General features: G+C 44.4%; 50 protein-coding genes and 1 other RNA gene (2 of these 51 only partly in view). 33 read left to right on the top strand and 18 right to left on the bottom strand.

All coding sequences use genetic code 11. The annotated features are described in order from the left end of the window. The 3 genes from leuC to leuA form a co-directional block, all read right to left on the bottom strand. Nucleotides 1-286, bottom strand: partial view of a 3-isopropylmalate dehydratase large subunit gene (gene leuC, locus BSR11_RS16860; protein ID WP_072671518.1) — the 5' end (the start) only. 1,118 nt of this gene lie to the left of the window's left edge; 286 of the gene's 1,404 nt are visible here — the first part of the coding sequence; it begins with the start codon at nt 284-286; its stop codon lies off the left edge, out of view. Between the two features lie 61 nt (nt 287-347). Next, nucleotides 348-1,439, bottom strand: a complete 1,092-nt coding sequence (gene leuB, locus BSR11_RS16855; protein WP_072671491.1) for a 3-isopropylmalate dehydrogenase — start codon at nt 1,437-1,439, stop codon at nt 348-350. Nucleotides 1,440-1,497: 58 nt separating this feature from the next. Further along, nucleotides 1,498-3,048, bottom strand: coding sequence for a 2-isopropylmalate synthase (gene leuA, locus BSR11_RS16850; RefSeq protein WP_072671490.1), 1,551 nt, complete (start codon nt 3,046-3,048; stop codon nt 1,498-1,500). Nucleotides 3,049-3,499: 451 nt separating this feature from the next. On the opposite strand from leuA, the gene BSR11_RS16845 reads away from it, so the two are divergent. The 6 genes from BSR11_RS16845 (at nt 3,500) to ilvN (ending at nt 11,157) form a co-directional block, all read left to right on the top strand. Then, the gene (locus tag BSR11_RS16845) at nt 3,500-4,036 is read left to right on the top strand and encodes a phosphatase PAP2 family protein (RefSeq protein WP_072671489.1); all 537 of its coding nucleotides are present in this window, start codon (nt 3,500-3,502) and stop codon (nt 4,034-4,036) included. Beyond that, the gene (locus BSR11_RS16840; RefSeq protein WP_072671488.1) at nt 4,033-5,079 is read left to right on the top strand and encodes an MJ1255/VC2487 family glycosyltransferase; all 1,047 of its coding nucleotides are present in this window, start codon (nt 4,033-4,035) and stop codon (nt 5,077-5,079) included. The genes BSR11_RS16845 and BSR11_RS16840 overlap by 4 nt, the downstream gene beginning before the upstream one ends. Before the next feature lie 353 nt (nt 5,080-5,432). Next, nucleotides 5,433-6,392: a transcriptional regulator LeuO gene (leuO, locus tag BSR11_RS16835; RefSeq protein ID WP_072671487.1), complete on the top strand. Its 960-nt coding sequence runs from the start codon at nt 5,433-5,435 to the stop codon at nt 6,390-6,392. 177 nt (nt 6,393-6,569) lie between these two features. Next, complete coding sequence (locus tag BSR11_RS16830) at nt 6,570-8,375, top strand: AMP-dependent synthetase/ligase (protein WP_072671486.1); 1,806 nt, start codon at nt 6,570-6,572, stop codon at nt 8,373-8,375. A 546-nt stretch (nt 8,376-8,921) separates the two neighbouring features. Then, nucleotides 8,922-10,661, top strand: coding sequence for an acetolactate synthase 3 large subunit (locus tag BSR11_RS16825; RefSeq protein ID WP_072671485.1), 1,740 nt, complete (start codon nt 8,922-8,924; stop codon nt 10,659-10,661). A gap of 1 nt (nt 10,662) precedes the next feature. Beyond that, nucleotides 10,663-11,157 carry an acetolactate synthase small subunit gene (gene ilvN, locus BSR11_RS16820; protein ID WP_072671484.1) on the top strand — a complete coding sequence of 165 codons (495 nt, stop codon included), beginning with the start codon at nt 10,663-10,665 and terminating at the stop codon, nt 11,155-11,157. A gap of 67 nt (nt 11,158-11,224) precedes the next feature. Here ilvN and serA read toward each other — a convergent pair whose 3' ends face one another. The 5 genes from serA to zapA form a co-directional block, all read right to left on the bottom strand. Continuing rightward, on the bottom strand, nt 11,225-12,454 hold the full coding sequence (gene serA / locus BSR11_RS16815; protein WP_072671483.1) for a phosphoglycerate dehydrogenase: 1,230 nt from the start codon (nt 12,452-12,454) through the stop codon (nt 11,225-11,227). A gap of 343 nt (nt 12,455-12,797) precedes the next feature. Then, complete coding sequence (gene rpiA / locus BSR11_RS16810) at nt 12,798-13,454, bottom strand: ribose-5-phosphate isomerase RpiA (RefSeq protein WP_072671481.1); 657 nt, start codon at nt 13,452-13,454, stop codon at nt 12,798-12,800. A gap of 153 nt (nt 13,455-13,607) precedes the next feature. Beyond that, complete coding sequence (locus BSR11_RS16805) at nt 13,608-14,198, bottom strand: 5-formyltetrahydrofolate cyclo-ligase (protein ID WP_072671480.1); 591 nt, start codon at nt 14,196-14,198, stop codon at nt 13,608-13,610. Between the two features lies 1 nt (nt 14,199). After that, a non-coding RNA gene (gene ssrS / locus BSR11_RS16800) (6S RNA) lies at nt 14,200-14,383 on the bottom strand. Between the two features lie 21 nt (nt 14,384-14,404). Then, complete coding sequence (gene zapA / locus BSR11_RS16795) at nt 14,405-14,707, bottom strand: cell division protein ZapA (protein WP_072671478.1); 303 nt, start codon at nt 14,705-14,707, stop codon at nt 14,405-14,407. A gap of 240 nt (nt 14,708-14,947) precedes the next feature. Between zapA and BSR11_RS16790 the strand changes: the two genes are divergently transcribed. From BSR11_RS16790 to BSR11_RS16780, 3 genes are read left to right on the top strand one after another with little or no spacing between them, the layout of a single operon-like run. Beyond that, nucleotides 14,948-15,523, top strand: a complete 576-nt coding sequence (locus BSR11_RS16790; protein WP_072671516.1) for a YecA/YgfB family protein — start codon at nt 14,948-14,950, stop codon at nt 15,521-15,523. A gap of 20 nt (nt 15,524-15,543) precedes the next feature. Continuing rightward, nucleotides 15,544-16,713: a 2-octaprenyl-6-methoxyphenyl hydroxylase gene (ubiH, locus tag BSR11_RS16785; RefSeq protein WP_167363670.1), complete on the top strand. Its 1,170-nt coding sequence runs from the start codon at nt 15,544-15,546 to the stop codon at nt 16,711-16,713. Between the two features lie 11 nt (nt 16,714-16,724). Continuing rightward, complete coding sequence (locus BSR11_RS16780; protein ID WP_072671474.1) at nt 16,725-17,972, top strand: FAD-dependent 2-octaprenylphenol hydroxylase; 1,248 nt, start codon at nt 16,725-16,727, stop codon at nt 17,970-17,972. A 91-nt stretch (nt 17,973-18,063) separates the two neighbouring features. Here BSR11_RS16780 and BSR11_RS16775 read toward each other — a convergent pair whose 3' ends face one another. From BSR11_RS16775 to ygfZ, 3 genes are all read right to left on the bottom strand, one after another. Further along, complete coding sequence (locus BSR11_RS16775) at nt 18,064-18,270, bottom strand: DUF1107 domain-containing protein (protein WP_040903845.1); 207 nt, start codon at nt 18,268-18,270, stop codon at nt 18,064-18,066. A gap of 557 nt (nt 18,271-18,827) precedes the next feature. Continuing rightward, complete coding sequence (locus tag BSR11_RS16770; RefSeq protein WP_375152960.1) at nt 18,828-19,307, bottom strand: aminoacyl-tRNA deacylase; 480 nt, start codon at nt 19,305-19,307, stop codon at nt 18,828-18,830. Continuing rightward, nucleotides 19,297-20,268, bottom strand: coding sequence for a tRNA-modifying protein YgfZ (gene ygfZ / locus BSR11_RS16765; RefSeq protein WP_072671472.1), 972 nt, complete (start codon nt 20,266-20,268; stop codon nt 19,297-19,299). The genes BSR11_RS16770 and ygfZ overlap by 11 nt, the downstream gene beginning before the upstream one ends. Before the next feature lie 147 nt (nt 20,269-20,415). Here ygfZ and BSR11_RS16760 point away from each other — a divergent pair, with 147 nt between their 5' ends. Then, nucleotides 20,416-20,676: an FAD assembly factor SdhE gene (locus BSR11_RS16760; RefSeq protein WP_072671471.1), complete on the top strand. Its 261-nt coding sequence runs from the start codon at nt 20,416-20,418 to the stop codon at nt 20,674-20,676. Then, complete coding sequence (locus BSR11_RS16755) at nt 20,645-21,049, top strand: protein YgfX (protein WP_309048914.1); 405 nt, start codon at nt 20,645-20,647, stop codon at nt 21,047-21,049. The genes BSR11_RS16760 and BSR11_RS16755 overlap by 32 nt, the downstream gene beginning before the upstream one ends. A gap of 5 nt (nt 21,050-21,054) precedes the next feature. On the opposite strand, the gene nadB is transcribed toward BSR11_RS16755, so the two are convergent. Continuing rightward, the gene (nadB, locus tag BSR11_RS16750) at nt 21,055-22,659 is read right to left on the bottom strand and encodes an L-aspartate oxidase (protein ID WP_072671467.1); all 1,605 of its coding nucleotides are present in this window, start codon (nt 22,657-22,659) and stop codon (nt 21,055-21,057) included. Between the two features lie 327 nt (nt 22,660-22,986). Here nadB and rpoE point away from each other — a divergent pair, with 327 nt between their 5' ends. The 11 genes from rpoE (at nt 22,987) to acpS (ending at nt 32,203) form a co-directional block, all read left to right on the top strand. Next, nucleotides 22,987-23,559 (top strand): RNA polymerase sigma factor RpoE, encoded by a 573-nt coding sequence (gene rpoE / locus BSR11_RS16745; RefSeq protein ID WP_072671466.1) that lies wholly within the window; start codon nt 22,987-22,989, stop codon nt 23,557-23,559. A gap of 31 nt (nt 23,560-23,590) precedes the next feature. Then, nucleotides 23,591-24,217 carry a sigma-E factor negative regulatory protein gene (locus BSR11_RS16740; protein ID WP_072671511.1) on the top strand — a complete coding sequence of 209 codons (627 nt, stop codon included), beginning with the start codon at nt 23,591-23,593 and terminating at the stop codon, nt 24,215-24,217. Further along, complete coding sequence (gene rseB, locus BSR11_RS16735) at nt 24,214-25,176, top strand: sigma-E factor regulatory protein RseB (protein ID WP_072671464.1); 963 nt, start codon at nt 24,214-24,216, stop codon at nt 25,174-25,176. The genes BSR11_RS16740 and rseB overlap by 4 nt, the downstream gene beginning before the upstream one ends. Further along, on the top strand, nt 25,173-25,643 hold the full coding sequence (locus tag BSR11_RS16730; RefSeq protein ID WP_072671462.1) for a SoxR reducing system RseC family protein: 471 nt from the start codon (nt 25,173-25,175) through the stop codon (nt 25,641-25,643). Before rseB ends, BSR11_RS16730 begins: the two co-directional genes overlap by 4 nt. Before the next feature lie 113 nt (nt 25,644-25,756). Further along, nucleotides 25,757-27,550 (top strand): translation elongation factor 4, encoded by a 1,794-nt coding sequence (lepA, locus tag BSR11_RS16725; RefSeq protein WP_072671461.1) that lies wholly within the window; start codon nt 25,757-25,759, stop codon nt 27,548-27,550. An 86-nt stretch (nt 27,551-27,636) separates the two neighbouring features. Next, nucleotides 27,637-28,533, top strand: coding sequence for a signal peptidase I (gene lepB, locus BSR11_RS16720; protein WP_072671460.1), 897 nt, complete (start codon nt 27,637-27,639; stop codon nt 28,531-28,533). A 37-nt stretch (nt 28,534-28,570) separates the two neighbouring features. Further along, nucleotides 28,571-29,248, top strand: coding sequence for a ribonuclease III (gene rnc / locus BSR11_RS16715; RefSeq protein WP_072671459.1), 678 nt, complete (start codon nt 28,571-28,573; stop codon nt 29,246-29,248). Beyond that, nucleotides 29,241-30,206: a GTPase Era gene (era, locus tag BSR11_RS16710; RefSeq protein WP_072671458.1), complete on the top strand. Its 966-nt coding sequence runs from the start codon at nt 29,241-29,243 to the stop codon at nt 30,204-30,206. The genes rnc and era overlap by 8 nt, the downstream gene beginning before the upstream one ends. Before the next feature lie 144 nt (nt 30,207-30,350). After that, the gene (recO, locus tag BSR11_RS16705) at nt 30,351-31,076 is read left to right on the top strand and encodes a DNA repair protein RecO (RefSeq protein ID WP_072671509.1); all 726 of its coding nucleotides are present in this window, start codon (nt 30,351-30,353) and stop codon (nt 31,074-31,076) included. Further along, complete coding sequence (gene pdxJ, locus BSR11_RS16700) at nt 31,073-31,804, top strand: pyridoxine 5'-phosphate synthase (protein WP_072671457.1); 732 nt, start codon at nt 31,073-31,075, stop codon at nt 31,802-31,804. Before recO ends, pdxJ begins: the two co-directional genes overlap by 4 nt. 6 nt (nt 31,805-31,810) lie before the next feature. Further along, entirely contained in the window at nt 31,811-32,203 is a 393-nt protein-coding gene (gene acpS / locus BSR11_RS16695; protein ID WP_072671456.1) for a holo-ACP synthase, read from the top strand. A gap of 20 nt (nt 32,204-32,223) precedes the next feature. On the opposite strand, the gene barA is transcribed toward acpS, so the two are convergent. After that, on the bottom strand, nt 32,224-35,001 hold the full coding sequence (barA, locus tag BSR11_RS16690) for a two-component sensor histidine kinase BarA (RefSeq protein ID WP_072671455.1): 2,778 nt from the start codon (nt 34,999-35,001) through the stop codon (nt 32,224-32,226). Between the two features lie 213 nt (nt 35,002-35,214). Between barA and rlmD the strand changes: the two genes are divergently transcribed. From rlmD to eno, 5 genes are all read left to right on the top strand, one after another. Beyond that, nucleotides 35,215-36,537 (top strand): 23S rRNA (uracil(1939)-C(5))-methyltransferase RlmD, encoded by a 1,323-nt coding sequence (rlmD, locus tag BSR11_RS16685; RefSeq protein WP_072671454.1) that lies wholly within the window; start codon nt 35,215-35,217, stop codon nt 36,535-36,537. A 66-nt stretch (nt 36,538-36,603) separates the two neighbouring features. Next, nucleotides 36,604-38,823: a GTP diphosphokinase gene (relA, locus tag BSR11_RS16680; RefSeq protein WP_072671453.1), complete on the top strand. Its 2,220-nt coding sequence runs from the start codon at nt 36,604-36,606 to the stop codon at nt 38,821-38,823. A gap of 114 nt (nt 38,824-38,937) precedes the next feature. Further along, a complete protein-coding gene (gene mazG / locus BSR11_RS16675; RefSeq protein WP_072671505.1) occupies nt 38,938-39,741 on the top strand; it encodes a nucleoside triphosphate pyrophosphohydrolase in 804 nt (267 codons plus the stop codon). Between the two features lie 221 nt (nt 39,742-39,962). Beyond that, nucleotides 39,963-41,600, top strand: coding sequence for a CTP synthase (pyrG, locus tag BSR11_RS16670; RefSeq protein ID WP_072671452.1), 1,638 nt, complete (start codon nt 39,963-39,965; stop codon nt 41,598-41,600). A 77-nt stretch (nt 41,601-41,677) separates the two neighbouring features. After that, nucleotides 41,678-42,979 (top strand): phosphopyruvate hydratase, encoded by a 1,302-nt coding sequence (gene eno, locus BSR11_RS16665; protein WP_072671451.1) that lies wholly within the window; start codon nt 41,678-41,680, stop codon nt 42,977-42,979. A 99-nt stretch (nt 42,980-43,078) separates the two neighbouring features. Here the strand turns inward: eno and BSR11_RS16660 are convergent, their stop codons facing one another. From BSR11_RS16660 to BSR11_RS16645, 4 genes are all read right to left on the bottom strand, one after another. After that, complete coding sequence (locus tag BSR11_RS16660) at nt 43,079-44,293, bottom strand: multifunctional CCA addition/repair protein (protein ID WP_072671450.1); 1,215 nt, start codon at nt 44,291-44,293, stop codon at nt 43,079-43,081. Nucleotides 44,294-44,364: 71 nt separating this feature from the next. Beyond that, complete coding sequence (locus BSR11_RS16655; protein ID WP_072671449.1) at nt 44,365-44,973, bottom strand: TIGR04211 family SH3 domain-containing protein; 609 nt, start codon at nt 44,971-44,973, stop codon at nt 44,365-44,367. A gap of 230 nt (nt 44,974-45,203) precedes the next feature. Further along, on the bottom strand, nt 45,204-46,463 hold the full coding sequence (locus BSR11_RS16650; RefSeq protein ID WP_072671448.1) for an inorganic phosphate transporter: 1,260 nt from the start codon (nt 46,461-46,463) through the stop codon (nt 45,204-45,206). A 146-nt stretch (nt 46,464-46,609) separates the two neighbouring features. Further along, nucleotides 46,610-47,290 carry a TIGR00153 family protein gene (locus BSR11_RS16645; RefSeq protein WP_072671447.1) on the bottom strand — a complete coding sequence of 227 codons (681 nt, stop codon included), beginning with the start codon at nt 47,288-47,290 and terminating at the stop codon, nt 46,610-46,612. A 208-nt stretch (nt 47,291-47,498) separates the two neighbouring features. Between BSR11_RS16645 and BSR11_RS16640 the strand changes: the two genes are divergently transcribed. The 4 genes from BSR11_RS16640 to hldE all read left to right on the top strand — a co-directional run bounded on the left by BSR11_RS16640 (nt 47,499) and on the right by hldE (nt 55,169). Beyond that, nucleotides 47,499-49,019, top strand: a complete 1,521-nt coding sequence (locus tag BSR11_RS16640; protein ID WP_072671446.1) for a CYTH and CHAD domain-containing protein — start codon at nt 47,499-47,501, stop codon at nt 49,017-49,019. Between the two features lie 389 nt (nt 49,020-49,408). Further along, nucleotides 49,409-50,665, top strand: a complete 1,257-nt coding sequence (locus BSR11_RS16635; protein ID WP_072671445.1) for a methyl-accepting chemotaxis protein — start codon at nt 49,409-49,411, stop codon at nt 50,663-50,665. Between the two features lie 105 nt (nt 50,666-50,770). Continuing rightward, nucleotides 50,771-53,614, top strand: a complete 2,844-nt coding sequence (gene glnE / locus BSR11_RS16630) for a bifunctional [glutamate--ammonia ligase]-adenylyl-L-tyrosine phosphorylase/[glutamate--ammonia-ligase] adenylyltransferase (RefSeq protein WP_072671444.1) — start codon at nt 50,771-50,773, stop codon at nt 53,612-53,614. A gap of 124 nt (nt 53,615-53,738) precedes the next feature. Further along, nucleotides 53,739-55,169 carry a bifunctional D-glycero-beta-D-manno-heptose-7-phosphate kinase/D-glycero-beta-D-manno-heptose 1-phosphate adenylyltransferase HldE gene (hldE, locus tag BSR11_RS16625; protein ID WP_072671443.1) on the top strand — a complete coding sequence of 477 codons (1,431 nt, stop codon included), beginning with the start codon at nt 53,739-53,741 and terminating at the stop codon, nt 55,167-55,169. A gap of 106 nt (nt 55,170-55,275) precedes the next feature. On the opposite strand, the gene tolC is transcribed toward hldE, so the two are convergent. Further along, nucleotides 55,276-56,589: an outer membrane channel protein TolC gene (gene tolC, locus BSR11_RS16620; RefSeq protein ID WP_072671442.1), complete on the bottom strand. Its 1,314-nt coding sequence runs from the start codon at nt 56,587-56,589 to the stop codon at nt 55,276-55,278. A 318-nt stretch (nt 56,590-56,907) separates the two neighbouring features. Here tolC and nudF point away from each other — a divergent pair, with 318 nt between their 5' ends. Together nudF and BSR11_RS16610 are read left to right on the top strand one after the other, a co-directional pair. Further along, entirely contained in the window at nt 56,908-57,537 is a 630-nt protein-coding gene (gene nudF, locus BSR11_RS16615) for an ADP-ribose diphosphatase (protein ID WP_072671441.1), read from the top strand. Nucleotides 57,538-57,544: 7 nt separating this feature from the next. Next, nucleotides 57,545-57,671 carry the 5' end (the start) of a DUF1249 family protein gene (locus BSR11_RS16610; protein WP_072671440.1) on the top strand. 323 nt of this gene lie beyond the right edge of the window, so only the first 127 of its 450 coding nucleotides appear in the window; it begins with the start codon at nt 57,545-57,547; its stop codon lies off the right edge, out of view.

Genomic DNA, 57,671 nt, shown 5'->3' with positions numbered 1-57,671 from the left:
CAAATTCGGCGCAATTTTTGGCTAACGTTTGCATTTGAATGCGAGCCATTTCTCCTGATGCATTAATGTCTTTGGTGGTAGTAGAGACGTTGTGGTCCATGGTGGCGAAGGTTTTGCTGACTTGGCGTACCGAACGTCCTTTTTCACGTAATCCATCAAAGGCTTGCGGTGAGGTTACTTCATGAACCAAATGGCGATCGATATACAAAATGGGCGTTTCACCGGGTGCGGCAACCACCACATGCGCATCATAAATTTTTTCATATAACGTTTTTGCTGATGACATTGCTTCTTCCTTGAGCTCTTTGAGCTGCATAGTGTACTCGTATCATTAACGAGTCGACTTATTATGAGTGTAAAATATAACCAGCGATTTTATCGCCCATTTCTGAGGTAGAGAGCGCCGGTTTGTTGCCTGCAAGATCGGCCGTCAGTTCTCCGGCGGATAAAGCTTTTGACACGGCATTTTCAATATCCAGTGCTGCTTGTTCTTCACCTAAGCTATAACGTAGCATTAAGGCCGCGGAAAGAATTTGTGCGACAGGATTAGCGATGTTCTTACCCGCGATGTCTGGTGCTGAGCCGCCCGCTGGTTCATAAAGGCCAAAGTTACTCTCGTTAAGGCTTGCTGAAGGTAACATCCCCATTGAACCTGTGATCATTGCGCACTCATCGGAAATGATGTCACCAAAAATGTTCGAGCATAACATCACATCAAACTGAGCCGGATCTTTGATAAGTTGCATAGTCGCGTTATCTATATAAAGATGAGAAAGTTCAACATCAGGATAATCCTGCGCAACTTTTTCAACGACCTCACGCCATAAAATAGAGCTTTGTAAAACGTTAGCCTTATCTACCGAGCAAACTTTTTTACGACGTAAGCGAGCTGATTGAAAAGCAATTTTTGCGATACGTTCGATTTCATAACGATGATAGACTTCAGTATCAAAGGCTTTTTCATTAGCTCCTTCTCCTTCACGTCCCTTCGGTTGACCGAAATAAATGCCTCCGGTTAATTCACGAACGACAACAATATCAAAGCCTCGTGAAGAAATGTCGGCACGTAGAGGTGAGAAGCTCTCTAATCCAGTATGGATTTGCGCTGGACGTAAGTTACAAAATAGCTGGAAATGTTTACGTAAAGGCAGTAGTGCGCCACGTTCGGGTTGTTGATTGGGCGGCAAGTGCTCCCATTTGGGACCACCAACAGAACCAAATAATACCGCATCGGCTTCTTCACACGCTTTGAGAGTACTCTCTGGTAGTGGACATCCATGATTATCAATGGCGATTCCGCCAACATCATGATGTTCGCGGCTAAAGGTGAATGAGTACTTTTGTTCAATAGCATCAAGCACTTTTTCGGCTTGTTGCATCACTTCTGGTCCAATGCCATCGCCGGATAAAACGGCAATGCGGTAGTGTTTGTCTGTCATGATCGTCCTTTGTCTAATTTTTTATTAAGTTGTGTTTGCTAATCAGTCGTTGTAGGAGTTATACCGTGGCGACTTTTTTCTTTTGTTTAATTTGGTCTATCTGGTTTGCGCGATGAATGCTATTGATCACATGAAGTAGAGCTTGACCCGAGGCCTCAACGATATCCGTAGACACGCCAGTTCCATGGTATTTTCTACCGTTATAGTTAGCAATGATGTCTGCTTGACCAAGTCCGTCTTCACCTTCACCTTTTGCGGTTAAGTCGAATTTGTCCAATACAATGTCATAACCCGTTAGGCGATAAATGCATTGATAGAGTGCATCAACCGGGCCATTACCGACGGCGGCTTCGCAGCGTTCGTCATCTCCACACTTGAGTTTAATTGTGGTGGTCGCCATAACACTTCCAGATTGCACACTAAGATAATTCAACTTATAGAAATCATCTTCTTCACGTAGATTTGAAAAGTGCATTAAGGCTTCTAAGTCGTAGTCGAATACCTGACCTTTTCGATCGGCTAATTTGAGGAAGTCTTCATATAACGCATCTAAATTATACTCATGTTCATGATAGCCCATGGATTCCATATGACTTTTCACGGCCGCACGACCGCTGCGACTGGTTAAATTCAGTGCTTGGTTTTTCAAACCAATCGATTCAGGGGTGATGATTTCGTAGGTATTCTTATTTTTTAATATCCCATCTTGATGGATACCTGATGAGTGGCTAAATGCATTCGCTCCGACAATCGCTTTATTACTTTGGATAGGCATATTACAAAGTTGACTTACGAGTTTACTTGTTCGACTGATTTCTTCATGACGAATATTGGTTTTAACTCCCAGTAGATCGTGACGAGTTTTCAATATCATGGCGATTTCTTCTAGAGCACAGTTGCCAGCTCGCTCACCAATACCATTGATAGTGCCTTCGATTTGTCTTGCGCCAGCTTGAACGGCTGCAATGGAGTTAGCCACCGACATTCCTAAATCATCATGGCAATGGACGGAAATGATCGCTTTGTCGATATTGGGAACCCGATTAAATAACGTTTGAATAATTCCACCAAATTCGCTGGGTACTGTATAACCAACGGTATCGGGAATGTTGATGGTGCGAGCCCCAGCATTGATCGCCGCTTCTACCATACGACACAAGTTATCAATAGGGGTGCGTCCTGCATCTTCACAGGAAAATTCGACGTCATCGGTATAGTTTCTGGCATGTTTTACGGCTTGTACTGCCATCTCTACCACGTCATCGTAACTGCGGCGCAATTTATCTTGTACGTGAATGGTGGATGTTGAAATGAAGGTATGAATACGAAAAGCGTCGGCGACTTTTAATGCTTCGGCGGCAGCATCGATATCTTTCGCAACGGCACGCGAAAGGGCGCAGACTCGGCTATTTTTGATGTGTTTAGCAATGGTTTGTACGGATTCAAAATCACCAGGAGAGGAGACGGGAAATCCGGCTTCAATAATATCAACCCCTAAGCGTTCAAGGGCATAAGCGATTTGTAGTTTTTCTTTGACGGTTAAACTGGCTGATAACGCCTGTTCGCCATCACGCAATGTGGTATCGAAGATAATGACCTGATCACTCATGTTTGCTCCCTGATTGTGTTGTGCCTTGTCGGTTTAATTTAGCTAGACTGATGTTTTTGGGGTCTTAGCACTGCATTAAGCCGATGGTTTCTGGTTGACTTCCTGAATATCAATATAAAAAAACCCGCATCTCTGTGCGGGTTCTATGTAATCAGTGTGTTATTTTTCTTCCACAAGCTACCCGCGCGATTGGTTCACGATCAGAAGTAGGCCTAGCAGAAGAGAAATACGCAATATCATTATTAACATTCCACACGATTAAGTTAACAAATTAGTACCGCACTCCACTGAACTCGTCAACCCTTAAATGGATTTTTTATTGATTAACCACGATGATAAGCCGTGCGAGTCAGTTTGCTTTGTCATTTAATTTCAAACAAAGGATCACGGTGTTGTCATTTGCCTTATCTATGCTCGATGAGTACTGGATAGATTAAGCAAGGAATAGATCATGCGCACCATTGAGCCACTGATTAAATTAGATTTGGCCTTGTCGACATACTGTTTACGGCATCGAACACATTCATCGTTAACGACAGTCAGTAAAGCTATTTCCCATACGGGAGATGGTCATCTTTATCTACTATTAGGTTTGTTAGCATGGGGACTCGATGGGAATTATGGCCGTCAATTTTTTCTTATTGGTATTTTCGCTTTTGCTATGGAATTACCGATTTATTGGATAATCAAAAATGCTGTCCAACGACGCAGGCCACAAGACTATTCTCCTCGTTTGACCGCTGCTATTACTCCCTCTGATCGTTACAGCTTACCATCTGGGCACACCGCCGCCGCTTTTTTAATGGCAACACTGATTGGGTATTTTTACCCGAGTCTTTATCCTGTGGCACTGATTTGGGCCGGATTGATTGGCGGTTCGCGTATTGTCTTAGGTGTTCATTTTTTAACGGATGTTGTTGCTGGTGCATTGCTGGGGTATCTCTCTGTGGTCATGGCTGTAACGATTCTTGGTAGTGGATTATTATGAAAATACTTTATGGTGTTCAAGGGACGGGAAATGGACATATTGCCCGAGCACGAGCGATGGCGGATGCCTTTGTGCAACGTAATATCGAGGTGGATTTCCTATTTTCAGGCCGAGATCCCCAACGTTACTTTTCGATGGAGTGCTTTGGTCATTATCAGACTCGGTATGGTCTGACTTTTGTATCTCAACGGGGCGAGGTTAGCTATTTAAAAACGCTTTATGCAAATCGTCTGGGGCGATATTACCAAGAGGTAAAAAAACTCGATCTTAGCGGCTATGATCTTGTGATTAACGACTTTGAGCCAGTCACAGCTTGGGCTGCCAAACAACAAGGAGTGATGTCAATTAGCCTCAGTCACCAGAATGCATTTCGTTATTCTGTTCCGATTAAAGGTGCTAGCTGGTTGGATAAATCGATCATGCAGTACTTTTCTCCGGCTAACTATTATCTTGCTTTACATTGGTACCATTTCAATCAACCCATTTTACCGCCAATCATTCATTCATCCAGTAAATCTATTAGTAATCAAGGGTTTATTTTGGTTTATTTGCCTTTTGAAGACTTGGATCAAGTGTGTGAATTACTGGCTCGTTTTACTCAACAATCCTTTGTCTGTTATCACCCTAGTATCAATCAGAGTTCGACACTGAATAATCTTCATTTAAAACCTCTATCTCATCAATCGTTTCAGATTGATTTACACCGCTGTGGCGGAGTAATTGCTAATGGTGGATTTGAATTGCCGTCCGAAGCATTATCATTAGGAAAAAAACTCCTTTTAAAGCCACTTATTGGTCAATTTGAACAACAAAGTAATGTGGCGACTTTAGAGTTACTTGGACTTGCGGCAAGTATGAATTCATTGGATGCTTTTGTGATCAGTGAATGGCTCGATGAACAAGACATTGAACGTGTCCATTATCCTGATGTGGCGGGCGCGATCGTTGATTGGTTGCTCAATGGCCATTGGGCTTGCCACTCTGAATTATCACAACAGCTTTGGAAGCAAGTCGATTTTCCTAGCTATGCCGCATTAAATTAATTCACATTATTATTCTTACCTCCAATGATATTTCTTTGGTGAATATTAGCTTTTGTTTGTGTTTTAAAGTATTCGCGGGGTCAATGTTTTATAAAAAACACCAGAAAATAAACTTTATCTTTTTTTATAAAAAACTAAATTGTTGAATTTAAAGGCCAGTTATTTGCTTTGGGTAAAATTTACTGACTTTTTCTCAATCCTATTGCTATTAGTTAAATGAATCGTTGATAGTAGGTCTCACCAGAAATTATCTGGGTAATAAATACTTCTGCATTCTTTTTTTACTTGAGATGGGTTACCACTCATTACAGTGAACATTGATGTGGATGATAATAAAAAAAGAGGCGTACTTTATGCTTAACAAAAAAGATCCAATGAGCGCAATTGCGAGTTACCGAATGGAAAGCACTTTGCGTAGCGTTGATTTAAATTTACTCACGGTGTTTGATGCGGTGATGCAAGAGCAAAATATTACTCGAGCAGCCCATAATTTAGGCATGTCTCAACCTGCAGTGAGCAATGCGGTTGCGCGTTTAAAAGTAATGTTTAATGACGAATTGTTTATGCGTCAAGGACGAGGGATTCAACCTACACCGCGTGCTCGTCAATTGTTTGGTCCGATTCGCCAAGCACTACAACTCATTCGTAACGAATTACCAAGTTCGGTTTTTTCTCCGCAGACCTCGACTCGTTTATTCAAACTAGCGATTTGTAGTCCTTGTGATATTCGTTTTGCACCACAAATCATGGCGACGATTCATGAACAAGCGCCTCACGTTCAATTGCATCTTGATGCGGAGTTTGATCGTCAATTAGCTGAGCGTATGCGTTATCAAGAGATTGATTTTGTTATTGACTATGCTCGATTTGATGAACAAGGTTTTTCTAGCACCGAAATTTTTCAAGATGAGCTGGTGGTGGTCGCTGCCAAATCTCATCCACGAATTCAAGGTACGATCACTCGCGAGTTACTGGCCAGCGAGCAACATGCTAAATTGTCAAAAGTTCATGGTCAACGTAGTTTTTCTGAGCAGGCATATCGTGAATTAGATTGCCAAGCCAACTACGAAGGAACGAGCTTGAGCAATGTACTTTACGTTGTTGGTCAGTCAGAACTTGTGACGATTGCTCCACGTTGGGTCGTTGAGCATGCAGCGAATAAAGAGCAGTTACAAATTCTAGATTTTCCATTTGATCATGCAAGTATCAGTGGCTATTTAAGCTGGCACGAATCAAGTGAAAAAGACAAAGGCCATATTTGGTTACGTGACCAGTTAATGATGACTTGTGGCAATGTCGTTGCTTTATCGTAAATAACCTTGCTGAGACGTGAACTTCAGGTTAGGGAAAGCCTTAACCTGAAGTTCTTTTTATTTTCAGAGACAATCTTTTGGTAAAAGTTTGATACCGTGCCATTGTCTTTTCAACGGTTAAATGTACACTTGTTCGCTAAAAAAATAGCTTACAAGTGTAAGCCATAGGTAAGAGACATGGTCAATTTAGATTTTCATATCGTTAACTGTATTCGTGAGCAAGTTTCTCGCGGTGGCAATCGTATTGCATTACAACATAAAGTAGATAAAACTTGGCAGGGCATTACTTGGCATCAATTTGGTCAACAAATCGATCAACTGTCCTTAGCCTTATTATCGTTAGGATTAGATATCCAAGATAAAGTCGCGATTTGTTCCCCCAACATGCCACGATGGACGATTGCTGATTTTGCTGCTTTACAAGCAAGACTGGTAACGGTGCCAATTTACCCCACCAATACCCCTGAGCAATGCGCTTATATTTTGCATAATGCCGATGTCAAAGTGTTGTTTGTCGGTGAACAAGCACAGTACGATGCCGCCCTCGCTATTTTTGCACAATGTGAGACTCTACAATTAATCATCGCTATGAATGATGACATTGATTTACAGGGTTTTTGCCATGCTTTTACTTGGAGTGATTTTATTACTCAAGGTTCTACTGCTCAGCAAGCCGAGCTATCAGCGCGTTTAGCGAAGGCTAACTATGATGATCTTTATACCTTAATTTACACTTCGGGCACGACTGGCCAGCCTAAAGGAGTAATGCTTGATTACCGTAATATTGGTGCTCAATTAGAAGGACATGATCAACGGTTAAATCTTTCCGATCAGGATGTTTCTTTGTGTTTCTTGCCGCTTTCGCATGTCTTTGAACGTGCGTGGAGTTGCTATGTTCTATATAAAGGGGCGACCAACGTTTATTTGCAAGATGTATCTCAAGTGCGTGAGGCATTGAGTGACGTTCGTCCTACGGTGATGTGTGCTGTACCGCGTTTTTACGAAAAGATTTTCTCTGCTATCCATGAAAAAGTAGCCAAAGCGCCATTTCATCGTAAAGCCTTATTTACTTGGGCGGTGAATATGGGAGCCAAAATGGCTTTGTGTCGTCAAGAAAATCGTCAACCGTCGTGGTTGTTAGTGCGTAGCTATCAGCTTGCGGATAAATTGGTGTTAGTTAAGCTAAGAGCACTACTGGGAGGACGAATCCATTTTATGCCATGTGGTGGTGCAAAATTGGATGAAACGATTGGACGCTTTTTCCATGCGATTGGCATCAATGTCAAATTGGGCTATGGCATGACGGAAACCACAGCCACCGTCTCTTGTTGGAATGATCACCAGTTTAATCCTGATTCTATTGGTATCACTATGCCGAATGTGCAGCTTAAGATCGGGGAAAATAATGAAATTTTAGTCCGTGGACCGATGGTGATGCGTGGTTATTACAAGATGCCGCAAGAAACCGCCAATAGTTTTGATGAGCACGGCTTTTTGAAAACTGGTGATGCCGGACATATTGATGAACACGGTAACGTTTTTATTACTGATCGCATTAAAGAGTTAATGAAAACGTCGAACGGTAAATATATTGCCCCTCAATTGGTTGAAGGCACGATAGGCAAAGATCACTTTATTGAGCAAATTGCCGTGATTGCTGATACGCGTAAATTTGTTTCTGCATTGATTGTTCCGTGTTTTGATACGCTGGAAAGCTATGCGAAAGAGCTAAATATTAAGTATCACGATCGTCTTGAACTGATCAAACATAGCCAAGTGGTGGAAATGTTTGAAAAGCGAGTTCATGATTTACAACAAGGATTGGCTAAATTTGAGCAGGTAAAACAGTTTAAACTGCTGCCTAAAGCCTTCTCTATGGATGACGGGGAATTGACCCCGACCCAAAAATTACGTCGTAAAGTGATTAATGATCGCTATCAACACGAAATTGAAGATATGTATCGTGATAAGTCGAAAGAATAAATGAGAGCATGATTATCATCTGATATTACTATCATTTAACCCCTAATATTTTCCGCCCTCCAGTATTAGTCTCAAGGGGCGGGAAGTTCTTTTCTTCTTTAGAAATATTGAAAATAAGGCGTGGTCCCAGCCTCTGTGTTTCGCTGTACGGCTTTTTCGGATTTCTACAACTATTTTGCACGGTATCGGTGAGCCACTTGGATGATTTACTGCACTCAAAGTGAGTGTGTCGGCTAACGTAACAAAATATTACTCTGTTTTTTATCTTCTTTCCGTCTCTCCATCCTATTTATGATGACAAAGTCAACATTGAGCGCCTTTTATACATTTATTTACCTTATCTTATTGTTTGCTGGCGTTTTATGCCATTAGACCTTATGAAAATAAACCGTTACAGTTGTTGCGTTACCTTAGCACTTGTTATGACCGGTGCGGGACATAGCGGAACGCGGAATGCTTCCACATCAGGCTACAAATAAGCCCTAGACTATGTAAAACCAACTTTATCCACTGACCGAGTGCAGAAGATTGGTTAAGGAGAATAAAATGGCAGAAGTACCGAATATAGCGATGTTATCTGGCGCTGAAATGGTTGTGCAATCGCTGATAGAAGAAGGGGTGGAGCAGATTTTTGGCTATCCCGGTGGTTCAGTATTAGATATCTACGATGCGTTGCATCTCAAAGCTGACCAAATTAAGCATGTCTTGGTCCGGCACGAGCAAGCCGCCACGCATATGGCGGATGGTTATGCTCGAGCCACAGGAAAGACAGGAGTGGTGTTAGTCTGCTCGGGACCAGGTGCAACCAATACCATTACCGGTATTGCTACCGCCTATATGGATTCCATTCCTATGATTGTTATTTCCGGTAACGTTGCCACGAATTTAATCGGTAATGATGCTTTTCAGGAATGTGACATTGTTGGTGTATCAAGGCCGATTGTAAAACATAGTTTTTTAATTAAAAAAGCTCAAGATATCCCAGAAACTATCAAAAAAGCGTTTTATATCGCTTCAACAGGGCGTCCTGGCCCCGTCGTGATTGATATTCCCAAGGATGTGATGGATCCTTTGGTTAAGTTGCCGTATCAATACCCAGGTTCAATCCATCTTCGGGCTTATAATCCAACCACTGCGGGTCATAAAGGGCAGATAAAAAAAGCCTTAAAAGCCTTGCTTGCCGCTAAAAAACCGGTGCTGTATATCGGTGGTGGGGCGATCATTTCACAAGCCGATAAACCTATCAAAGCCTTAGCTGAACAGCTAAATTTACCTGTGGTCAGTACATTAATGGGATTAGGGGCTTTTCCTGGTACCCATAAAAACAGTCTAGGCATGTTAGGAATGCATGGTTTATATGAAGCCAATATGGCAATGCATCATGCAGATTTGATTTTTGGGGTTGGGGTACGATTTGATGATCGTACCACGAACAATTTGGAAAAATATTGTCCCAATGCCAAGATCATGCATATTGATATTGACCCGTCTTCTATCTCAAAAAATGTCAAAGTTGATTTGCCTATCGTAGGCTCAGCGGAACAAGTTTTAACGACGATGCTCAACTTATTGAATGAGCAAGACGAAACCAATGATCATCAAGCATTGGCCGCATGGTGGCAAGAGATCGATCAATGGCGAGAGCGTCAATGTTTACGTTATGAAACCTCAGCTGAACGAATCAAACCCCAGCAAGTGATTGAAAGCTTATTCCGGCTTACCGAAGGCAATGCTTATGTGGCTTCCGATGTTGGTCAGCATCAAATGTTTGCCGCGCTTTATTATCCATTTGATAAGCCGAGACGCTGGATTAATTCTGGGGGGCTTGGCACGATGGGATTTGGCTTGCCTGCGGCGCTTGGTGTTAAGTTTGCCTTGCCGGAAGAAGAAGTCGTGGTCGTGACGGGAGACGGCAGTATTCAGATGAATATCCAAGAGCTTTCTACTGCGTTGCAGTATGGTATTCCGGTCAAAATCATCAATCTTAATAACCGTTTCTTAGGTATGGTCAAACAGTGGCAAGATATTATTTACCAAGGTCGTCACTCTAACTCTTACATGAGTTCAGTCCCTGATTTTGCGGCGATAGCGGAAGCGTATGGTCACGTAGGGATGCGCATTTCATCCCCTGATGAACTGGAATCAGGGCTGGCTAAAGCGCTCGCTATGAAAGATCGTTTAGTGTTTGTTGATATTAGTGTTGATGAGACAGAGCATGTTTACCCAATGCAAATTAAGGGTGAAGGCATGGATAAAATGTGGCTAAGTAGAACGGAGAGAACCTAAGATGAGATATATCATTTCCTTATTGTTGGAAAACCAGCCGGGTGCGCTTTCTCGTGTGGTTGGTTTGTTCTCTCAGCGTGGTTATAACATTGAAACATTAAACGTTTCGCCTACTGATGATGAAACATTGTCGCGTTTGAACATCACCACTAAATCAGATCAGATGCAATTAGAGCAGATTCAAAAGCAATTGCATAAGTTGATCGATGTTTTGAAAGTACAAGAAGTCTCTGAGTTTGAGCATATCGAGCGTGAATTAATGTTGGTTAAAGTTAAAGCCAGCGGTTTTGCTCGGGCTGAAGTCAAACGAACGGCGGATATCTTTCGTGGCCAGATTGTGGATGTGACTGCTGCGCAATATACGGTTCAGTTAACTGGAACCAGCGATAAACTGGATGCCTTTATTGCCGCGATCACCGAAGTCACGGAAGTGATTGAAGTGGCACGAAGTGGCGTTGTTGGCATGACCCGCGGTGAGCGAGCTCTACGTGGTTAATACAAACTAAAAAGCTCTAAAAAAACCAGCCTAGGCTGGTTTTTTCGTTTTATACATCGATGATTGATTAATGAAGAATGCGCGCACGAATGGTGCCATCGATGGCCTTGAGTTTGACTAAGGCTTCTTCAGAACGTGCAGTCTCGACGTCAATCACCACATAACCAATATTGGCGCTAGTTTGTAAATATTGCGCAGCAATGTTGATGCCATCTTGGGCAAAAATGGTGTTGATTTGGGTTAGGATACCGGGACGATTCTCATGGATATGCAATAAACGAGAACAATCACGATGCTGAGGTAACGATACTTCAGGGAAGTTAACGCTCGATAGGGTTGAGCCGTTATCTGAGTATTTGGTTAGTTTGCCTGCGACTTCAATACCAATGTTTTCTTGCGCTTCTTGAGTTGAGCCACCAACGTGTGGGGTAAGAAGGACATTATCAAACGCAGTTAGTGGCGACTCGAAGCGCTCTTTATTTGATGCCGGTTCCGTTGGGAAAACATCAATCGCGGCTCCAGCAATATGGCCAGATTCAAGAGCGCCACATAACGCAGGAATATCAACTACGGTCCCTCGCGCAGCGTTGATAAATATAGCGCCCGGTTTCATGCGAGCGAACTCTTCTGCCCCCATCATGTTTTTTGTTTCAGGCGTTTCTGGGACATGTAAAGAGATCACATCACACTTATTGAGTAACTCGCTCATGGTATGAACTTGAGTTGCATTACCTAAAGAGAGTTTATTTTCAATGTCGTAGAAATAGACATGCATGCCAAGGTTTTCAGCAATAATTCCAAGCTGAGTACCAATATGACCATAACCAATAATCCCTAAGCGTTTGCCGCGCGCTTCATAGGAATTGTCGGCACTTTTTTTCCAGATGCCACGATGAGCTAAAGCATTTTTCTCTGGGATACCACGTAGCAACAAGAGGATTTCGCCCAAAACCAATTCGGCTACACTGCGTGTGTTAGAAAAGGGAGCGTTAAATACCGGAATACCACGTTGGGCTGCAGCTTCTAGATTAACTTGGTTGGTGCCAATACAGAAGCAACCGATGGCGACCAGCTTATTAGCAGCATTAATGACTGACTCAGTGAGGTTGGTTCGTGAGCGAATACCGATAAAGTGGACGTCTTTGACGGCTTCCAGTAGCTCGTTTTCTTCGAGCGAACCTTTGTGATACTCAATATTGCTGTAACCTGCGGCTTGTAATACTTCGACGGTTGAAGGGTGTAGCCCTTCAAGCAGTAAGATTTTAATTTTATCTTTTTCTAGTGAAACTTTGGCCATGATACTCGTCCTTAAATATGGGAAATGGGCTTATTGAGTTAACCACAAGTATCCCCATTCCGTTTGAAGTTACCGTTTCATGTCATTGATGCTGGAGAGATGAATCGGTCATAGAGCTATTTTTCAAATGGTTTGGGTATCAAACGTCAATTATTGGACTTGTTTTATTCAACGCAAACGTTTTCCTTGGGTGTCTTTGCTCCAATAAACTAACAAATATTTTCCCGTTTGGGTAAGAAAATTACGGAATAAGCGAGAATATTCTTTAATGAAAAGCAATAAAAACGGCACTCAAGGTGCCGTTTGTAATCAAATAACCAAAAAGGTGGTGATTTTCTCAATCTTATTCTTCGATTTTAGCACCTTGTTCGGTGCCTGTGATCACCACATCGGCACCACGATGAGCAAATAAACCATTGGTTACGACACCGGTAATCGAGTTGATTTTATCTTCCAGTGCTTTGGCTTGAGTAATGTGCAGATCGTGCACATCCAAAATAATATTGCCGTTATCAGTAATCACCCCTTCACGATAGACAGGTTTTCCGCCCAATTTGCTCAATTCACGGCTAACGTAGCTACGCGCCATTGGGATAACTTCAACTGGCAATGGAAATTTCCCTAGTACGGGAACGGCTTTGCTGCCATCGACGATACAGATAAATTGTTTAGCAATCGCCGCAACAATTTTTTCTCGCGTTAAGGCTGCGCCACCGCCCTTAATCATTTCACGTTGAGCGTTGATCTCATCAGCACCATCGACGTAAATATCTAACGCTTCAATGTCATTACAGTCATAAACTTTGATGCCGAGTGCTTGGAGTTTTTCTGTTGAAGCAATAGAGCTAGAGACTGCGCCTTGAATATCATCCTTAATAGAGCCTAAGGCATCGATGAAGTGATTAACGGTTGACCCCGTGCCGACACCAACAATACTGCCTTTTTTGACATAGTTAAGTGCAGCCCAGCCGGCGGCTTTTTTCATTTCATCTTGAGTCATGCCTATCTCCTGATTGTGAGTCATTGAATGTTGGTTGGTATTCCCTGTCAATACATGAACCATAAAGGGGGAATAAGGGCGCGATTATATACTCAAATCGTATTCAGCTGTACTGAGAGAAGACAACAATCGAGTCGTTTATGTCTACACAGATCACGCTTTCCATTGCCAAACTCGCGTTGGCGTGACGATTTTAGGTAATGGAATATCCCAACTTTCGTGGGGTAATTGCTCGACATATTGACAGTTATGCGCAAGACCGATCGGTGTTGCCCCTTGGCCTGTCGCAAACCAATTGGCGAGGGTTCGATCGTAATATCCGCCTCCCATCCCTAAGCGTTGGCCATGAGCATCAAAGGCTACTAACGGGGTGCAGATCAGATCCAGTTGTCCGAGTGGTTGGATCAGTTGTTGATTGAGTCGCGGTTCAAGAATCGCAAAGCGATTACGCACCATAGGCGTTGTAGATTGATAACGTAAAAAAAGGAGATGACCGGGAGAAAATGGGTGCAATACTGGTAGATAAATACATTTACCTTGAGCCCATAACCATTCAATCAGAGGTTGTGTATTTAATTCACCATCAGTAGCCAGATACAAGGCAATGTGTTGGCTTGTTTTCGCTTCAGGAAGCTCAGTAAAGCGCTGGATTAAGTCTTGGCTGGCTTGCTGTTGCTCAGTCTGAGACAGTTGATTGCGTCGTTGGCGAATCAATGAACGTAGTTGTTGACGAGTTGGTAACATTAGGAACCCCAGAGTGCCGTTGAGGACTGTGGCCCTTGAACCAGCTGGTTCAAGGCGGATTAGCAATGGCTACCGTAGGCTTCTCGGTACAAGCCGAGCCTGCTCAATAGTGACCAAGTACCAACCCTTATGTGTTGCTTATCGGCTCAGGGACGTACATCCTCTGACAAACACTCCAGGGTAAAACTTGTGCAGGTAATGTAACACTATCCGTGTGGTACTTTATTGAGTACTGCTTGTAGTGATGCAGTCAGCTCTTCCACTCGCTCACTGATTTGTTGCTGTTGATCATTCTGCTTTTGTCGCTCCGTCTGTAGCTCATAGCAGATATTAAGAGCGGCAATGGTAAGTAGCTTAACCTCATTAGTTACCTTAGTACGTTCAGCCATATCTTTCAATCGTTGATCGAGATCTTGTGCGGCGCGTATTAACGAGGCTTCTTGTCCAGAAGGACAATTGACACGCGTTTTTTTGCCTAAAATTTCAACGTCAACCGCTTGATTACTCATGATAAGTGAACTCTATTCGCGTAACTAATGATGATTGTATCCGAGCAACCATCGAGGGGCAAACTATAGGTAAAGTGGTCACAAGATTCAAGCTTTTCAGGTTGATAAATAGTAATTGGCAAAGTAAACACCGACTTCTTAACCAATTTGCGTTAAAGGCAAGCACAAACCCAGCATGGAGGATTTTCCCGATGACCTCGAAGTGATAGGATGGCAATTATTTACCATGATGAAGTGACCATGAGCGATACAACGTTTCCCAGTTATAACCAACTAGCCAGCGAACTCCAAGCGGCATCGTTAGCGATAAATCCAGCTGAACTGCATGGTTTGATCGCTGGTATGCTAGCCGGAGGCTTAACCTTAAATGATCAAAGTTGGCAACCGCTGCTTTTTGATTACACCAATGATGGTATGGGCTGGCCGACGGGCGCATTAGAAAAAGCGAAACAGTTACTGTCCGCCACTCAAGCCGAACTTGCCAGTGAGGATTTTAAGTTAACCTTATTAGTACCGATCACCGATGATAGCGAGGCTCTATTTCAATTCGCGGATGGCGTCGCTGATTGGGTCAATCACTTCATTTCTGGGCTAGGTTTAATGGCTGTCACGCTGTCTGGGTTATCGACGCATGCTAAAGAAGCTCTGCAAGATTTAGAAGAGATCGCAAAATTAGGCATTGATGAACAAGACGATCTTGATCAGCAAGCGCAGTTACTTGAGCATGTGATTGAGCATATCAAGGCGTGTGTGTTTATGTTGTATATCGAGTTTAAAGGCTCGGTGAATCCTGATACTAAACCTATCGTGCATTAAGTGAGGCAGTGGTGAGAGAGGTGAAATCTTTTGATGTGATCATTGCTGGTGGTGCAATGGCAGGATCGACATTGGCGTTAGCATTGAATGCACTTAGTCAACGTGCTCTATCGATCGCCATTATCGAACCCTTTCAAACGAACCATCATGCACATCCAGGGTTTGATTCTCGCTCAATTGCGTTGGCTCATGGTACGGTGGAATTGTTAAAAAGCTGGGGGTTGTGGCAAAGCCTATGCCCCTTTGCCACACCGATAACTCAGATCCACGTTTCTGACCGCTCTCATGCAGGGATGGTTAACTTTGATTCTACCCACCTTGGTTTAGACGCTTTAGGGTATGTGGTCGAACTGTCTAAAGTTGGCCAACAGTACGCTGAGAAAATTAACGCCTGCGATAATATTACCTATTTTTGCCCACTGAGTGTCGAGCATGTTGAGCGCTCACCAGAACACGTTAGTGTAACCTTATCTGATCAACAGAGAATAACCGGAAAGTTATTGGTTGCTGCAGATGGTGCATTGTCGACATCTAGCGCCCAAATGGGATTCGTTCGCCAAGAACACGATTTTGAGCAGGTGGCTTTAATTACCAATGTGGTTTCTGCTCAGCAACATCGGGGACGTGCCTTTGAGCGTTTTACTGCATCTGGGCCTTTAGCGTTATTGCCCATGAGTGACGACCGCTTATCGTTAGTTTGGTGTTTATCTGCCGAACAGGCCGAACAGATGCTGTACGCTTCAGATAGTGAGTTTCTTGCTCAGTTACAAACGATGTTTGGCTGGCGCTTGGGGCGCTTTTTACAGGTTGGGCAACGTTCTACCTACCCATTAATTTTGCGTTATCATTCCCAGACTATCGCGCATCGATTTGTCACCATCGGTAATGCGGCACAAACGCTGCATCCTATTGCTGGACAAGGTTTTAATCTGGGGATCCGAGATATTGCTACACTTGCGCAAGTGCTGACCGAAGAAGATACTCAGTCGATGGGTGAGTACCGTCAATTAGCAACGTTTCGTCAGCGCCGTGAAGCGGATCGCCAAGCAACGATTCAATTAACGTCGACATTAGTTCATCTGTTTTCTAATGATTGGCTGACATTACGAGTGGGACGCAACTTAGGGTTGATGGCGATGGAAAATATCCCATTGTTAAAAGCGCCTCTACTCAATCACACTTTAGGATAAAGGTAATAAATATGATGCAAAGTGTGGACATTGCCATCGTCGGTGGTGGTATGGTTGGGCTAACGCTGGCGGTTGCGCTAAAAGATTCCGATCTGAGAATCGCGATCATTGAAAGTAAAACGCCGGATACTCAGTTTGACGATTTACCTGATGTTCGAGTGTCAGCCTTGAGTCGCGCGAGTGAAACAGTCTTGAAAAATCTTGGTGTATGGTCGGGGATCCTTGCGCGTCGAGCGAATCCTTACTTCGCAATGGAAGTATGGGAACAAGATAGTTTCGCCAAGATTGAGTTTTCTGCGCAGGAAATTACCCAGCCTAACCTTGGGCATATTGTTGAAAATAGAGTGATTCAATTGGCACTGCTTGATGAAGTAAAAAAACAAGCCAATGTCAGTCTATATATGCCAGCTCATTGCCAACAATTGGCTATTGGCGAGAATGAAGCGTGGTTAACCCTAAGTGACGGGCAAGCATTAACGGCTAAATTGATCGTCGGTGCGGATGGTGCTCACTCTTGGGTGCGTCGCCAAGTCGACATTCCCTTAACGTATTGGGATTATGGTCATCATGCTTTGGTTGCTAACGTTCGTACTGAGTTGGCACATCAGGCGATAGCTAGGCAAGTTTTTACTCCACAAGGGCCGCTAGCCTTTTTACCAATGGGGGACATGCACATGAGTTCGATTGTGTGGTCAACCGAAGCGAGTCGTGCTCAGCAATTAATGGCCTTAGAGGAGCAGGCATTTAATAAAGCATTGACGGCTGAGTTTGATGCTCGTCTTGGCTGTTGTGAAGTCGTTGGTACAAGGCATGCTATTCCGTTAACGGCACGCTATGCTCGTGATTTTGCTAGACAGCGCATCGCATTAGTCGGTGATGCAGCACACACCATTCATCCATTGGCGGGGCAGGGTGTTAACTTAGGATTACTTGATGCCGCTGGTTTGGCGGAGCATCTTCTCTCTACTTGGCAGCAAGGGCTTGATATTGGTCAGCATCGCTATTTACGACCTTACGAACGTTGGCGTAAAGCAGAAGCTGCCAAAATGCTAGCTAGCATGCAAGGTTTTAAAGAGTTATTTTCTGGTGATCATCCGGCTAAAAAATGGCTACGTGGCATGGGTATGCAGTTAGCGGGACAAATTCCCGGAGGGAAACAGATGATGATGCAGCATGCGCTCGGTTTAAAAGGTAAATTGCCTAGAATCGCTCAGGGTCTTCAGGCAGATCATTTCCGCGATTACAATCCATTGAGCTAGACATTGGTTCGCAGAACGATCGTTTCTCGTGTCGATGAAACATAAAAAAGGGTTAGCTGTAAAGCTAACCCTTTTTCGAATAATGAGTTAATTAAGCGTATGCACAACGTAAGCGACGGATTTCTTGGTTGACCTCGTTGACGGTCTGGAAATGTCGTTGTTCGGCACGTTCAGGTAAGATCAATTTTCCGTGGTCAAACTCAAATCTACCAACACCATAGATATAGATTCTTCCTTTAAAAAGACGACTTACGTGCTTAGCAATCATACTGGGTGTATAGCGCTTAAACAGTCTCATATTTCGATCCTTTCTTTATTTCCATGCAAGTAAGTATAGGTTAAATCACAGAAAAATAGTGTGATGAAGGCAGCTATACTTACTGCATTGACTGACGAATTTAATAGTTTGCCCGATTACCTATCTCGATTCGGTGTATGAACATTTGGCGATAGGATAGACCATGCTTTAGGTATCGACGGCAGTGATGATGGTTATGGCGCCTATTTAGCCAAATGAATATGACAGTAATAAGAATAGCGGAAGAAAATAAAAACGAGTGATAGATGGGGGAGTTTTTTGTAAAAAATGCCCGCAAGGTTGCGGGCTAAATAATCACAGATGCATTACACACAAAGCGAGTTACAGGTAAAACCTGCTAACCGCTTTTTACTGACGATGTTCCTGAACACTTAATCAGAACCTTGATATCAAGTGAACGGACTGACCTTCATCAGTAAAATCAGGGTAACTGAAAATCATACCGTTAACTATTTATGATTGAAAAGTGATTTAATATTCATGTGAATACATTGAATAATTTAGCTGTGATCACACTATCTTGGTCATGAATAGCACTAATCGCGAACGATATCTGCAAATTTAGGTTGGCATAACTCAACCAAGTCATTGAGTGCTAAGGCTATCCCTGCATGCGGTGAGCCACTGCTAATGGTGACCAACGTTTGTTGTTTTAATGAATAGTCAAAAATAACCGGTAACGATATGGTTAAGCATAATGGCGTGACAGTGCCTATTGTATAGCCTGTCAACGCTTCAACTTGAGAGCGGTCGACGCAAGTCATTCTTCGCCAATCTAATACTCTGCGAACTTTCTTCGGATCCACAGTTTGATCGCCAGGTACACACGCTAAAGCCAAACGGTTACTCATATCGCGCAGTAAAAGACATTTGACCATTTGACTGGGATCGATGCCGCGTTGACGTGCGGCATCTTCGATGGTGATTGCGGCTGACTGATGATGCAGCAACTGATGATCGACCTTTTGTTGCTCTAAGTAGTTGATGATTGGGGTTGAAAGTGGTTTAAGCATCATCTAATGAATAGGGTAAAGGTTGTAGTGTCCAGCGTGTCTCTGGCTGAGATTTTATGCGTAATAGGGTATCAGACTCAAGGTTATTGGGGAGAACAATAAGCCCGATAGCACGTTGATCGGCAAAAGAGTAATGGGCCATCAGTACCCCAGCGCTGCGCCAGTTATCACCAACCGCTCGTTCTAATTCAATGCTTTGATCGGCGTTTAATGGCTGATGAATATCACCGGCGACCAGACATAAAGCTCGCTTATTGATCCCTCGGTATTTGGCTCGTGCTACCGTTTCTTGGCCAGTATAACAGCCTTTGTTAAAGCTGATGCCGCCTAAAGCCTGTAAGTTTAACGCTTGCGGGATATGCTCATTTTGCTGCTCTTGAGTGACGATCGGTAGTGCTTCTTGAATCTCAAAGCGAGTCCAGATCTCTGAGTTGACGCGCTGAGCTGGCATGTTTTCCAGTAAGGCTTCTACGGAATCAGGATTAACTAACAGTAACCAACGTTTAGCGCTGATTTTTACCGCCGTTCCTTGCTCTAAAACACGTACGTCATCGCGACAATCACTGAATTGGTCTAGCCACCGTTCAGCTTGTGTTCCGATAAGGCCTAAAGCGACATCTTGGCTTTGGTCGATGGTCACTTTAGAAAAAATCGCGTACTTTTTGAGTTCTCGTAATTCGACGTCAACCGCTGAAGCGGGTTGGAACATGGCGTAACCATCTCGGTGATGAAATAAACGAAAAGCGCTCCATACTTTGCCTTTCGCGTCGCAGTGTGCGCCGTAAACCATTTGTTGTGCAGGTAATGCGACCACATTACAGGTGAGCTGTCCTTGTAAGTAAGGTTTACTATCGATGCCTGAAACGCAGATTGCGCTCCACTGTTCGAGATGGGTCACCATCAATTCCGGTAATAAGTCATCGGTGGTCACTAAAAGAGGGGTAAATGTATTTTTCCAGCTCATATCCTTCACCTAACTGAAATGATTTTCACTATGTTAATCTGGATCAAGTTTTTTGTCAGCTTGAATAGGGACTGTGACTAAGCTACTAGTTGTATTGAGGGTTGCTTGTTACACTTGCCAAAAATGTACCTAAGGTGAGGAAAGTCGATGTACACTGCGCAAGAAAAAGCACGAGTGAAATGGGCATGCCGTCGTGGCATGTTAGAACTTGATGTGGTTGTCATGCCCTTTTTCGAGGAGTGTTTTGAAGCCTTGAGTGAATCAGAGCAACAAGATTTTGTCTCTTTACTTGAGTGTGATGACCCTGATCTCTTTACTTGGATCATGGGCCACGGGCGCTCTGAAAATCTCGGTCATGCTGCCATGGTAGACAAGATTGTCGCTTATAATCTCAGCAAAGTCCGTTAAGCTTGCTTTAAGTCCTTCCCTGTTTGCCCATATTACCGCGTGGTGTCTGTTGATGCTGCTGATATGGGCATTATTAATTTCGCCCATTCCTCTCATCGCCGCTATGGTGATCCTGTGTTATTGGCTAAAAACACCTTTATTAGATTGGTTACCAGCGACTTTATCACAAGAAGTTGAGATTGATTTTTCTGGACGGCTGCGATGGGCAGACCAAGAGTTGTCTTACCAAGGTGTATCGTTATTATATCGAGGATTATTCATTCGTTTTTATGGTCGGCAGCGATCCGTGCTCCTATGGCGAGATAGTTGCTCTGCAACGGATTATCGTCAGTTGCTGGGGCGCTTAAAACGGGAGCATTCAGGCTCCCGTTAACGGTGTCATCTTGGTGAGAGAATAGTTGGGCCACTCTTTTCCAGTGGTTCAGGATAATCTAGTGTGTAGTGTAACCCTCTACTCTCTTTGCGCTGCATTGCACAGCGAACCATCAGCTCTGCGACCTGCAATAAGTTACGCAGCTCAAGGAGGTTATTGGATACTCGGAAATGACTGTAGTATTCATGGGTCTCTTGCTGTAATAACTGAATACGTCGTAAAGCTCGTGCTAGACGTTTATCGGTGCGAACAATGCCCATGTAATCCCACATAAATAGACGGAGTTCATGCCAATTGTGCTGAATAACGACTTCTTCATCCGAGCAAGTCACTTTACTTTCATCCCAATGAGGTAGGGAAGGTGGCATCTGGGCTTGAGGATATTGGCGTAAAATATCTTGGGCGGCAGACCAAGCATAAACCACACACTCTAACAAAGAGTTAGACGCCATACGGTTAGCACCATGCAAGCCGGTGTAACTGACCTCACCAATCGCATATAACTGTTTAAGATCCGTTTGGCCCTGCTGATTGATAACCACTCCACCACAAGTGTAATGAGCTGCTGGAACAATCGGGATCGGTTCTTTGGTCATATCAATGCCTAAATCCATCAGGCGGTTATGTATGGTTGGAAAATGTTTCTCAATAAACGCCGCGGGTTTATGGCTGATATCAAGATACATACAATCTGCGCCCAAACGTTTCATTTCATAATCGATTGCGCGAGCGACGATGTCCCGCGGAGCCAATTCTGCCCGAGGATCAAAATCGGTCATAAAACGGCTGCCATCGGGGCGACGTAAATAAGCGCCTTCACCGCGTAGTGCTTCAGTCAGTAGGAAATTACGAGCTTCTGGATGATACAAACACGTCGGATGAAATTGGTTAAATTCCAGATTAGCGACTCGGCAGCCTGCACGCCACGCCATGGCGATACCATCCCCCGAGGAAACATCGGGATTTGAAGTGTATTGATATACCTTTGATGCGCCACCGGTCGCGAGCACAACAAATTTAGCTCGAATCGTTTCAACATGTTCATCATTACGATTCCAGACATAAGCACCGACGACTTTATTCTCATCGCCACCAATTTTATCTTCGGTGATCAAATCGAGCGCATTGTAACGTTCAAACAGGCGAATATTAGGGTGATGGAGAATATTATCTTGCAGCGAGGTTTGCATCGCCATGCCTGTTGCATCGGCGGCGTGCAAAATGCGTCGATGGCTGTGGCCACCTTCTCGGGTTAAATGGTAGCGCGGCTGCCCCTCAGGGTCGTTCTCTTCTTTGTCAAAAGGCACGCCACCATCGATCAGCCACTGAACACAGGCTTTGGCGTGTTCAGCGATAAATTGTACCGTCTCTGGGTCGCAGATCCCTGCACCAGCGATCAGCGTATCTTGCACATGAGATTCGATGCTATCGGATTCGTCAAACACCGCTGCAATACCGCCTTGTGCGTAATAGGTCGCCCCTTCACTACGAGGTCCTTTGCTCAATACAATCACATGACAGTGCTCAGCCACTTGCAGTGCTAAAGATAAGCCTGCCGCGCCACTACCTACTATCAATACGTCGCATTGATGTTCTCGAGAGTCGTTCATAAGATGGTTTACTTCCTGAACTTTAAGTGGAACATGCCCACTTGAAATTAAACTAAAGCTGACAAGGTATTTACTTGTTGTACGCGTAACTAACCTTTAAGATTTTCATACCTTGTTGTCTATACCTCAAGTAATCTTACTTAGGTATCCGTTGTTCATTACAGCATAATGCGCAGCGTAAAGGAAAATTTTACCTAGCATTGAACTTTCTGTGCGTAATTGAGTCACAATAGTGCTCATGTAAGCAGCGGTGTCAAGCAAGCATTCTGCATAATTAGAGCCCATATCTGAGAAGGTAGGGGGATAACAATAGGAGTAACCGCTCGAATGAACGAGCAGCTGACCGATCAAGTGTTGATTGAGCGAGTTCAGAACGGAGATAAGCAGGCATTTAATCTTTTGGTGTTGAGATACCAAAATAAGGTGTGCAATCTTATTTCGCGGTATGTGAGCAACTCTGGAGACGTGCCCGATGTCGCACAAGAAGCGTTTATTAAAGCGTATCGTGCGATTCCGACGTTTCGCGGTGAGAGTGCGTTTTATACTTGGTTATATCGCATTGCTGTCAATACTGCGAAAAATCATATCGTCGCTCAAAGCCGCCGGCCACCAGCGAATGATATTGATGCTGAAGACGCTGAATTTTACGAAACCAATAATGCATTAAAAGAAATATCGAACCCTGAAAACATTACGCTGTCCAAAGAATTGAAGCAGGTAGTGTTTAATGCGATAGAGGCGTTGCCTGAAGATTTAAAAACTGCGATGACGTTGCGAGAGCTGGAAGGTTTAAGCTACGAAGAGATCGCCGAAGTCATGGATTGCCCCGTTGGTACGGTGCGTTCTCGTATCTTCCGTGCTCGTGAAGCGGTAGAAAAGCGGATTAAACCACTTTTATAACCGATAATGAGCAATAAACATGGTGAAAATAATGGCTGACAAAGAAAAGCTTTCAGCGCTTATGGATGGCGAAGTGGTCGATAAATCGTTGTTACAAACGATCGCCCACGATGATGAAAGTCTCGATACGTGGAAAAACTACCACTTGATCGGTGATGTCATGCGTGGTGATGCACCCGTGAGTCCAGAATGGAATATTGCTGGAAGGGTCGCTCTCGCTCTAGAAAATGAACCTGCTCATACTCGGTTAAGCGTCGTCACAACAACTGAATCTGCTGAGCCTCGACTTGAAGAGCAGCCTGCGGCGCAAAAAGCTCGTCGCCAGTTACCCGCTTGGCTTAGCCAATTTGGGCAAGTAGCCATTGCTGCTAGCGTGTCGTTAGCGGTGATTATCGGCGTGCAACAATACGGTGGTAATGATACCGTCGGTGTGCAAGACGATCAAATACCGGTCTTGCAGACAATCCCATTCTCAGGCAGCGCTGAACCTGTGAGTTTGACGCGTGATTCCGTCAATCGACACAGCAGTAATGAAGCTAGTATGCAAGAGCAGCGTCGACGGATTAATGCATTACTGCAAGATTACGAACTACAGCTAAGATTAAATAGTGATAATCTGGCCCCCCACACTCAACTCGCTGAACCGGTAATGGAATGAAAAAAGTCCTGATCAGTGTGCTGGCACTGTTCAGTTTGCATGTGACTCAGGCCTTTGCAGAGGAATTATCTGCAGAGGCTTTGTTGCATCAGATGAACGACGCAAGTCAGCATCTCAATTATGAACTCTCTTATATTCTGCTAAAGAAAAACAGCATTGAGCCTTTGCTGTATCGTCACGCTCGGCAAGATGAGCAACAATTTGCGCATTTGATTTATCTCAGTGGTCCAGTACGAGAAGTGATTCGTCGTGGTAATGAAGTCAGCTACATCGAACCCGGTGTTGAGCCTTTTACGATTGAATCTGGCACTATGGTCGCGCCAACCATTCCGATGCTCAATAGTGATGTCGCTAAGCTTGGTCAATACTACGATTTTGTTAAGATGGGACGCGCTCGTGAAGCTGGGGCGGCCTGCCAAGTCTTGCGGATTGTACCTAAAGATGGTTTACGCTATTCCTATGTACTGTGGATAGATGAACACAGTTCACTACCTTTACGTGCCGATTTAGTTGATCGCGATGGAGAAGTGCTTGAGCAGTACCGTACTATTTCTTATTCGATTAATGATCAATTGGCTACGCTAATGTCTGGACTGAATAAGGTTCAACTGCCTGAAGTACTGTCATTACCTAAAGGTAATATTCAGCAAACTTTTTGGCAGGTAGGGTGGAAACCCGATGGTTTTCAACCTCTTGAGTTAAATCGCTATCGGATGGCGATGACAGAGCGTTTAGTCGAGAGTCAAATGTTTTCCGACGGTCTGTTTAATTTTTCTGTGTATGTCTCCGTTCGTGATGATCATTCACTCAAAGGTCAGTTAGTTCGGCAAGGTCGACGCACCTTACACAGCGTGATCAATGGTGATAATGAAATCTCTGTGGTTGGTGATATACCTCCAGCAACCGCGCAGCGTATTGCTCAATCGATCACGTTTAGTCGTCCTGAGGTCTCACCATGATGACCGCGCTAGCCACCGTAACTGAGGTAAAGCCTCAATCCAGAGGTTATCTCGTTGCGTTGAGTTGTGATCAGCAAACCAGTTGTAACCAATGTGCCTCAGTCAAAAGCTGTGGGACGGGGATAGTCTCAAAAGCGATAGGCAACAAAGCTTTGTTTTGGCGCTTAGTGACCGATAAACCAGTCACCATCGGGCAAATCGTTGAGATTGGTTTACCTGAAAAAAGCTTACTTCAATCAGCAGCCTTGGTCTATTTAGTTCCACTATTGATGATGATTGTGGGAGCGGTATTGGGAGAACTGTGGTTTGCGCCATTGTTAGGAGCATCGGAAGGCATCGTGATTGCTTGTGCTCTATTGTTTATGGGCTTAGGCGTTGTGATCGCAAAATATTTTTCTACTCAGTTAGAAAATGACTCATCACAGCAGGTGATCTTGCTACGTGTCTTTGGTGAGCCGATCGCCTAAATTATGGTGCGAAGCCTAGCGAAATTGGGTAGAATCGGCCAACTTAAATGAAATGCCACTTCGGTGGCGTTTCTTATTCCCTAATCAGCAAAGAGTTTAGTCATCCCAAGCCTATGAAGCACATTCGTAACTTTTCGATCATCGCCCATATTGACCATGGTAAATCGACGTTATCTGACCGATTAATCCAAGTTTGTGGCGGATTAACCTCGCGTGAAATGTCAGAGCAAGTTCTTGACTCCATGGATCTTGAGCGTGAACGTGGTATCACCATCAAAGCGCAGAGTGTGACACTCGATTATCTCGCTAAAGATGGCCAAACCTATCAGCTTAACTTTATTGATACTCCGGGACACGTTGACTTCTCTTATGAAGTATCGCGTTCTCTTGCCGCTTGTGAAGGTGCCTTATTGGTAGTGGATGCTGGTCAAGGGGTTGAAGCTCAAACCTTGGCTAACTGTTACACGGCCATTGAAATGGATCTCGAAGTGGTGCCTATCCTCAATAAAATTGATCTACCAGCTGCAGAGCCTGAGCGGGTTGCAGAAGAGATCGAAGACATTGTTGGGATTGATGCCATCGATGCCGTTCGTTGTTCCGCTAAAACCGGTTTAGGTGTCGATGATGTATTAGAGAAAATTGTTTCTCAAATACCGGCCCCAGAAGGGGACCCAGAGGCACCGTTACAGGCGTTGATCATTGACTCTTGGTTTGATAACTACTTAGGTGTGGTTTCTTTAGTACGTATCAAAAATGGTAGCCTGAAGAAAAACGACAAGATCAAAGTCATGAGCACTGGCCAAGTCTGGGGTGTGGATCGAATTGGTATCTTTACTCCTAAGCAGGTTGATACCAACGGATTGGGTTGTGGTGAAGTAGGCTGGGTCGTCTGCGGTATTAAAGATATCTTAGGTGCTCCCGTTGGTGATACGTTAACCCTTGCTAAGAATGGCAGTGAAAAACCGTTACCGGGTTTTAAGAAAGTAAAACCACAAGTTTACGCAGGACTTTTCCCTGTCTCATCGGATGATTATGAAAACTTCCGTGATGCTTTGGGTAAATTGAGTCTCAATGATGCGTCACTGTTTTATGAACCAGAAACGTCTGCGGCGTTAGGGTTTGGTTTCCGTTGTGGCTTCTTAGGGATGCTGCACATGGAGATCATCCAAGAGCGTTTAGAGCGTGAGTACGATCTGGACTTGATCACGACGGCACCAACCGTTGTCTATGAAGTGCTTAAAACCGATAAAGAGACACTCTACGTCGATAGTCCGGCTAAATTACCGGCGATCAATGACATAGAAGAAATTCGTGAGCCAATTGCACGTTGTAATATTTTAGTGCCATCCGATTACCTAGGTAGTGTGATTACCTTGTGTGTTGAAAAACGCGGTACTCAGGTGGATATGATTTATCATGGTAACCAAGTAGCGTTGACCTACGATATTCCGATGGCAGAAGTGGTTTTAGACTTCTTTGACCGTTTGAAATCGACATCACGCGGTTATGCATCACTGGATTATGGTTTTCAACGTTTTGAAGAATCGAGCATGGTTCGAGTCGATGTACTCCTTAATGGAGAGAAAGTCGATGCGTTGGCGATCATCACTCATAAAGATCTTGCTCAAAATCGTGGTCGTCAGTTGGTCGAGAAAATGAAAGAGTTCATTCCTCGTCAGATGTTTGATATCGCTATTCAAGCGGCGATTGGCAACCATATTATTGCCCGTTCAACGGTTAAGCAATTACGTAAAAACGTATTGGCGAAATGTTACGGCGGTGATATTAGCCGTAAGAAAAAACTGTTGAAGAAGCAGAAAGAAGGTAAGAAACGCATGAAACAGATTGGTAACGTAGAGTTACCACAAGAAGCGTTCTTGGCTATCTTGCACGTAGGTAAAGATTAATTTTTTTGCATCGTGCGTTCAGCATTTGTTCTCAAGTGAAAGGGTCTTGGCCCTTTCACTTTCGTATTTTTAGATAAGGGAAGTCAATGGCGAATACATTTTCACTCATTTTGGTGATCGTTACCCTCGTGACCGGAATCATCTGGGCGTTGGAAAAGTGGCTATGGTCAAAAAAACGTCTACAAAAACAAGCTCAAGTGCAGAACGAAACCAATGGAATTGATGCGGCAGTTGTCAGCAAAATCGCGCCACAGCCTTGGTGGGTAGAAAATGCGGTGTCGATTTTTCCAGTGATCGCTTTTGTCTTAGTATTACGCTCGTTTATTTTTGAACCATTTCAAATCCCATCTGGCTCGATGATGCCAACGTTATTGGTCGGGGATTTTATCCTGGTTGAAAAATACGCCTATGGCCTTAAAGATCCTGTATGGCGCACACAATTGGTTGAAACTGGTAAGCCTGAGCGTGGCGATGTAGTGGTATTTAAATACCCACCTAATCCAAGTATTGACTATATTAAGCGTGTGGTTGGCATGCCGGGCGATATTGTTCGCTACAACTCAAACAAAGAAATTTGCATTCAAACTCAACAAGATTCTCGTTGCCAAACGGTGAAGTTATCTAACGTACTTGAAAGCGAGTTTGTACAGAATAATATTCCATTAATGCAGATGGATGAGCAGTTGGGGCAACAGGCGCACAGCATTTTAATTAACCCGTTACGAATGGATAATGTTCGAGATTATCAACCTCGCGCGGGTGTTAATGAGTGGATTGTTCCACAAGGGCACTATTTTGTAATGGGTGATAACCGTGATAACAGTGCTGATAGCCGTTTTTGGGGCTTTGTACCAGAAGAAAACTTAGTGGGTAAAGCCGTAGCAATTTGGATCAGTTTTGAATTTGAACGATCAGCAGATAGCATCTTGCCAGCTTGGATCCCAACCGGAGTGCGATTTAATCGTATAGGTGGCATTAATTAGGTCAGCAGTTTGCTGACCCGTAACACATCGAGAGAGCATGAATTCTCCAATTAATAGATTAGAACCCAAACTCGGTTATCAATTTAATGATCCTGAGTTTATGGAATTGGCGCTTACTCATCGTAGCGCCAATGGTAAGCATAATGAGCGTCTTGAGTTTCTGGGCGATTCAATTTTAAGTTTTGTTATTGCGGACGAGCTATATCGTCGCTTTCCTAAGATCAATGAAGGTGATATGAGCCGCATGCGTGCCACACTCGTACGCGGCAATACCCTTGCGGAGTTAGGCCGAGAATTTGGCTTGGGAGATTACTTAAAATTAGGTCCAGGCGAGCTAAAAAGCGGTGGTTTTCGTCGTGATTCAATTTTAGCTGATGCCGTAGAAGCGATTATCGGGGCAATTTATCTGGATAGTGATATTGAGATGGTGCGCGGTATCATCTTAAATTGGTATCAACCGAGACTCGATGCCATCAAACCTGGCGTGTCGCAAAAAGATCCTAAAACACGTTTGCAAGAGTTCTTACAAGGTAGACGTAGTCCGCTCCCTGTCTATATTGTGACTAATATTAAAGGGGAAGCACACAACCAAGAGTTTACGGTATCGTGTGATGTTGCCGGCATTGCCACACCCGTTATAGGTAAAGGCACTAGCCGCCGTAAAGCCGAACAAGCAGCGGCTGAAACCGCTCTGGAGCAATTAAACCATGGCTGATAAAGAATTCGATATCGATGCGTACTTCGCATCCGATCAACAACCGAGCTCATCACCCGATAATCAACACTGTGGTTTTGTCGCCATTGTCGGTCGCCCTAATGTCGGCAAATCTACCCTGTTAAATAATATTCTTGGGCAAAAAATCTCCATTACCTCACGTAAACCACAGACCACTCGCCATCGTATTATGGGCGTGGATACCAAGGGTGATTATCAGGCGGTTTATGTTGATACTCCCGGGCTGCATATTGAAGAAAAGCGGGCGATCAACCGTTTAATGAATCGTGCTGCCAGTAGCTCACTCAGTGATGTCAATTTAGTACTGTTTGTGGTGGATGGTACACACTGGACTGCTGATGACGAGATGGTGCTTAACAAACTGCGTCAAGCCAATTTCCCAGTTGTGTTATGCATCAATAAAGTCGATAACGTCAAAGATCGTAACGATGTGATGCGCCATATGCAGGATCTTTCTAGCTTAATGGACTTTGTCGATATTGTGCCTATTTCGGCTAAGTTGGGGAAAAATATTGATGTGTTGCATCAGCATGTTCGTCATCATTTACCAAAAGCAACGCACCATTTCCCTGAAGAGTATGTGACCGATCGTTCACAGCGTTTTATGGCTTCGGAAATCATCCGTGAAAAATTAATGCGCTTTACCGGTGAGGAATTACCTTATTCGGTTACCGTAGAGATTGAACGTTTTGATTACAACCCAGAAACCGATGGTTTCCATATTAATGCTTTGATTTTGGTCGAAAGGATTGGCCAGAAAAAAATGGTTATTGGTAAAAAGGGTGAGAAAATAAAAACCATTGGTCGCGAAGCCCGTCTCGATATGGAAGAGCTGTTTGGACGCAAAGTCTATTTGGAAACTTGGGTCAAAGTGAAATCTGGCTGGGCAGATGATGAGCGAGCTTTGCGTTCATTAGGTTATATTGACGATCTATAAATTGCGCCTAGTGAGTTAAACCAAACGGAGTCGCTTTACGCGGCTCTTTCCATCGCCATGGTCAGATCCTACAGTGATATTGCGCGATGTTATCGTCTATTTGGTCTTCTACGCTGTACTCTGACTGGAGTGATTGGTGTTGTTATGATTGATGGTTTTCAACGTTGCTTTGTTCTTAATCGCCGTCCTTATAGCGAATCAAGCTTAATCTTGGACGTCTTTAGTGAAGAGTATGGACGATTAACGTTGATGGCGAAGGGGGCTCGTGGCAAGCGTTCTCAGCTTAAAGGCGCCTTGCAGCCGTTTACTCCATTATTATTAAAATGGTCTGGCAACAGTACCATGAAGACATTACGTCAAGCTGAGTCAATCAGTTTAGGCCTTCCTTTAAGTGGCATCAGTCTCTATTCAGCGATGTACGTCAATGAATTAGTTGGCCGAGTCTTGGCGAGTGATGTTCCTAGCCCCGCACTGTTTCATGATTATCTATTTGCGCTGACTGAGTTAGCGCAAAGTGATAATCCTGAGCCAGCTTTGCGTCGTTTCGAACTGGCATTATTGTCCTCTCTTGGCTATGGCGTTGATTTTTTACATTGTGCGGGCACGGGTGAGCCCATCACTCCGACGATGACCTATCGTTATCGTGAACAAAAAGGCTTTATTGCGTCGGTAAGACGCGATAACTTGACTTTTTATGGTGATGAGCTGATTGCGATCAGTGAACGACGCTTTACCACCAAAAATCAATTACAAGCCGCAAAGCGCTTTACACGCATTGCTTTAAAGCCTTATCTTGGCGGTAAACCTTTAAAAAGTCGGGAGTTGTTCCGACCCACAACGCTATCTAGAGCACGGAGTATAGAAACATGAGCTCAATTCTTTTAGGTGTCAATATTGACCACGTTGCCACGTTACGTAACGCGCGTGGTACCCGTTATCCTGATCCTGTGCATGCGGCAGAGATCGCTGAACGAGCAGGTGCGGATGGCATTACCATTCACCTGCGAGAAGATCGTCGCCATATTCAAGACCGTGATGTGCGTATTTTGCGTGAAACCTTGCAAACGCGGATGAACCTTGAGATGGCGGTAACCGATGAGATGCTCGAAATTGCTTTAAACACTCAGCCTGAATTTGTCTGCTTGGTACCAGAAAAGCGTGAAGAGCTGACCACTGAAGGGGGGTTAGACGTACAGGGGCAGTTAGATAAAGTGAAAGCTGCGACGGAAAAACTGACCGCTGCAGGAATTAAAGTTTCTCTATTTATTGATGCCGATCGTGAGCAAATTGACGCCGCGAAAGCATGCGGTGCGCCTTTTATTGAATTGCACACTGGGCATTATGCAGAAGCCTCTAATGAGACAGAGCAGCAAAACGAACTAAAAAAAATCGCGGCAGCGGCAGCCTACGCCAGCGATCTTGGTATTACGGTCAATGCTGGACATGGTTTGACGTACCACAACGTAGCGGCAATTGCTGCTATTCCTGAAATTTATGAGCTGAACATTGGTCATGCGATTGTTGGCCGAGCGGTGTTTGATGGTTTGAGCAAAGCGGTCGCGGATATGAAAGCCATCATGGATAACGTGCGTCGTTAATCGTCGATGATTGTTGGCTTAGGCACAGACATTACTGAGATTGAACGCATTGAGAAGGTGCTTACCCGTAGTGGTAGCGCCTTTGCGGCGCGGATCCTCACTCCTGAAGAGCAGGTTAAATGTGCGGCTTTAAAACAGCCTGCGCGCTTTTTAGCCAAACGTTTTGCCGCTAAAGAAGCGGCGGCGAAAGCCTTAGGTACTGGTATCGCTTGTGGTGTTACGTTCCATGATTTTCAAATCACCAACGATACCCAAGGTAAACCCCATCTAACTCTGCATGGCCGAGCGAAGCAACTCGCCGAAGCCATGCAAGTCACATCCATTCATCTATCCCTTTCCGATGAGCGACATTACGCCGTCGCTACGGTGATTCTTGAGTCATTTTTTCCGTCGAACTGATTACTCATCATTGCTGCGCTTTAGTTGAGGTATTGTGGCGCTTCATTGAGTAACTTCTCCATTTCATCTTGCAGTTCAAATAATTCAGGCTCGATATCACTGACTCGGCTCCCTGAGCGCAGCATCTGTTCTAAGGTGGCACAGATGCTTTTCAATGATGGCGTGCCACTGTAAGAGCAGCTTCCGTGCAGTTTATGGATGTGATGCAGTAAATCATCTAACGCATACTGATCATCTTGTTGTGCTTGATTGACCACTTGAATCACATCAGGAAGATAATTGACCAACAGTTGTAACATCTCTTTGGCCAAATCTTCTTTTCCTGCGGCTTGCTTCAAGGCCAGTGACCAATCAATCACCATTGAAGTTGAGGGAGAGGACGGGGTGGGGTTGAGCTCTGCTTGATGATGGCTTAAAGGCAGCTTTTCTACACCGTGAGTTAAGTGGGCTGGACTCCAGTGAACCAACACTTGCTGTAAAATATGCTCTTCAATCGGCTTGGTCAGATAATCGTCCATGCCTGCTTTTAGTAGTCGATCTCGTTCTCCAGCCATAGCGTGAGCCGTCACCGCAATGATTGGTGTTGTGCTATTAAGCGGTAATTGTTTAATTGCCTTACAAGCGGTAACCCCGTCCATATGCGGCATTTGAATATCCATTAAAATGATATCAAAGGCGCGCAGAGTCGCTTGTTCTACCGCGCTAATTCCATCGCTGCAAGTAATTACCTCTGCAACCCTTTCCTGCAGCAATGCACTGATCAGTTTTAAGTTGGCTGGGTTGTCATCAACCGCCATTACGGTCAAGGGCAGTTTATCTATTTCACGTGGTTGCTCGATAGGCGTCGGCAATGTCGGTTGATGAGCTAATAGGGTTTGTAATAGCTTACGGCGTGACAACGGTTTAGTGACGCATTGAACTGGGTAGTGCTTCATCAGTTGGTCGGCTAACGCAAGCTCGGTACTTGGTGTACCAATAATCACATGCGGTGCTAATTGCAGCGCTTGCTGAATCCATTGCTCGGCTAAGCTGGTGTCGGTTTCTTTGGCTGGTGATAAATTCAGTAAGACATAATCGTAGTGTTCGGAATCTTCAGGCATCGATGAGCGATAGGTAACCGTTAACCCAGCTTGGACTAATTGTTGTTGGACAATAGAAGCGGCTTGCATATTAGGTTCAACAAGTAATAACTGCTTATCCAATAGTGCCTGCGTATCAACCCAATCGCTGATAGGCATGGTTGTCGCAGGTAAACGCAGCGTAAACCAAAATGTAGAACCTTGATGCAGTCGGCTGGTTAAACTGATTTCGCCGCCCATTTGCCCAACTAATTTTTGCGTGATGACTAAACCTAAACCTGTGCCACCGTAACGGCGTGAAATGCTCGCATCGGCTTGACTAAAAGCTTGGAATAGCTGAGCTTGTTGGCGCTCCGAAATACCAATCCCAGTATCGCGAACCATAAATTGCAGCTCAACGATATCATCCCGTTGTGAGCGCATTTCAACGCTAATATCAATATTACCTCGTTCGGTAAACTTAATTGAGTTGCCAACCAAGTTAGTCAAGACTTGTTGAATACGCAGCGGATCGCCAACAAGACCGAGCGGAATTTTCGGATCGACTTTTAAAGTGATCTCTAAGCCTTTTTCATGGGCACTGGTGGCCTGTAGATTCACCACTTCTTCTAAGGTTTCTTGGAATTCAAAAGGGATGTTCTCAAGTGCTAGCTTACCAGCTTCAAGTTTTGAGAAGTCGAGGATATCATTAATGATGGTTAATAAGTTATTGGCTGATTTTTCAATGGTTTGCAGATAATCTGTTTGGCTATTGGTTAACTGGGTTTTTAGCATTTGACGCGTAAAGCCGATCACCCCATTGAGCGGAGTACGCAGCTCATGTGACATATTGGCTAAAAATTCAGATTTAATTCGAGCGGCTTCTTGAGCGCGTTTTTTGGCAATATCCAGTTCAACGTTTTGGATCTCTAATTGCTCAAGAGTTTCGCGCAGATCTGAGGTAGCTTGATCAATGCTGTGTTGCATTTCTACATGGTATTCGGATAGCGAGACCGCCATGGCATTAATGCCTTTACGCAGTGAATCCAACTCACCATGCATTTTCCCTTCAATTCGAACATCTAAATGGCCGCGCCGAATGCGGTCAACCATGTTTTTCATATGGGTGATAGGACGGGTCACATCGTGCATGAGACGAACGGCGAAAACGCTAGAGAGCACTAGGCCCATAATTAACACTAAGCAGGCGGAGAAAATCTCCTGATATTGTTGTAAACGCAACGAGGAGAGATCTAATTCAATGGCAATATAACCCAGTACCGGTACCGAACGCGCGCTATTCGTATTATCTTCGAGTAGGCGGCTTTCTGCCAAAATCGGTGTACGGAGAATAAGGGTGTTATCATGTTGCTGGGCACTGCCGAGAACTGGGATCGGTTGCTCTTTAGGGTACATCAAACTTTCAAAATTGGGATGAAAGTTGGAGGTCACAAATAACTCATGGCGAGCATCGAATACCGCAATACTGCGTACTAATTTCGAGTGTTTACGATGAGCGTAACTAATGATCCGTCGTACCGATTCCCTACTTTGGTTTTTTAACGCTTCTTCGCTGGCAATCGCCAGTGGTTCAATGATACTTGCACCAGAATTGAGAACCTGAATTTCCAAATCGTGGTAACGGTTGAATGAGAATAAAGCGCTAAGCAGTAACCCAATAATTAAGGTTGGTGCTAAAGTCAGGGTAATAACACGCGCACGTAAGCCATATTTGGTCATTATTGTCTAAACATCGTGGTGTGGATATGGGAAAATAACCCGCATTACATTGGGCGAAGTTATTCAATCAATCGCTATTATTGTCGAGCTGTCTATTCTCAACACTAAGCCACTATAGCTTAATGCAAGAGTCATGGCTTCGACAATCTTCCCCACACAGAATAGTGATGCTGGGGCAAAAACCTTTTTATAAATCACACTTAGGCATAAAGCATGGCACGTTTTTTCCAAGCGAAGAAGAACACCTCGATTCAATCTAAACATCAGTCAGTCATGGTGACGAAGCTGGATCATCTCGGCGCGGGAATGGCGTATCAGCAAGACAAACCGATTTTTATTGACGGAGCGTTGCCTGGTGAAGAAGTTGTAATTCAACTCACTGAGAGTAAAAGCAAATTTTCGCGGGCAAAGCTTATCAAAGTGCTTAAACCCAGTCCTGAGCGTGTCGTGCCATTTTGTCAACATTATCAGCAGTGTGGTGGATGCGATTTACAGCACCTCTCTCGTGGCGCGCAAGTGGCCCATAAACAGCAGACTCTTAGTCATTTAATGAGTAAGTTCGCTAAGCAAACGGTGCCATTATCGGCACCGATCACTGAGCAAGATAAAGGCTATCGTCGTCGAGCGCGGCTCAGTTTATGGTGGGATAAAAAAACGCAGCAATTGCAGGTTGGTTTTCGGCGTAAACAGAGTAAAAGTATTATCAACATTACCGATTGCCCAGTACTGGATCCTCATCTTAATCAATGCGTCGCTGAGTTAAAGCCCTTATTGAGCGGTTTTCAGCATCCTGAACAACTAGGACATATCGAGCTGGTTAAGGCTGATAATACCAGCGTGCTTTTATTACGCCATTTAGGATCGTTACCAAGCGCGGATAAACAACGTTTGTCTGAATTCGCTCAGCGTCATCAATTGGCATTGTATTTGTTGACGGATAACCAGCCGTTGGAGCATGTACAAGGTGAAGCGCCCTACTACCAAGAGGCGGGAGTGACGATGCATTTTTTGCCTACTCACTTCATTCAGGTCAATCAGTCAATCAACCAACGTATGGTTGCTCAAGCTATCGAATGGTTAGACGTTCAATCTAGTGATCGAGTATTGGATCTCTTTTGTGGCTTAGGCAACTTTAGCTTACCGTTGGCACGCATTGCTCACTATGTGGTGGGTGTTGAAGGCGTCGATGAGATGGTCTTGGTGGCCAGTAAAAATGCCGATTTGAACCAGATCAATAATAGTGCGTTTTACCAAGCCAATTTGGAACAAGATATGACGAAGGCTGAGTGGGCGGCGGAAAAGTTTGATAAAATATTGCTCGATCCTGCGCGAGCAGGTGCGGCTGGGATCATTGACCAACTCGGGGCGCTGGCGGCGGAACGTATTGTCTATGTTTCGTGTAACCCCGCAACCTTAGCTCGTGATAGCCAAAGTTTACTCAATCAAGGTTATCATTTGGCGAAATTAGCTATGCTTGATATGTTTCCTCATACTAGCCATCTAGAGTCGATGGCCTTGTTTGTAAAAAATCGGTAACTGGCTGAACTTTCGGGAGCGAAAGTCAGTCGATACCCTAAAATCTAAAAAATTAGGATTATCTCTATGGTTGCAGTTCGTAGCGCACATTTAAACCCAGACGAACAGTTTGAACTAGAAAAATGGATTGCTAGTTTACAGCAAGAGAGCAAAACGTCGGTAAGGCTAACGGAAGTCTATCGTCAGTGTGAGCATTGGCTTGATGGCCATTCTCAAGGCCCAATATTGCTATGGCGTGGGCGTGAGATGATCGAAATTTTGATCACTTTGTCGATGGATAGAGCCACTTTAGTGGCAGCGCTACTGTTTCCAATTGCCACCAGCGGTTTGCTGGATCAAGAAGAACTTGAAGAGCATTACGGCAAAGAGATCATCAAGTTGATTCATGGGGTCGAAGAGATGGCGGCGATTGGTCAGCTCAATATCACCATGCAGGGCAGTGAAGCATCGGCACAAGTTGATAATGTTCGACGTATGCTGTTAGCGATGGTTGATGATTTTCGTTGTGTGGTGATTAAGTTAGCGGAACGTATTTGTAACTTACGCGAAGTGAAAGATCAGCCCGATGAAGTGCGTCGCGCAGCCGCGAAAGAGTGTGCCAATATTTATGCGCCATTGGCCAACCGTTTGGGGATTGGTCAGCTCAAGTGGGAAATTGAGGATTACGCGTTTCGTTATCAACAACCGGACACTTATAAGCAAATCGCTAAACAGCTTTCTGAGCGGCGTATCGTTCGTGAGCAATATATCCGTGATTTCGTCAATGATCTACGCCAAGAGATGAAAGCGTTAAATATCAATGCCGAGGTGAGTGGTCGCCCTAAACATATCTACAGCATTTGGCGCAAAATGCAGAAGAAAAATCTCGCCTTTGACGAGTTATTTGATGTGCGAGCGGTGCGAATTATCGCTGATAAATTGCAAGATTGTTACGCCGCATTGGGCATCGTGCATACTAAGTATAAACACTTGCCGGGCGAATTTGACGACTATGTGGCTAACCCGAAGCCTAATGGTTATCAGTCGATCCATACGGTGATTTTAGGCCCCGAAGGCAAAACCATAGAGATTCAGATCCGAACTAAACAGATGCATGAAGAGTCTGAGCTTGGCGTTGCCGCGCACTGGAAATATAAAGAAGGGGCATCGGCTGCGCGTAGTGGCTATGACGAGAAAATCACTTGGCTGCGTAAGCTGCTTGATTGGCAAGAGGAGATGTCGGATTCTGGTGAAATGCTTGATGAACTGCGTAGTCAAGTCTTTGACGATCGGGTCTATGCCTTTACACCTCGTGGTGACGTCGTCGATTTACCGATGGGCGCCACACCGCTCGATTTTGCTTACCATATTCACTCAGAAGTGGGCCATCGTTGTATTGGCGCTAAAGTCGCAGGGCGTATCGTGCCGTTTACCCATAAATTACACATGGGTGACCAAGTCGAAATTATTACTGCCAAAGAGCCTAATCCTTCACGTGACTGGTTAAATCCGTCATTAGGCTTTGTTCATTCTGGTCGAGCTCGCGCTAAAATTAATGCTTGGTTCCGTAAACAGAGCCGAGAAAAAAATCTCGAAGCGGGACGTGAAATTCTCGAAAATGAATTAGCAAAAATTGGTGCTAAGTTAAAAGACGCTGAAGCGTACGCATTAAAGCGTTTCAATGTTAACAGTGCCGATGAGTTGTATGTGGGTGTCGGTAGTGGTGATTTACGCATCAATCAAATAATCAACCATATCAATGCCTTAGTTAACAAGCCTACCGCTGAAGAAGAGGATAAACTCGCCTTAGAAAAATTAGCGGGTGAAGTAAAAGCGACAACGACTCAAACCACTCATAAGGATGCAGTCGTGGTGCAAGGGGTAGACAATTTAATGACCCATCTTGCTCGTTGCTGTCAGCCGATCCCTGGTGATGACATTCGTGGCTACATCACTCAAGGGCGTGGTATTTCGGTACATCGTAGCGATTGTGAGCAACTTGAAGAACTGAGTCACCATGCGCCTGAGCGCATCATTGATACCGTGTGGGGACGAGGTTTTATTGGAACTTATCGCTTAACGTTACGTATTGAAGCGATGGAGCGTAGTGGATTATTAAAAGACATCACCACATTACTGGCTAACGAGAAAGTGAAAGTGATCAGCATGAAAAGTCGCAGTGATTATAAACGTCAATTGTCGATTATGGACTTTGAGTTAGAGGTGAACAGTGTTGAAGTTCTACAGCGGATCATCAAACGCACAGAGCAGATCAAAGATGTCATGCTCGTCAAACGATTGGGTTAAGCCCCGCGACCATTAGTGCGAATCGCGATAGCGTAATGTCGTTGATTCACCCTTCAATAACGAGGTGCGATGATGTTCATTGACCTCGTTATGACGTATCAAGAAAGAGAAAATATGTCTCATCCTATTGTACAACTTGAACAGATTATGGCGCAGTTACGTGATAAAGAGCATGGCTGCCCATGGGATAAACAACAAACCTTTGAGACGATTATTCCGCATACCATCGAAGAAACCTATGAAGTCGTCGATGCGATTGTCCAGCAAGATTGGCCCAACTTACAAGAAGAGCTCGGTGATTTACTGTTCCAAGTGATTTTTTATAGCCAGCTTGCTAAAGAGCAAGGTTTGTTCGATTTTTCTGATGTGGTAGACACCGTTAATGAAAAGCTCACTCGCCGTCATCCGCATGTTTTTTCTGACGCCAAGTTTGCCGATGAGCAGCAACTCAACGCCCATTGGCAAGCCGAAAAACGTAAAGAAAAGCAGCAAGCAGGCAAAACAGAACAAAGTATTCTAGACTCAGTACCACAGGCGTTACCGGCTTTGTCTCGCGCGAACAAAATCCAAAAAAAATGCGCTCAATTTGGTTTTGATTGGGCAAGTATCGGCCCTGTGGCGGAGAAGGTGCAGGAAGAGTTGGATGAAGTCATGACGGAAGCATTGCAAGTGCCCGTTGATGAGCAAAAGGTAGAAGAAGAGCTGGGAGATTTACTGTTTGCGACGGTGAATTTGGTTCGTCATTTAGGTAAGGATCCTGAACTGGCCTTAAATAAAGCCAATCATAAGTTTGTACGTCGTTTTCAAGCCGTAGAGCAATTAGCATCATCAGCTCAGCAACCGTTAACCAGCCTGACATTAAATGAGTTAGATGCGTTATGGGAACAAGTAAAAAGACAAGAGCGAAAGGTTCGTTGACTCCATGTATCGCATGGATCTTCTTACTGCGTCATTTTGAGCGAGTTAATCAACCATGGTGAGCAAAGAAAAAGCACCGACTTCAATCTGTTTGATTTGAAGCAAAAAATAAAAAACTGAGTGTGATAGATTTCACGTTGTGGCGATAAATGGGTTCTGGTATAGTTTTATCCCGTCCAGAAGAAATCCATTTCCCTCATTCAACCAATTTCAGGTTAAACATGACAACAAATTATATTTTTGTTACTGGCGGGGTTGTATCCTCTCTAGGTAAAGGTATTGCAGCAGCATCGCTTGCGGCGATTTTAGAAGCTCGTGGTCTTAAAGTGACCATGATGAAGCTTGACCCTTACATCAACGTTGATCCAGGCACAATGAGCCCAACCCAACATGGTGAAGTGTTTGTCACGGAAGATGGCGCTGAAACTGACCTTGACCTTGGTCACTACGAACGTTTCATTCGTACCAAAATGACCAAGCGCAATAACTTTACTGCTGGTCGTGTTTATGCTGATGTATTGCGTAAAGAGCGTCGTGGTGATTACCTAGGTGCAACGATTCAGGTTATTCCTCATATTACCAATGCGATCAAAGATCGTGTTCTTGCTGGCTCTGAAGGCCATGAAATCGCAATTGTTGAAGTCGGCGGTACCGTGGGTGATATCGAGTCTTTACCTTTTATGGAAGCCATTCGTCAATTAGCCATTGAAGTGGGTCGCGAGCGTGCGATGTTTATGCATCTAACGTTAGTGCCTTATCTTGCTGCTGCTGGTGAAGTAAAAACCAAGCCAACCCAACATTCGGTTAAAGAATTACTCTCAATTGGTATTCAACCAGACATCCTTGTTTGTCGTAGTGATCGAGTGATCCCAGCGAATGAACGTAAGAAGATAGCTCTGTTCTGTAATGTGCCTGAAAAAGCCGTTATCTCGATGAAGGATGTTGATTCAATCTACAAAATCCCTCAGCTTATCAAGTCACAAGGTTTAGATGACTTGGTATGTGCACGTTTTGGTATTACCGCTCCAGAAGCCGATCTTACTGAATGGGAACGAGTCATTTATGAAGATGCTAACCCAACAGGTGAAGTCACGATTGGTATGGTCGGTAAATACATCGAGTTACCGGATGCTTATAAATCGGTTAACGAAGCACTGAAACATGCAGGTCTTAAAAATCGTTTAAGCGTGCATATCAAATACATCGATTCGCAAGATGTTGAAACCAAAGGCATTGAAATCTTACAAGGCGTAGATGCTATTTTGGTTCCTGGTGGTTTTGGTGATCGTGGTATTGAAGGTAAAATTCTTGCCGCTCAATATGCACGTGAAAATAATGTCCCTTATTTAGGTATCTGTCTAGGGATGCAAGTGGCGTTGATTGAATACGCACGTAATGTCGCCGGTATGGAAGGCGCGCATTCAACAGAATTTAACAAAGAAACCCCATTCCCTGTGGTAGGCTTAATTACCGAATGGGTTGATGGTGAAGGTAACGTAGAAGAGCGTACCGAAAGTTCCGATTTGGGCGGCACCATGCGTCTAGGTTCGCAGCTTTGCCATTTGGCGAAAGGCACTAAAGCTTATGAGCTTTACGGCAGCGCGACGATTCATGAACGTCATCGTCATCGTTACGAAGTCAATAACCATCTTCGTCCAAAAATTGAAAAAGCAGGCCTGAAAGTGTCTGGATTGTCAGCTGACAAGAAACTGGTGGAAGTGATTGAAAACCCTGCTCATCCATGGTTTGTTGCGGCTCAATTCCACCCAGAATTCACATCAACGCCTCGTGATGGTCATCCATTATTTGCAGGTTTTGTGAAAGCAGCCGGTCAGTTCCAACGCGGTGAATTGAAGTAAAAGGATATGGATAGCGGCTTAAGTTGTGCGGCTATCCTTTTAGTTTTGATATTTAAATTCAATGAGAGGAAACATTAATGTCTAAGATCGTTAAAGTTCTAGGTCGTGAAATCATCGACTCACGTGGTAACCCAACGGTAGAAGCTGAAGTACACCTAGAAGGCGGTTTCGTTGGTATGGCAGCTGCTCCATCTGGTGCATCTACTGGTTCTCGCGAAGCGCTTGAGCTACGTGACGGCGACAAGTCTCGTTTCCTAGGTAAAGGTGTTCTTAAAGCGATTGCTGCAGTTAATGGTCCAATTGCCGATGCTCTTGTCGGTAAAGATGCAAAAGACCAAGCGACGATTGACCAAGTGATGATTGACCTTGATGGTACTGAAAACAAATCTAAATTTGGTGCAAACGCGATTCTTGCTGTGTCACTAGCGAACGCGAAAGCAGCAGCTGCCGCTAAAGGTATGCCTTTGTATGAGCACATTGCTGAATTGAACGGTACTCCTGGTCAGTTCTCTATGCCTCTACCTATGATGAACATCATCAACGGTGGTGAGCACGCTGATAACAACGTTGATATTCAAGAGTTCATGATCCAACCTGTTGGCGCAAAAACGCTAAAAGAAGCGGTACGTATGGGCGCAGAAGTGTTCCATAACCTAGCTAAAGTTTTAAAATCTAAAGGTTACAACACTGCTGTTGGTGATGAAGGTGGTTTTGCTCCTAACCTAAAATCTAACGCTGAAGCGCTAGAAGTTATCGCAGAAGCGGTAGCAGCTGCAGGTTACGTGTTAGGTAAAGACATCACATTAGCGATGGACTGTGCTGCATCTGAGTTCTTCGATAAAGAAGCTGGTATCTACAACATGAAAGGTGAAGGTAAAACCTTCACTTCAGAAGAGTTTAACCATTACCTAGCTGAACTAGCGAACAAGTTCCCAATCGTATCTATCGAAGACGGTCTTGATGAGTCTGATTGGGCTGGCTTTAAGCACCAAACTGAGCTACTTGGTGACAAGCTACAATTAGTGGGTGACGATCTATTCGTAACTAACACTAAGATCCTGAAAGAAGGTATCGAGAAAGGTATTGTTAACTCAATCCTGATCAAGTTTAACCAAATCGGTTCTCTAACTGAAACATTGGCAGCTATCAAGATGGCGAAAGATGCTGGTTACACGGCAGTTATCTCTCATCGTTCAGGCGAAACTGAAGATGCAACGATTGCTGATCTAGCGGTAGGTACTGCTGCAGGTCAAATCAAGACGGGTTCTATGAGCCGCTCTGATCGTGTTGCTAAATACAACCAATTGATCCGTATCGAAGAAGCACTCGCTGGTCGTGCTCCTTTCAACGGTCTAAAAGAAGTGAAAGGCCAAGCGTAATCCTTTTGGATACGGCTTAGTAGCATTGCTTAGAGAACGCCCTGCATAGCAGGGCGTTTTTTTATATTGAAGATAGGAACAAGGACGGTAGAGTAGGGCTTATTCTGTCGCGCTAATGGCTTTTATTCGCCGTTTGTTAAGCTCTTCTTTAATGGCTTTACCCTGAAAACCATCAGCGATCACCTGTTGTACCTCGACGCTTAGAGCCGCTTGATAAGCATTAAGAAAGAGATCACGTTGTGGATAAGCATTCCCTTCACAGCCTAATCGACCTGCGTGATCCGCCTGACAACAGAGTAAAACATCATATAAACGTTCTGGTTTACGCCAGACATCGAGTTTGTCGAGTATTTTAAGTTTGGTGCTCGCTTTAAGCTCTGCCGCTCGATGAATGTTTGAATGCTGCTCACAGACTAATAATGCTAGCGCTTTGCACTCATTAGGAATACGGATACGTTCGCATAACGCGTTAATAATCTTAACCCCGGTATGACAGTGCATTTTGTGGCTTGGCCATTCACTTTGCGGTGTTACGCCTTTACCGACATCATGTACTTGCGCAGCAAAACGCACCGCAATAGAGGGAGAGAGTGTTGCCGCTTGTGCGGCGACCATTAACGTGTGCACTCCAGTATCTATTTCAGGGTGCCACTGTTTGGGTTGTGGGACACCGAATAAGCGGTCAATCTCTGGTAGAATGATCGCCAAAGCCCCACATTCGCGCAGTGTAGAGAGAAAGACCTCTGGATTGGCGGTGGAAAGTGATTTATGCCACTCTTGCCAGATGCGCTCGGCTGTTAAATGCTCGAGTTCCCCTGACTGAGCGATCTGTGTCATTAATTGCATGGTCTCGCTAGCAATGGTAAACCCAAGGTGTGCTAACTTTGCGGCAAAACGTGCGACCCGAAGGACACGAAGTGGATCTTCGATAAAAGCATCAGAAACATGGCGTAATAGACGGTTATGCAAGTCTCTTTGACCACCATAGGGATCGATCAGCTTGCCAGTGTTATCTTGCGCTATGGCATTAATAGTCAGATCGCGTCGAGCGAGATCTTCTTCAATGCTCACATCCGGGGCGTAATAACAAGCGAACCCTGTATAGCCAGCCCCTGTTTTACGCTCGGTACGAGCCAGAGCATACTCTTGTTTTGTCTTCGGGTGTAAGAAGACAGGAAAATCCTTACCGACCGCTTGATAGCCCGCTTGGCGCATCTGTTCTGGACTACTGCCTACGACCACCCAATCTTGATCATGTACAGGTAAAGAGAGTAATTGATCGCGCACCGCGCCACCGACGAGATAAACTTGCACTAAGACTCCTTACTGAAATAAATAGGTGCGAAGACAAAAACGGCCACCTTCGGTGACCGTTAATCGTGCAATTATGCCCATCCGGCAGGGTTACGCTTACGGCGAGGAATAATGTGTGGCAGCACTAGACCAAACAATAAGCCTCCACCAGCAACGCCACCGCCATAGATAAAGTACTTTAAGAGTAAATCTTCTTTTTGGGTATCGAGGCGAGCTCGCAGTTCACGGATTTCAGTTTGTGAAGCAATCAGTTGTTGACTGATATCACCATAACTTTGTTCTAGCTCGGCGATTTGTTTGTTACGAATTTCGAGTGAATCGACCAGTCCCGCTTTTTCACTATCGGCATTTTGGCGAGCATTGGCGAGTTGGTTTTTTACTTCTTTAAGTTCTTTTTCAAGTTGTGGCAGACGAACCGCCATACTGACTTCACGAGTTACAAAGCGGCTTTCTATCCAACCATTACGTCCTCGTTCATCGACAATTTGACTGTAACCAGTCTCTTTATTGGTGTTGAGCAGTTTGACTTTCTCTCCCGCATCAATCGATCCAATAATACGAAACTGGTTACTTGGGCCCGAATGCATATAGGTAAACAGTTTATCTGCGACATAACGGTCTTGAGCGAGCGCTGGTGCTGCTAATAAAGAAAATAGCACCATGCAGATGAGTTTTTTCACGGTAGATCCCTTAATTATGGTCAATATTGCGCTTGAGAGTTTTGAATCTTCTCATTCCGTTGATGGACGCGCAATAGGGTTATGTACGACTGTATTATCAGTCTTAAGGTTTGTTTTACAAATAGTAAAAACTTTCTGCGTGCGGCGCAACAAAGAAGGGAGGCTGAGCCTCCCTTTCTGTGCGTTTGAGTCAATAATGACAATCCGTTTACATTGGATTGACGAATTGATTAAGTAAACGCTGCTTGAATCGCATAGAAGAACAGAACAGCCAGTAGGGCGCCCGCTGGTAGGGTGACAATCCATGAGGCAACAATGTTACGCACTACACCTAAGTTAAGTGCTGCAATTCCGCGCGCAAAACCGACCCCTAACACCGCACCAACTAAGGTTTGCGTAGTTGAAATAGGTAATCCAGTGCCAGATGCGAGTACCACGGTAGAAGCCGTCGCTAACTGCGCCGCAAAACCACGACTCGGTGTTAACTCCGTGATGCCCGTTCCGACGGTTGCCATCACTTTATGTCCCAGTGTCGCAAGGCCGATCACAATCCCGATACCGCCAAGTGGTAATATCCACCAAGCAATCGCACTTTTAGACGCGACATTACCTAAGCTTTCCACGGTTGATACAACAGCCGCTAGAGGACCAATTGCATTGGCTACGTCGTTTGAGCCATGAGCAAACGCCATCGCACAGGCAGTAATGACCATTAAAACAGAGAAAATACGTTCAACGTTAGAAAAACCATGGTTTTCTTCGGTATCGGCAAATTTCTTATAAATGTACAGATAACCAATAACCATGACGATGCCTGAAACCAGAATTGAGCAAATCCAAGCTTCATTATTGGTCAAATGTAATCCAACATGTTTTAAGCCTTTTTTAATGGTCACTAAAGCGATCACCATGGTGGTAATAAACATGTACACGGGGACGAAACGCTTGGCATTAATCAGTGGTGTTTCAGTATCAAAAATCAGTTTTTGTGCACTGACAAAAATAGCGTAAGCCAATAAGCCGGAAATAAATGGCGTGATGACCCAACTACCAACGATGCCTTGTACGGAGCTCCAATCAACAGCTTCTGCGCCAACAGAAATCGTCGCAAAACCAATAATCGCACCAATAATTGAATGGGTGGTTGAGACTGGCCAGCCCATATAAGAGGCAACAAGCAACCATGTTCCGGCAGCAAGTAGAGATGACATCATGCCATAAACCAGTAAGTCTGGTTGATCGGCAAACAAGGTTGTATCAATAACGCCTTGGCGAATCGTATCAGTAACTTCGCCTCCAGCTAAATAAGCACCAGCAAACTCAAAAATCATCGCAATGATGATAGCTTGCTTAACGGTAAGCGCTTTTGAGCCAACAGATGTGCCCATGGCATTGGCGACGTCATTCGCACCAATACCAATGGCCATTAATAAACCGAAGATCGCTGCAACAATAATCAGGACAATGCCGTAGTTCGCAAGGATATCCATCGTAATACCTAGTTGTTGATAACAAGCGGAGACTCATCGTGGTGCTTTTTAGGCACGAAAAAAACCATTAGCGCAAGAATATAGTCAGCGCTTGAATGGTGGGAAACACGATTATGGCTCTTAGTTATTTGGTTAACTTAAATGATTTAAGAACGGGAAAGCATCAGTTCAAGTCGAGCACCGACCCGCTGAGCCTGATCAGCGATACCGCCGACCCATTCAAAGATTTTGTACAAGAACATGACATCAATCGGATTCATGGTTGATTCGATAGCCATTAATTGTTGGCGTAAACGAATCTGCATATTATCCGTATCATCTTCTATGACATCCAGTTGATTAATCATTTCCGCCACAAGCGTGACTTCACGACCTTTAAATCCGGTTTCCAATAACTCGTCAAGTTCATTGATCACCTTCTGTGCTTGTGTTGCTGCGTCAAGACAGCGTTGAACATAAGCGAGGAAATTATCTTGGAGAGGTTTAGGGATAATAAGCTGACGACCGTAAACACGGCCAGAGATGTCTTTAGCAAGATTTGCCAGCTTATCTTGTTGAGTGAGAAGCTCAAGCATGTCAGTGCGATCAACCGGCAGAAACAGACCGCGGGGGAGTTTCAGACGGATTTCGCGTTTTAACACGTCGGCTTCTTTCTCTAAATGAGAAATTTGTGCGCGTATTTCTGCGGCTTTTTCCCAATCACCTTGAGCACAAACTTCAAAGAAGTTGATCAGGTGCGAGCAGCATTCATTGACACACACAACGTGTCGTTGCAAAGGCTTAATGGGGGACTTTGCAAATAACCCCATAATGGTATTTACTGGCATGGTCATTCAACCTAATTACTATAACCGAGAAAGAACAGACACCATGATAGCCTGGTGAAATGTTGAGCGTTGGCTATAAAGGCGCGCATGGTAACCTAATAATAGAATCATTAAAACTGTTTTAGATCATCAATAGGACGATATTTCTCACTTGCCCCGTTGTCTATTAGGCAATATCCTGTCGCTATCTGCTGTGAAAGGTATAACTATGGAAACCGAGATAGAACTGAAGTTTTTTGTTTCTCCTGATTTTTCAGACGTTTTGCGTAATAAAATTTCCGAAACTAAAGTGCTTCAGCACCATTGTCGGCAACTGGGTAACACCTATTTTGATTCTGCTGACCATTGGTTACGTCAACACGATATTGGGCTACGTATTCGTCGTTTTGATGAGGTGTACGTGCAAACGGTTAAAACGGCAGGGCGAGTGGTGGCGGGCCTGCATCAAAGACCGGAATACAATGCAGAGCACACCTGCAATCAACCCGATTTAACGTTGCACCCTGACGATATTTGGCCTCAAGGACGCGATGCTGAAACGCTGCAATCTCAATTGATAGCTCTATTTTCGACCAATTTCACTCGTGAACAATGGCTAGTGGCCATGAGTGATGGTAGCCAAATTGAAGTTGCTTTTGATCAAGGTGTTGTTGAAGCTGGCGATAAACAAACGCCGATTTGTGAGGTTGAATTAGAGCTGAAATCGGGGCAGATAGATGCGCTATTTTTGCTTGCTCGTCAATTGTCTGAACAAGGTGGAATGCGACTAGGTAACCAGAGCAAAGCGGCAAAAGGTTATCGTTTAGCGATGGGCGACGAGGGAGACGACGTTCAAGGGATCACTCTCGTCAATACTCGCAGTGATGATAATGTAGAATCTTGTTTGATTCGCTCACTTGAGCACGCTCTTGCCCATTGGCATCGTCATGAACAAATCTATACGGAACGCGACTCGATTGCGGCTTTGCACGAGATTCGTCATGCAATAAGTTTTATTCGTCAACTGCTTACCGTATACGGTGGTATTGTGCCACGCCGAGCCAGTGCTATTTTACGCCAAGAGCTTAAGTGGTTAGATGGTGAATTGGCGTGGTTAAAACAGTACGACTACCTAGAAGACTTACTCAAAGATAAGGGCTATGCATTACGTAAGCTAGATGCACGCAAGTTTTTAGTTGCTGAGCTTAAGCTGCGTCAAGAAACTTTACCTCAACGTGATGCGTTATTAAAACTGTTGCACAGTGCTCGTTATACGGCATTACTGCTTGATTTGAGTCGTTGGATTTTAACTCGAGGATGGCAGCCATTTTTAGATGATAAAGCTCGTGAACGGATGGCTCGTCCAGTCGGACCTTTCTCGGTTAAACAGCTCGATCGAGTGTGGGCGGAGTTGGTCGAAGTGTTTCCATTAGAGCAACTTTTATCTGCCGACGATTATATTGAACAGCAATACCGTTTGATACGTGCACTCTATACTGGGGTCAGTTTTGCTCGTTTATATGATGTTGAGCAACGTTTAGCGTTTCGGATGCCATGGATTGATTTATTACATGGTATCGATGACTTATTAACCTTAAAAACGTTAGAGCAACTGCTTGATCTGTTACAAGATGAACAAGATCAAGAGCAGTTAACCCGTTGGCTTAATCGTCAAGAAAACTCGATTTTGCACGCCATGGAGCAAACGCGTCGTATTGGCATAGAAGCGACGCCTTACTGGCGTGAATAGTGTCTACACTCATCAAGCACATTCCTGAACTTTTGCTTCGGGAATGTGCCACTTTCATTCCATTTCTCCATTACTCCCTTCTTGGTTGAAAAACTAGAGTTAACTCACAAATAGCGCAACCGCTGATTTATTCCATTGTAGCCATTTGATGTGTCGCCGATAAAAACGGTGATGGTTGGATATATACTGCATTAGAGAGGGTGTAATGCATAATCCATCGGCTTAGACAAATCACACCATCAATCTGCAAATTCGCGAGGTAATACACATCGAGAGCCGCTGGTTTTTGATAGTATTAATTTCATACGAAGCTCGAAATAATTCATACGTGGTAGGTGGGCATCACAACCATGATGGGCGAGCGTTAAAAACGGAGTGGAGAATTAGTCATGGCGAGGATGGCATTTAAACCGTGGGAACGGGTGATCACAGACATACGTTTGATCCCTAAAATGGTCATGCTAATGTTTTTTAGTACGATTTTAGTGATCGGCAAGCAACTGTGGGATGCGAGCTTGTTCTATGACTCTTTACTTGCTGCGACTCAAAGCACGGAAATTGCCAAACTGCATTATGATACCTACATCGTCCAAGTCATTTGGCAAACTGGGTTTATGATTGTCACTTTTGTTTCATTACTGATGTTTGCCGCACGAGTGATGTTACGTCAAACCCAGTTCCTTAGTCAGTCAATCAAGCAGATGGCTGAACGCGATTTATCCGAACCTATTTTTATGGACTGTAAAGATGAGTATGGTGATGTTGCTCGTGAGTTAGAGAAAACTCGTCGCCAATTGCAAGATTTAATTAAAGTGCAGATCACTACATCACAAGAATTAACCACCTTGACGGAAGTCATGACGATCAGTATGTCAGAGACGAAAGACTCCGCGCAGGAAGAGTTCCATGAAATTGATCAAATAGCCACCGCAATGAATCAGATGTCATCAACGGTACAAACGGTCGCCGATCACGCGCAAAGTGCGTCTTCATTAACCGAGACCGCTTCTCATAGTGCAGCGACGGGGCAGCAGTTTGTCCAAAAAACTATTCGTAAAATTGATCAGTTATCAAAAGATATTGCCGCTTCAGCTTCAGCCGTAAACCAAGTTGAAGAGCGAGTGGTTGCGATTGGTAGTGTGGTTGGCACCATTCAAAGTATTTCTGAACAAACCAATTTATTGGCGTTAAATGCCGCGATTGAAGCCGCTCGTGCTGGCGAGGCGGGGCGTGGTTTTGCTGTGGTTGCTGATGAAGTTCGTAACTTGGCTCAGCGTACTCAGACGGCGACGGTTGAAATTCAAGATATGATTAGCTATCTACAAAGCAGCGCTAACTCGGCGGTGGATTTAATGGAAAAGAGTGTTGTTGAAGCCGCTGATGGCGTTGAATTAATCACCAATGCCGGCACAGAGTTGGACGGTATTGTCCAACAAGTCAAACTCATCAATGAGATGAACTTACAGATTGCGACAGCAGCGGGGCAACAAAGCAGTGTCGCGGTAGAGATCAATCAAAATATCACCAACGTAAGAGAATTGGTTGAAGCTTCGGTCACGGTAGTCAGTGAGTTACTGGAAACTTCTGAGTTGATGCAAAATAATGCTGAAGAGTTGGATCGAAAAATCACCGTCTTCAAGGTGTGATCAGCTTAGGTTCATTGATATTAACGACGCTCACCGTTTGGTGGGCGTTTTTATTTATCTCAGACTGCGATACAGTGAGGCGATGATAAGAAACAAGGATGATTTATGCACCTCCCCGAACGCTTAATGACTCATGCCGATAACGCCTATCAACAGTTGCTTGCTGAACAGCCGAAGCTGCATCAGTGGCCGTCTGAATTACAGCAATCACTTCGTTATGTGACTGCGTTGAGCCGTTTTGTCACTCAGACCTTCTCTCGTGATGAGTGGCTGGTTGATGAGTTTCCAAATTGGTTACAAAGTGAATCGCGAGCAGAGACTTATCGCGATCGATTACAAGCATTATTAAGTTCGTGCTCTGATGAGCAAACCGGACAGCGGATTTTACGTCAGTTTCGTTATCGAGAGATGGTCTATATTGCTTGGCGTGATTTTTTAGCCACTTGGCCTGTCGAGCAGAGCCTTGAGCATCTTTCTGAGCTGGCAGAAGCGCTGATTGTTGAGACGTATCAATGGCAATATTCACTGTGCTGCCAAGAGTGGGGAACGCCATGCAATGCGCAAGGTGAGGCTCAACCGATGCTGATTATCGGCATGGGTAAATTAGGTGGCGGGGAGCTCAATTTCTCTTCAGATATCGATCTGATTTTTACCTACCCTGAAAACGGTCAAACTCAAGGTGTCAGGCGCAGTATTGATAACGGACAGTTCTTTACCCGTTTAGGACAGAAGATCATAAAAATGCTTGATCAACCGACAATCGATGGTTTTTGTTATCGGGTTGATATGCGTTTGCGTCCGTTTGGCGAAAGCGGCCCTTTAGTAATGAGCTACGCTGCATTAGAAGATTACTATCAAGAACAAGGGCGTGATTGGGAACGCTATGCGATGGTTAAAGCTCGGGTAATGGGCCGTGAAATGCACCATCAGTATCAAGAACTACGGCAAATGCTGCGACCTTTTGTATTTCGTCGTTATATCGATTTTAGTGCTATTCAATCGCTGCGGCGAATGAAATCGATGATCCGTAGTGAGGTACGTCGTCGTGGATTGAGTAATAACATTAAACTGGGTGCTGGTGGTATTCGGGAGATTGAATTTATTGCCCAAGTTTTCCAGCTCATTCGTGGCGGACGAGAGCCCAGTTTGCGCCAGAGAGGATTATTAGAAACACTACAGGCGATTGCCGAACTTGAACTGTTAACCGCCGAACAAGTCGCGCAGTTAGTGGCCGCTTATCGTTTTTTGCGCCGATTAGAAAATCTATTACAGGCCATGGAAGACAAACAGACGCAAACGCTGCCAGAGAAAGAAGACGATCAACGGCGTCTCGCTATTGCGATGGGTTATGGATGTTGGGATGCCTTACTTAGCCAGTTACAACATCATATGACGCAAGTTCATCACGTGTTTATCACTTTGATCGGTGAAGATGACGATGAAGAAAGCACAACGGCTGAGCATTTTCATGAATTGTGGGATATGGCAGATAAGCTGGATGTGATTTTACCTATTTTAAGGCAGGAGTTGGCGATTGAAGAGCCATCGAATTTGGCGCATTGCTGCTTAACGTTTAAGCAGGATTTAGCTAAAAAAACCATTGGTCCACGTGGCCGAGAGGTATTAAATCGCTTAATGCCTAAGGTTTACCAAGCCATATTCTCTCATCCCGATGCGCAATTTGGTTTAGCGCGAGTGCTGCATTTACTCAATAGTATTGCCACGCGCACCACCTATTTAGAGTTGTTGGATGAATATCCAGCAGCACTGCATCAACTGGTTCGTTTGTGCACAGCCAGCCCGATGATTTCTGAGCAACTGGCTCGTTACCCAATTTTATTGGATGAGTTGATTGATCCGCAGCATCTTTATCATCCGATTGATCTTGGTAGCTATAAAACCGAGCTGCGTGATTTTCTTGCTCGTATTCCAGAAGAGGACATGGAGCAGCAAATGGAAGCGCTGCGTCAATTTAAGCAGATCGGGATATTAAAAATCGCGGCTGCCGATATCGCGGGTGTATTACCAGTGATGAAAGTCAGTGATCATTTAACGTATTTGGCTGAAGCCATCGTCGATGCTGTGGTCAATCAAGCTTGGTTACAAGTCAGTGCTAAACATGGCGTTCCCGATCATTTAACTCAACAAGCTGGTAAAGGCTTTGCTGTGGTGGGATATGGTAAAGTGGGAGGCTGGGAACTGGGTTATAACTCCGATTTAGATATTGTATTTATTCATGATTGTCCACCCTCAGCTATGACTCAAGGGATGAAACCGATTGATGGTCGACAATTTTATTTGCGTCTTGCTCAACGGATCATTCACCTTTTTTCAACTCGGACTGCTTCCGGTATTTTGTATGAAGTGGATACCCGTCTACGTCCTTCTGGCGCTTCGGGGTTGTTGGTCAGTTCGATAGAGGCCTTTGCCGATTATCAGCATCAAGAGGCTTGGACATGGGAGCATCAAGCCTTGGTTCGAGCAAGAATGATTTACGGAGAAGCGGATTTACAAGCCAAATTTAATCATGTTAGACATTCTGTACTCTGTTTGCCGCGAGATGCAAAAACTTTGCAACAACAAGTGGTCGAGATGCGTGACAAAATGCGTCAACACTTGGCTAGTAAAAAAGCCGGACGTTTCATGTTAAAGCACGATCAAGGTGGGATCACTGATATTGAGTTTCTCGCGCAATATTTTGTCTTACGTTATAGTCATCAGCATCCAAAGTTGACGCGTTGGTCGGATAATGTGCGTATTTTTGAATCATTGATGAACGAAGCGGTACTGGATCGCGCATCGGCTGAGGCATTAACCCGCGCGTATACCGAGATGCGAGATCAAATCCATCATCGTAACTTATTGAATCTTGATGCAGATGTGGATGAAGAACAATGGATTGCCCAGCGAGAATGGGTGATTGAAACTTGGCATCAGTGGTTAGGTTGAACGCTATCTACTGAACCCGATAAAGATTGGTCGAACTGACACCGTTTAGCGGTAACTCAAAGTAGTTTGGCTGTAAAAGGCTATGTTACACTGCGCCATAGATTAATAGTGGAGAAGATCGATAATGAAACCAATTCTACCTGACTACAGTAAAGCGGGTGTGCTTATTATTGGTGATGTGATGCTTGATCGTTATTGGTATGGTCCTACAGGGCGTATTTCCCCTGAAGCGCCAGTGCCAGTCGTTAAAGTTGAGCATAACGAAGAGCGTCCTGGTGGCGCTGCTAACGTAGCGATGAACATCGCTTCTTTAGGTGGATTGGCGCATATCATTGGCTTAACTGGTACTGACGAGCCAGCACAAGTGTTGCAAGAAAAATTAACCTCGCTGAACGTGCAGTGTGATTTCGTTGGTTTAGCCGATTACCCCACCATTACCAAATTACGGGTATTAAGTCGTGGGCAGCAATTGATCCGTCTCGATTTTGAAGACAAATTTGAGAACATTGATGCTCAGCTGATCCTGTCACGCATGGAGCGCTCTCTGGCGAGTGTAAACGCGGTGATTTTATCTGACTATGCGAAAGGCGCTTTGGAGCACGTTCAGCAGTTGATTCAAAAAGCTCGCATGGCCAATATCCCAGTGTTTATTGATCCTAAAGGCGCTGATTTTGAACGCTATCGTGGTGCAACCTTATTGACGCCGAATATGGGCGAGTTTGAGCAGGTAGTAGGAAAAGTTAAGTCGGATCAAGAGTTGGTTGATAAAGGACTTCAACTGATTGAGCAATTTGATCTACAAGCTTTGTTAGTGACTCGTAGTGAGCATGGTATGACGTTGTTGCGTCGTGGTATGGAGCCTTTCCATTTGCCAACGCAAGCCAAAGAAGTTTTTGATGTGACAGGGGCTGGTGACACGGTGATTTCGGTACTTGCAGCCTCGGTGGCAGCGGGTAAATCCTTAGATGAAGCGTGTGTCTTAGCCAATGCTGCCGCTGGCGTTGTGGTTGGAAAGCTAGGGACATCGACGGTATCGACCATTGAGCTCGCTGAAGCCATTCACGGCAGCAAAGAGGCGGATTTTGGCATTATTGGTGAAAGTGCACTGATTGAAGCGGTTAAAAAAGCCAAAGCTCGCGGTGAAAAAGTTGTCATGACTAACGGCTGTTTTGATATTTTGCATGCTGGGCATGTGTCTTATTTGAATCATGCAGCAGAGCTTGGCGATCGCTTGATTGTAGCGGTGAATACCGATGAGTCGGTGAAACGTTTGAAAGGGCCTGGGCGTCCGGTTAATCCAACTGATCGTCGTATGGCGGTACTGGCTGGGCTAGGTGCCGTGGATTGGGTGGTTCCATTTAGCGAAGATACACCACAGCGCTTAATTTCAGAAGTGTTACCAAGCATTTTAGTTAAGGGGGGGGATTACCAACCAGAACAAATTGCTGGCGGTGCAGAAGTGATTGCCGCGGGTGGTGAAGTGAAAGTACTGAATTTCGAAGAAGGCTGTTCGACCACAGACATTATCAAGGCGATCAAAGGCGGTAAAGGTTAACGACTATTATCTCGATAGAGATAACCAATCACTGCGTTTTCAGTGCGTAAGAGTATAAAAAATAAGGGGCTTCAATTGAAGCCCCTTATTTCATTTAGGGATCGCTTTATCGACTCACGCGTTGTAGTCCGGCGTTGATATCGAGAATATCTTGTTCGCTGAGTGAGCCAATCGCTTGACTAAGTTGTAGGCGATTCAAAATATAATCGTAGCGCGCTGAAGAGAGATTACGGTTCGCATCATACAGACGTCGAGTGGCATCTAATACATCGACAATCGTCCGAGTACCGACCTCAAAACCAGCTTCGGTTGCTTCTAAGGCTGAACGAGCGGAAATTACCGATTGTTCATAAGCACGTAATGCGCCAATTGAAGCGTTAATATTGTTGTTATAGGCGCGAACATCTTTAACCACGCTGCGGAAGGTCGCTTCTAACTCTTGGCTTGCGGCAACAAACGCATGTTCGGCTTGTTTGGTTAAGGAGGTGACATTACCGCCAGTATACAGCGGAACATTGAGATTTAGCCCAATAGTAAAATCGTTAAAATCGGTATTATTCGCGGAATTATTGCTATTCGATTCACGCGCATAATTATAACCACCGTTTAATTTTAATGACGGTAAATGGCCTGAGTTAGCAAGCGCAATATTATCTTTTGCAACATCCTGAGCAATACGTGAAGACAGTAAAGCTAAGTTTTGTTGCTGAGCTCGTTCGATCAACGCCTGCATTGATTCAGTATTACGGCTCGCTGAGAAACGTTGAGTGTCAAGAATGCTTAATTGCGAATAGCCTTGCCCAGTAATTTCTCTCAAAGATTCATAGCTATTGATTAAGGTGTTGTCAGCCAAAACTTCTTGCGCTAAAACGCTGTCATATTGCGCTTGTGCATCATGGACATCAGTAATCGCGGAGAGCCCAACATCAAAGCGCTGCTTGGTCTGTTCTAGTTGACGCGCAACGGCGGCCTTTTCTGCACGAACAAACTCTAAGTTATCTTGTGCACTTAATACTTCAAAGTAGGCTTGAGCGACGCGCAACATCAAACCTTGTTGCACGGCGGCATATTGGGCATCGGCTTGGCGAGCTTGCTTCTCAGCGGTATCTAATGATACCCAACTTGAGCGGTTATACAGTTCTTGAGCAAAACTGATGCCTGCAGATAGACGATCGCTATCACGTGCATCCACATCGCTGCGAGTAAGATTATATCCCGCTGTTAAATTAATTTGTGGTAACAACGAACTGCGGCTCGAGTTAATGGCTTCAAAAGCGGCTTCACGACGAGCAGCAGCACTGAGCAATTGCGGATCATTTTGTTTTGCTTGATCATAAATTTGTGCAAGATCATCGGCCCATGCGTTAATACTAAAGCTACCAAGGGTTGCACTCACTAAAAAAGGAAGCAGTTTTTTCATCGGTCCTATTCCTGCCTAAATATGAAAGGAGTTACGTTGACAGAGTGTAACTCAAATTGTTGGTATTTCATGCGAAAGTTTGCACTTTTTTACACTTAATTATCCACTTGTGCAATATAAATCGATATGTTTGCGGATAAGTAACCTGGCTTACGAATGGTTCATTACACAAAAATGTTTATTTAATCAGCTATCTATCATCATAAAAGAGCAATTACTTAAATAAAAACATAACTTTTATACAAAAAGTTGAGCAATGTCGTTGGCAGTCGTAAACCTAGATGAGTAAACTAGAAGATTCACCGATAAGGAATAACCATGCAACCGATAGACAAAGAAAAAGACCAGTTTAGCCTTGATGATCTACAAATTGTCTCAAAACAGACACTATTCCAAGGTTTTTTTCGTATGGTTAAATACCAATTTAAGCATCGATTATTCCAAGGTGGCTGGAGTGGGATTATTGAACGAGAAATGTTCGAGCGTGGCCATGCCGCTGCCTTATTAGCTTATGATCCTCAACGTGATGAAGTGGTGATCATTGAGCAGATCCGGGTAGGAGCATTAGAGCATCAGCAGCCATGGCAAAAGGAAATTATCGCGGGCATGATTGAGGCTGGTGAAGAGGCACAAGAGGTTGTACGTCGTGAAGCCTTGGAAGAGGCAGGTATATCAGTAGGCCGGCTAGAAAAAATTACCAGTTATTATCCTTCTTCAGGTGGATGTTCTGAGAAACTCGATGTCTATATTGGTGAAGTGGATACGACTCAGGCAGGCGGCGTGCATGGTTTAGACTCAGAAGGGGAAGACATTAAAGTGCACGTACTTAGTCGTCAGCAGGCCTATCAATGGATTAAAGATGGCCAAATTGAGAATGGTGCCTCAATAATCGCACTACAATGGTTAGAGTTGCATCATCAACAATTACAATCTCAATGGCGGAGTTGATAACCTCATGCGCAGATCGATTGCCACTAAACCGTATCATGTGGATCTTGCGGATCTGATGCGAACTTACGAAACCAATTACGCAAAACTCAATGCTCTGTTGCCAAAACCATCGAGTGTGGGGCAAGTACGTT

This window comes from Vibrio injensis, assembly GCF_001895205.1.
Classification (GTDB): domain Bacteria; phylum Pseudomonadota; class Gammaproteobacteria; order Enterobacterales; family Vibrionaceae; genus Vibrio; species Vibrio injensis.
This window is presented reverse-complemented; position numbering and strand designations above follow the sequence as displayed.

Coding starts and splice junctions, on each gene's coding strand:
- leuB (WP_072671491.1), bottom strand. CDS start 1,439: ATGACAGACAAACACTACCGCATTGCCGTTTTATCCGGCGATGGCATT.
- leuA (WP_072671490.1), bottom strand. CDS start 3,048: ATGAGTGATCAGGTCATTATCTTCGATACCACATTGCGTGATGGCGAA.
- BSR11_RS16845 (WP_072671489.1), top strand. CDS start 3,500: ATGCGCACCATTGAGCCACTGATTAAATTAGATTTGGCCTTGTCGACA.
- BSR11_RS16840 (WP_072671488.1), top strand. CDS start 4,033: ATGAAAATACTTTATGGTGTTCAAGGGACGGGAAATGGACATATTGCC.
- leuO (WP_072671487.1), top strand. CDS start 5,433: ATGCTTAACAAAAAAGATCCAATGAGCGCAATTGCGAGTTACCGAATG.
- BSR11_RS16830 (WP_072671486.1), top strand. CDS start 6,570: ATGGTCAATTTAGATTTTCATATCGTTAACTGTATTCGTGAGCAAGTT.
- BSR11_RS16825 (WP_072671485.1), top strand. CDS start 8,922: ATGGCAGAAGTACCGAATATAGCGATGTTATCTGGCGCTGAAATGGTT.
- ilvN (WP_072671484.1), top strand. CDS start 10,663: ATGAGATATATCATTTCCTTATTGTTGGAAAACCAGCCGGGTGCGCTT.
- serA (WP_072671483.1), bottom strand. CDS start 12,454: ATGGCCAAAGTTTCACTAGAAAAAGATAAAATTAAAATCTTACTGCTT.
- rpiA (WP_072671481.1), bottom strand. CDS start 13,454: ATGACTCAAGATGAAATGAAAAAAGCCGCCGGCTGGGCTGCACTTAAC.
- BSR11_RS16805 (WP_072671480.1), bottom strand. CDS start 14,198: ATGTTACCAACTCGTCAACAACTACGTTCATTGATTCGCCAACGACGC.
- zapA (WP_072671478.1), bottom strand. CDS start 14,707: ATGAGTAATCAAGCGGTTGACGTTGAAATTTTAGGCAAAAAAACGCGT.
- BSR11_RS16790 (WP_072671516.1), top strand. CDS start 14,948: ATGAGCGATACAACGTTTCCCAGTTATAACCAACTAGCCAGCGAACTC.
- BSR11_RS16780 (WP_072671474.1), top strand. CDS start 16,725: ATGATGCAAAGTGTGGACATTGCCATCGTCGGTGGTGGTATGGTTGGG.
- BSR11_RS16775 (WP_040903845.1), bottom strand. CDS start 18,270: ATGAGACTGTTTAAGCGCTATACACCCAGTATGATTGCTAAGCACGTA.
- BSR11_RS16770 (WP_375152960.1), bottom strand. CDS start 19,307: ATGATGCTTAAACCACTTTCAACCCCAATCATCAACTACTTAGAGCAA.
- ygfZ (WP_072671472.1), bottom strand. CDS start 20,268: ATGAGCTGGAAAAATACATTTACCCCTCTTTTAGTGACCACCGATGAC.
- BSR11_RS16760 (WP_072671471.1), top strand. CDS start 20,416: ATGTACACTGCGCAAGAAAAAGCACGAGTGAAATGGGCATGCCGTCGT.
- nadB (WP_072671467.1), bottom strand. CDS start 22,659: ATGAACGACTCTCGAGAACATCAATGCGACGTATTGATAGTAGGTAGT.
- rpoE (WP_072671466.1), top strand. CDS start 22,987: ATGAACGAGCAGCTGACCGATCAAGTGTTGATTGAGCGAGTTCAGAAC.
- BSR11_RS16740 (WP_072671511.1), top strand. CDS start 23,591: ATGGCTGACAAAGAAAAGCTTTCAGCGCTTATGGATGGCGAAGTGGTC.
- rseB (WP_072671464.1), top strand. CDS start 24,214: ATGAAAAAAGTCCTGATCAGTGTGCTGGCACTGTTCAGTTTGCATGTG.
- BSR11_RS16730 (WP_072671462.1), top strand. CDS start 25,173: ATGATGACCGCGCTAGCCACCGTAACTGAGGTAAAGCCTCAATCCAGA.
- lepA (WP_072671461.1), top strand. CDS start 25,757: ATGAAGCACATTCGTAACTTTTCGATCATCGCCCATATTGACCATGGT.
- lepB (WP_072671460.1), top strand. CDS start 27,637: ATGGCGAATACATTTTCACTCATTTTGGTGATCGTTACCCTCGTGACC.
- rnc (WP_072671459.1), top strand. CDS start 28,571: ATGAATTCTCCAATTAATAGATTAGAACCCAAACTCGGTTATCAATTT.
- era (WP_072671458.1), top strand. CDS start 29,241: ATGGCTGATAAAGAATTCGATATCGATGCGTACTTCGCATCCGATCAA.
- recO (WP_072671509.1), top strand. CDS start 30,351: ATGATTGATGGTTTTCAACGTTGCTTTGTTCTTAATCGCCGTCCTTAT.
- pdxJ (WP_072671457.1), top strand. CDS start 31,073: ATGAGCTCAATTCTTTTAGGTGTCAATATTGACCACGTTGCCACGTTA.
- acpS (WP_072671456.1), top strand. CDS start 31,811: ATGATTGTTGGCTTAGGCACAGACATTACTGAGATTGAACGCATTGAG.
- barA (WP_072671455.1), bottom strand. CDS start 35,001: ATGACCAAATATGGCTTACGTGCGCGTGTTATTACCCTGACTTTAGCA.
- rlmD (WP_072671454.1), top strand. CDS start 35,215: ATGGCACGTTTTTTCCAAGCGAAGAAGAACACCTCGATTCAATCTAAA.
- relA (WP_072671453.1), top strand. CDS start 36,604: ATGGTTGCAGTTCGTAGCGCACATTTAAACCCAGACGAACAGTTTGAA.
- mazG (WP_072671505.1), top strand. CDS start 38,938: ATGTCTCATCCTATTGTACAACTTGAACAGATTATGGCGCAGTTACGT.
- pyrG (WP_072671452.1), top strand. CDS start 39,963: ATGACAACAAATTATATTTTTGTTACTGGCGGGGTTGTATCCTCTCTA.
- eno (WP_072671451.1), top strand. CDS start 41,678: ATGTCTAAGATCGTTAAAGTTCTAGGTCGTGAAATCATCGACTCACGT.
- BSR11_RS16650 (WP_072671448.1), bottom strand. CDS start 46,463: ATGGATATCCTTGCGAACTACGGCATTGTCCTGATTATTGTTGCAGCG.
- BSR11_RS16645 (WP_072671447.1), bottom strand. CDS start 47,290: ATGCCAGTAAATACCATTATGGGGTTATTTGCAAAGTCCCCCATTAAG.
- BSR11_RS16640 (WP_072671446.1), top strand. CDS start 47,499: ATGGAAACCGAGATAGAACTGAAGTTTTTTGTTTCTCCTGATTTTTCA.
- BSR11_RS16635 (WP_072671445.1), top strand. CDS start 49,409: ATGGCGAGGATGGCATTTAAACCGTGGGAACGGGTGATCACAGACATA.
- glnE (WP_072671444.1), top strand. CDS start 50,771: ATGCACCTCCCCGAACGCTTAATGACTCATGCCGATAACGCCTATCAA.
- hldE (WP_072671443.1), top strand. CDS start 53,739: ATGAAACCAATTCTACCTGACTACAGTAAAGCGGGTGTGCTTATTATT.
- tolC (WP_072671442.1), bottom strand. CDS start 56,589: ATGAAAAAACTGCTTCCTTTTTTAGTGAGTGCAACCCTTGGTAGCTTT.
- nudF (WP_072671441.1), top strand. CDS start 56,908: ATGCAACCGATAGACAAAGAAAAAGACCAGTTTAGCCTTGATGATCTA.